This window comes from Brevundimonas lenta (assembly GCF_014196335.1).
In the GTDB taxonomy this organism is placed as follows: Bacteria; Pseudomonadota; Alphaproteobacteria; order Caulobacterales; family Caulobacteraceae; genus Brevundimonas; species Brevundimonas lenta.
Genome location: NZ_JACIDM010000002.1, coordinates 611,974 through 666,087, shown reverse-complemented (window position 1 = coordinate 666,087; position 54,114 = coordinate 611,974). Strand labels below are relative to the sequence as shown.

The 54,114-nt window shown below is 68.7% G+C and carries 58 protein-coding genes and 1 tRNA gene (1 of these 59 only partly in view); 29 read left to right on the top strand and 30 right to left on the bottom strand.

What is annotated here, in order from left to right:
- Positions 1-196, top strand: partial view of a P-loop NTPase family protein gene (locus tag GGR12_RS10845; RefSeq protein WP_183204415.1) — the final stretch only. 506 nt of this gene lie to the left of the window's left edge; 196 of the gene's 702 nt are visible here — the last part of the coding sequence; its start codon lies off the left edge, out of view; it ends in the stop codon at positions 194-196.
- On the opposite strand, the gene GGR12_RS10840 is transcribed toward GGR12_RS10845, so the two are convergent.
- From GGR12_RS10840 to GGR12_RS10825, 4 genes are read right to left on the bottom strand one after another with little or no spacing between them, the layout of a single operon-like run.
- Positions 157-1,176 (bottom strand): glycosyltransferase family 2 protein, encoded by a 1,020-nt coding sequence (locus GGR12_RS10840; protein ID WP_183204414.1) that lies wholly within the window; start codon positions 1,174-1,176, stop codon positions 157-159. The genes GGR12_RS10845 and GGR12_RS10840 overlap by 40 nt on opposite strands.
- A complete protein-coding gene (locus GGR12_RS10835; protein WP_183204413.1) occupies positions 1,176-2,114 on the bottom strand; it encodes a glycosyltransferase family 2 protein in 939 nt (312 codons plus the stop codon). Before GGR12_RS10835 ends, GGR12_RS10840 begins: the two co-directional genes overlap by 1 nt.
- Positions 2,111-3,559, bottom strand: a complete 1,449-nt coding sequence (locus tag GGR12_RS10830) for a lipopolysaccharide biosynthesis protein (RefSeq protein WP_183204412.1) — start codon at positions 3,557-3,559, stop codon at positions 2,111-2,113. Before GGR12_RS10830 ends, GGR12_RS10835 begins: the two co-directional genes overlap by 4 nt.
- Positions 3,560-3,572: 13 nt before the next feature.
- Positions 3,573-5,135 (bottom strand): exopolysaccharide biosynthesis polyprenyl glycosylphosphotransferase, encoded by a 1,563-nt coding sequence (locus GGR12_RS10825; protein ID WP_183204411.1) that lies wholly within the window; start codon positions 5,133-5,135, stop codon positions 3,573-3,575.
- Between the two features lie 118 nt (positions 5,136-5,253).
- On the opposite strand from GGR12_RS10825, the gene GGR12_RS10820 reads away from it, so the two are divergent.
- Positions 5,254-5,345 (top strand) — tRNA-Ser (locus GGR12_RS10820).
- 41 nt (positions 5,346-5,386) lie between these two features.
- Here GGR12_RS10820 and GGR12_RS10815 read toward each other — a convergent pair.
- Positions 5,387-8,809, bottom strand: coding sequence for a calcium-binding protein (locus GGR12_RS10815; RefSeq protein ID WP_183204410.1), 3,423 nt, complete (start codon positions 8,807-8,809; stop codon positions 5,387-5,389).
- A gap of 156 nt (positions 8,810-8,965) precedes the next feature.
- On the opposite strand from GGR12_RS10815, the gene GGR12_RS10810 reads away from it, so the two are divergent.
- From GGR12_RS10810 to GGR12_RS10795, 4 genes are all read left to right on the top strand, one after another.
- Positions 8,966-9,514, top strand: coding sequence for a hypothetical protein (locus GGR12_RS10810; RefSeq protein WP_183204409.1), 549 nt, complete (start codon positions 8,966-8,968; stop codon positions 9,512-9,514).
- Positions 9,515-9,625: 111 nt separating this feature from the next.
- A complete protein-coding gene (locus GGR12_RS10805; protein WP_183204408.1) occupies positions 9,626-9,931 on the top strand; it encodes an SCP2 sterol-binding domain-containing protein in 306 nt (101 codons plus the stop codon).
- 76 nt (positions 9,932-10,007) lie between these two features.
- Positions 10,008-11,213: an acyl-CoA dehydrogenase family protein gene (locus GGR12_RS10800; RefSeq protein ID WP_183204407.1), complete on the top strand. Its 1,206-nt coding sequence runs from the start codon at positions 10,008-10,010 to the stop codon at positions 11,211-11,213.
- Between the two features lie 49 nt (positions 11,214-11,262).
- Positions 11,263-13,140: an ABCB family ABC transporter ATP-binding protein/permease gene (locus GGR12_RS10795; protein WP_183204406.1), complete on the top strand. Its 1,878-nt coding sequence runs from the start codon at positions 11,263-11,265 to the stop codon at positions 13,138-13,140.
- On the opposite strand, the gene GGR12_RS10790 is transcribed toward GGR12_RS10795, so the two are convergent.
- The 4 genes from GGR12_RS10790 to GGR12_RS10775 all read right to left on the bottom strand — a co-directional run bounded on the left by GGR12_RS10790 (position 13,128) and on the right by GGR12_RS10775 (position 16,192).
- Positions 13,128-13,601, bottom strand: a complete 474-nt coding sequence (locus tag GGR12_RS10790; RefSeq protein ID WP_183204405.1) for a chemotaxis protein CheE — start codon at positions 13,599-13,601, stop codon at positions 13,128-13,130. The genes GGR12_RS10795 and GGR12_RS10790 overlap by 13 nt on opposite strands.
- Entirely contained in the window at positions 13,598-14,110 is a 513-nt protein-coding gene (locus tag GGR12_RS10785; RefSeq protein WP_246328849.1) for a response regulator, read from the bottom strand. The genes GGR12_RS10790 and GGR12_RS10785 overlap by 4 nt, the downstream gene beginning before the upstream one ends.
- Before the next feature lie 146 nt (positions 14,111-14,256).
- Positions 14,257-15,207: an acetyl-CoA carboxylase carboxyltransferase subunit alpha gene (locus GGR12_RS10780; protein ID WP_183204404.1), complete on the bottom strand. Its 951-nt coding sequence runs from the start codon at positions 15,205-15,207 to the stop codon at positions 14,257-14,259.
- Between the two features lie 85 nt (positions 15,208-15,292).
- A complete protein-coding gene (locus GGR12_RS10775; RefSeq protein ID WP_183204403.1) occupies positions 15,293-16,192 on the bottom strand; it encodes a site-specific tyrosine recombinase XerD in 900 nt (299 codons plus the stop codon).
- 110 nt (positions 16,193-16,302) lie between these two features.
- Here GGR12_RS10775 and GGR12_RS10770 point away from each other — a divergent pair, with 110 nt between their 5' ends.
- Genes GGR12_RS10770 through GGR12_RS10760 form a run of 3 tightly spaced genes read left to right on the top strand, consistent with a single transcriptional unit; the run spans position 16,303 to position 18,553 of the window.
- Entirely contained in the window at positions 16,303-16,860 is a 558-nt protein-coding gene (locus tag GGR12_RS10770; RefSeq protein ID WP_183204402.1) for a shikimate kinase, read from the top strand.
- Positions 16,857-17,963: a 3-dehydroquinate synthase gene (gene aroB, locus GGR12_RS10765; RefSeq protein WP_183204401.1), complete on the top strand. Its 1,107-nt coding sequence runs from the start codon at positions 16,857-16,859 to the stop codon at positions 17,961-17,963. Before GGR12_RS10770 ends, aroB begins: the two co-directional genes overlap by 4 nt.
- On the top strand, positions 17,963-18,553 hold the full coding sequence (locus GGR12_RS10760) for a GNAT family N-acetyltransferase (RefSeq protein ID WP_343053214.1): 591 nt from the start codon (positions 17,963-17,965) through the stop codon (positions 18,551-18,553). Before aroB ends, GGR12_RS10760 begins: the two co-directional genes overlap by 1 nt.
- Positions 18,554-18,556: 3 nt before the next feature.
- On the opposite strand, the gene GGR12_RS10755 is transcribed toward GGR12_RS10760, so the two are convergent.
- The 3 genes from GGR12_RS10755 to tadA all read right to left on the bottom strand — a co-directional run bounded on the left by GGR12_RS10755 (position 18,557) and on the right by tadA (position 21,190).
- The gene (locus GGR12_RS10755) at positions 18,557-20,110 is read right to left on the bottom strand and encodes a calcium-binding protein (protein ID WP_183204400.1); all 1,554 of its coding nucleotides are present in this window, start codon (positions 20,108-20,110) and stop codon (positions 18,557-18,559) included.
- A gap of 159 nt (positions 20,111-20,269) precedes the next feature.
- Positions 20,270-20,674, bottom strand: coding sequence for an MliC family protein (locus tag GGR12_RS10750; RefSeq protein WP_183204399.1), 405 nt, complete (start codon positions 20,672-20,674; stop codon positions 20,270-20,272).
- Between the two features lie 30 nt (positions 20,675-20,704).
- Positions 20,705-21,190, bottom strand: coding sequence for a tRNA adenosine(34) deaminase TadA (gene tadA, locus GGR12_RS10745; protein WP_246328848.1), 486 nt, complete (start codon positions 21,188-21,190; stop codon positions 20,705-20,707).
- Between tadA and GGR12_RS10740 the strand changes: the two genes are divergently transcribed.
- From GGR12_RS10740 to rsmD, 3 genes are read left to right on the top strand one after another with little or no spacing between them, the layout of a single operon-like run.
- Complete coding sequence (locus GGR12_RS10740; protein WP_183204397.1) at positions 21,179-22,735, top strand: pseudouridine synthase; 1,557 nt, start codon at positions 21,179-21,181, stop codon at positions 22,733-22,735. The genes tadA and GGR12_RS10740 overlap by 12 nt on opposite strands.
- A 20-nt stretch (positions 22,736-22,755) precedes the next feature.
- Complete coding sequence (locus tag GGR12_RS10735) at positions 22,756-23,175, top strand: GFA family protein (protein ID WP_246328847.1); 420 nt, start codon at positions 22,756-22,758, stop codon at positions 23,173-23,175.
- A 3-nt stretch (positions 23,176-23,178) separates the two neighbouring features.
- Positions 23,179-23,754, top strand: coding sequence for a 16S rRNA (guanine(966)-N(2))-methyltransferase RsmD (gene rsmD, locus GGR12_RS10730; protein ID WP_183204396.1), 576 nt, complete (start codon positions 23,179-23,181; stop codon positions 23,752-23,754).
- On the opposite strand, the gene GGR12_RS10725 is transcribed toward rsmD, so the two are convergent.
- Positions 23,737-24,012, bottom strand: a complete 276-nt coding sequence (locus tag GGR12_RS10725; RefSeq protein ID WP_183204395.1) for a YjhX family toxin — start codon at positions 24,010-24,012, stop codon at positions 23,737-23,739. The genes rsmD and GGR12_RS10725 overlap by 18 nt on opposite strands.
- 186 nt (positions 24,013-24,198) lie before the next feature.
- Between GGR12_RS10725 and GGR12_RS10720 the strand changes: the two genes are divergently transcribed.
- Positions 24,199-25,224 (top strand): Kelch repeat-containing protein, encoded by a 1,026-nt coding sequence (locus GGR12_RS10720; protein ID WP_183204394.1) that lies wholly within the window; start codon positions 24,199-24,201, stop codon positions 25,222-25,224.
- A 2-nt stretch (positions 25,225-25,226) separates the two neighbouring features.
- Here the strand turns inward: GGR12_RS10720 and GGR12_RS10715 are convergent, their stop codons facing one another.
- Both GGR12_RS10715 and GGR12_RS10710 read right to left on the bottom strand, forming a co-directional pair.
- Positions 25,227-25,790 carry a hypothetical protein gene (locus tag GGR12_RS10715; RefSeq protein WP_183204393.1) on the bottom strand — a complete coding sequence of 188 codons (564 nt, stop codon included), beginning with the start codon at positions 25,788-25,790 and terminating at the stop codon, positions 25,227-25,229.
- Entirely contained in the window at positions 25,787-26,290 is a 504-nt protein-coding gene (locus GGR12_RS10710; RefSeq protein WP_221212315.1) for an RNA polymerase sigma factor, read from the bottom strand. The genes GGR12_RS10715 and GGR12_RS10710 overlap by 4 nt, the downstream gene beginning before the upstream one ends.
- Before the next feature lie 111 nt (positions 26,291-26,401).
- On the opposite strand from GGR12_RS10710, the gene GGR12_RS10705 reads away from it, so the two are divergent.
- Positions 26,402-26,695, top strand: coding sequence for a hypothetical protein (locus tag GGR12_RS10705; RefSeq protein ID WP_183204392.1), 294 nt, complete (start codon positions 26,402-26,404; stop codon positions 26,693-26,695).
- On the opposite strand, the gene GGR12_RS10700 is transcribed toward GGR12_RS10705, so the two are convergent.
- From GGR12_RS10700 to GGR12_RS10680, 5 genes are all read right to left on the bottom strand, one after another.
- Positions 26,679-27,143 (bottom strand): low molecular weight protein-tyrosine-phosphatase, encoded by a 465-nt coding sequence (locus GGR12_RS10700; RefSeq protein WP_183204391.1) that lies wholly within the window; start codon positions 27,141-27,143, stop codon positions 26,679-26,681. The genes GGR12_RS10705 and GGR12_RS10700 overlap by 17 nt on opposite strands.
- A gap of 32 nt (positions 27,144-27,175) precedes the next feature.
- Positions 27,176-27,736, bottom strand: coding sequence for a GNAT family N-acetyltransferase (locus GGR12_RS10695; RefSeq protein WP_221212314.1), 561 nt, complete (start codon positions 27,734-27,736; stop codon positions 27,176-27,178).
- A gap of 98 nt (positions 27,737-27,834) precedes the next feature.
- Positions 27,835-29,694: a DNA mismatch repair endonuclease MutL gene (gene mutL / locus GGR12_RS10690; protein WP_183204390.1), complete on the bottom strand. Its 1,860-nt coding sequence runs from the start codon at positions 29,692-29,694 to the stop codon at positions 27,835-27,837.
- A 44-nt stretch (positions 29,695-29,738) separates the two neighbouring features.
- On the bottom strand, positions 29,739-29,990 hold the full coding sequence (locus GGR12_RS10685; RefSeq protein ID WP_183204389.1) for a DUF2164 domain-containing protein: 252 nt from the start codon (positions 29,988-29,990) through the stop codon (positions 29,739-29,741).
- On the bottom strand, positions 29,987-31,870 hold the full coding sequence (locus tag GGR12_RS10680; RefSeq protein WP_183204388.1) for an ABC-F family ATP-binding cassette domain-containing protein: 1,884 nt from the start codon (positions 31,868-31,870) through the stop codon (positions 29,987-29,989). Before GGR12_RS10680 ends, GGR12_RS10685 begins: the two co-directional genes overlap by 4 nt.
- Positions 31,871-32,013: 143 nt before the next feature.
- Here GGR12_RS10680 and ndk point away from each other — a divergent pair, with 143 nt between their 5' ends.
- Complete coding sequence (gene ndk, locus GGR12_RS10675) at positions 32,014-32,433, top strand: nucleoside-diphosphate kinase (RefSeq protein WP_183204387.1); 420 nt, start codon at positions 32,014-32,016, stop codon at positions 32,431-32,433.
- 60 nt (positions 32,434-32,493) lie between these two features.
- On the opposite strand, the gene GGR12_RS10670 is transcribed toward ndk, so the two are convergent.
- From GGR12_RS10670 to purM, 5 genes are all read right to left on the bottom strand, one after another.
- Positions 32,494-33,444 (bottom strand): DUF1254 domain-containing protein, encoded by a 951-nt coding sequence (locus GGR12_RS10670; RefSeq protein ID WP_183204386.1) that lies wholly within the window; start codon positions 33,442-33,444, stop codon positions 32,494-32,496.
- 17 nt (positions 33,445-33,461) lie between these two features.
- A complete protein-coding gene (locus tag GGR12_RS10665) occupies positions 33,462-34,868 on the bottom strand; it encodes a DUF1254 domain-containing protein (protein ID WP_183204385.1) in 1,407 nt (468 codons plus the stop codon).
- Positions 34,869-35,002: 134 nt separating this feature from the next.
- Positions 35,003-37,066, bottom strand: coding sequence for a M13 family metallopeptidase (locus GGR12_RS10660; protein ID WP_183204384.1), 2,064 nt, complete (start codon positions 37,064-37,066; stop codon positions 35,003-35,005).
- A gap of 83 nt (positions 37,067-37,149) precedes the next feature.
- The gene (gene purN, locus GGR12_RS10655) at positions 37,150-37,746 is read right to left on the bottom strand and encodes a phosphoribosylglycinamide formyltransferase (RefSeq protein ID WP_183204383.1); all 597 of its coding nucleotides are present in this window, start codon (positions 37,744-37,746) and stop codon (positions 37,150-37,152) included.
- Positions 37,747-37,754: 8 nt separating this feature from the next.
- On the bottom strand, positions 37,755-38,792 hold the full coding sequence (gene purM, locus GGR12_RS10650; RefSeq protein ID WP_183204382.1) for a phosphoribosylformylglycinamidine cyclo-ligase: 1,038 nt from the start codon (positions 38,790-38,792) through the stop codon (positions 37,755-37,757).
- Between the two features lie 80 nt (positions 38,793-38,872).
- On the opposite strand from purM, the gene rnd reads away from it, so the two are divergent.
- Entirely contained in the window at positions 38,873-40,021 is a 1,149-nt protein-coding gene (gene rnd, locus GGR12_RS10645) for a ribonuclease D (RefSeq protein WP_183204381.1), read from the top strand.
- 34 nt (positions 40,022-40,055) lie between these two features.
- Here the strand turns inward: rnd and GGR12_RS10640 are convergent, their stop codons facing one another.
- Positions 40,056-40,520 carry a peptidylprolyl isomerase gene (locus GGR12_RS10640; protein WP_183204380.1) on the bottom strand — a complete coding sequence of 155 codons (465 nt, stop codon included), beginning with the start codon at positions 40,518-40,520 and terminating at the stop codon, positions 40,056-40,058.
- A 67-nt stretch (positions 40,521-40,587) separates the two neighbouring features.
- Here GGR12_RS10640 and GGR12_RS10635 point away from each other — a divergent pair, with 67 nt between their 5' ends.
- Entirely contained in the window at positions 40,588-41,298 is a 711-nt protein-coding gene (locus GGR12_RS10635) for an RlmE family RNA methyltransferase (RefSeq protein WP_183204379.1), read from the top strand.
- 48 nt (positions 41,299-41,346) lie between these two features.
- Here the strand turns inward: GGR12_RS10635 and GGR12_RS10630 are convergent, their stop codons facing one another.
- Positions 41,347-41,598 carry a DUF6289 family protein gene (locus GGR12_RS10630; RefSeq protein WP_183204378.1) on the bottom strand — a complete coding sequence of 84 codons (252 nt, stop codon included), beginning with the start codon at positions 41,596-41,598 and terminating at the stop codon, positions 41,347-41,349.
- Positions 41,599-41,698: 100 nt separating this feature from the next.
- Positions 41,699-42,259 carry a DUF2061 domain-containing protein gene (locus GGR12_RS10625; protein ID WP_183204377.1) on the bottom strand — a complete coding sequence of 187 codons (561 nt, stop codon included), beginning with the start codon at positions 42,257-42,259 and terminating at the stop codon, positions 41,699-41,701.
- A 132-nt stretch (positions 42,260-42,391) separates the two neighbouring features.
- On the opposite strand from GGR12_RS10625, the gene guaB reads away from it, so the two are divergent.
- The 6 genes from guaB (at position 42,392) to GGR12_RS10595 (ending at position 49,501) form a co-directional block, all read left to right on the top strand.
- Positions 42,392-43,852, top strand: a complete 1,461-nt coding sequence (guaB, locus tag GGR12_RS10620; RefSeq protein WP_183204376.1) for an IMP dehydrogenase — start codon at positions 42,392-42,394, stop codon at positions 43,850-43,852.
- A 19-nt stretch (positions 43,853-43,871) separates the two neighbouring features.
- Positions 43,872-44,270, top strand: a complete 399-nt coding sequence (locus tag GGR12_RS10615) for an MAPEG family protein (RefSeq protein ID WP_246328846.1) — start codon at positions 43,872-43,874, stop codon at positions 44,268-44,270.
- A gap of 9 nt (positions 44,271-44,279) precedes the next feature.
- Positions 44,280-45,692, top strand: coding sequence for an RsmB/NOP family class I SAM-dependent RNA methyltransferase (locus GGR12_RS10610; protein WP_183204375.1), 1,413 nt, complete (start codon positions 44,280-44,282; stop codon positions 45,690-45,692).
- Positions 45,689-46,402, top strand: a complete 714-nt coding sequence (locus GGR12_RS10605; RefSeq protein ID WP_343053213.1) for a 5'-methylthioadenosine/S-adenosylhomocysteine nucleosidase — start codon at positions 45,689-45,691, stop codon at positions 46,400-46,402. The genes GGR12_RS10610 and GGR12_RS10605 overlap by 4 nt, the downstream gene beginning before the upstream one ends.
- The gene (gene guaA, locus GGR12_RS10600) at positions 46,399-47,958 is read left to right on the top strand and encodes a glutamine-hydrolyzing GMP synthase (protein ID WP_183204374.1); all 1,560 of its coding nucleotides are present in this window, start codon (positions 46,399-46,401) and stop codon (positions 47,956-47,958) included. The genes GGR12_RS10605 and guaA overlap by 4 nt, the downstream gene beginning before the upstream one ends.
- A gap of 289 nt (positions 47,959-48,247) precedes the next feature.
- On the top strand, positions 48,248-49,501 hold the full coding sequence (locus tag GGR12_RS10595) for a tyrosine-type recombinase/integrase (protein ID WP_183204373.1): 1,254 nt from the start codon (positions 48,248-48,250) through the stop codon (positions 49,499-49,501).
- Here GGR12_RS10595 and GGR12_RS10590 read toward each other — a convergent pair.
- The gene (locus tag GGR12_RS10590; RefSeq protein ID WP_183204372.1) at positions 49,458-49,748 is read right to left on the bottom strand and encodes a helix-turn-helix transcriptional regulator; all 291 of its coding nucleotides are present in this window, start codon (positions 49,746-49,748) and stop codon (positions 49,458-49,460) included. The genes GGR12_RS10595 and GGR12_RS10590 overlap by 44 nt on opposite strands.
- A 137-nt stretch (positions 49,749-49,885) precedes the next feature.
- On the opposite strand from GGR12_RS10590, the gene GGR12_RS10585 reads away from it, so the two are divergent.
- Genes GGR12_RS10585 through arsH form a run of 5 tightly spaced genes read left to right on the top strand, consistent with a single transcriptional unit; the run spans position 49,886 to position 52,904 of the window.
- The gene (locus tag GGR12_RS10585) at positions 49,886-50,221 is read left to right on the top strand and encodes an ArsR/SmtB family transcription factor (RefSeq protein WP_183204371.1); all 336 of its coding nucleotides are present in this window, start codon (positions 49,886-49,888) and stop codon (positions 50,219-50,221) included.
- Between the two features lie 7 nt (positions 50,222-50,228).
- The gene (gene arsC / locus GGR12_RS10580; RefSeq protein WP_183204370.1) at positions 50,229-50,654 is read left to right on the top strand and encodes an arsenate reductase (glutaredoxin); all 426 of its coding nucleotides are present in this window, start codon (positions 50,229-50,231) and stop codon (positions 50,652-50,654) included.
- Positions 50,651-51,736, top strand: a complete 1,086-nt coding sequence (arsB, locus tag GGR12_RS10575) for an ACR3 family arsenite efflux transporter (RefSeq protein ID WP_183204369.1) — start codon at positions 50,651-50,653, stop codon at positions 51,734-51,736. Before arsC ends, arsB begins: the two co-directional genes overlap by 4 nt.
- Positions 51,736-52,152, top strand: a complete 417-nt coding sequence (locus tag GGR12_RS10570; protein ID WP_183204368.1) for a GNAT family N-acetyltransferase — start codon at positions 51,736-51,738, stop codon at positions 52,150-52,152. The genes arsB and GGR12_RS10570 overlap by 1 nt, the downstream gene beginning before the upstream one ends.
- On the top strand, positions 52,152-52,904 hold the full coding sequence (arsH, locus tag GGR12_RS10565) for an arsenical resistance protein ArsH (RefSeq protein ID WP_183204367.1): 753 nt from the start codon (positions 52,152-52,154) through the stop codon (positions 52,902-52,904). The genes GGR12_RS10570 and arsH overlap by 1 nt, the downstream gene beginning before the upstream one ends.
- On the opposite strand, the gene GGR12_RS10560 is transcribed toward arsH, so the two are convergent.
- A complete protein-coding gene (locus GGR12_RS10560; RefSeq protein WP_183204366.1) occupies positions 52,898-53,371 on the bottom strand; it encodes a MerR family transcriptional regulator in 474 nt (157 codons plus the stop codon). The two genes, arsH and GGR12_RS10560, sit on opposite strands and share 7 nt — an antisense overlap.
- Before the next feature lie 74 nt (positions 53,372-53,445).
- Between GGR12_RS10560 and GGR12_RS10555 the strand changes: the two genes are divergently transcribed.
- Entirely contained in the window at positions 53,446-54,090 is a 645-nt protein-coding gene (locus GGR12_RS10555) for a cation efflux transmembrane domain-containing protein (RefSeq protein ID WP_183204365.1), read from the top strand.
- Positions 54,091-54,114: the final 24 nt, after the last annotated feature.

Sequence of the window (54,114 nt, the reverse complement as noted above, 5' to 3'; positions counted from 1 at the left end):
CCGCAGCGACACAGCCATCACCTTGGCCCCCTTCGTCGACGCGACAGTCCTGGTGGTTGCGGCCGAAAGCACCGCGGCGGGCGAGCCGATGATTCTGCGCGATGAAATCGAGGCTGTCGGCGGACGCATCGCCGGCGTTGTGGTCAATCGCTCGACCTACAACCCGCCGGCCTTCCTGAAGCGCCTGACGGGCTGACCCGCCGACCGGGTGCGGGCCGGCTTTTCGACGGGGCTTGCCGCCACCGTCCGATCCAGCCGGGCAAGCTCACGGGCGCCATAGAAATGCGGCTCGAAGCCCTTCATCCAGAACAGCTTGCCGATGCCCCGCGCGGTGCGGTCATAGAAGTCGGCGCGCTTCGGGCTGCCGATCAGCGTCAGGCCCGCCGCCGCCGTCCCGTACACCACGGTCTGGGCGCCGCCGATGAACATCCAGCGCACGACGGCCGGCCAGTCCTGCGCCGTCGCCGCCGTCTGGCTCGGTCCCTGGCCATAGGCGAAAGCCCGCGCCAGGGCGTATTCCAGCGTCGCCCGGTGCGCCGGAGCGAACTCCTCGACGCGGGCGTCCGCCGCCCAGCCGAACCGTCCGCCGCGCGCCTTCAGCGCCGCGAACAGGGCGTCGTCCTCGCCGCCCGCATGATCCGCCGCCGTATTGAACGGCTCGCAGCCGCGCAGCGCATTGGCCCGCACCATCAGCGAGTTGCCGCATCCGTACGAGTGGTCGATCAGCCGCGTCGTGTCCGGTCCTTCGCGACCGAAGAATTTCTCCAGCCACGGCTTCAGCCACGGCTTCGCGTCCGGCGCCCGGCCGGTGATCGGCCCGAACACCACGTCCGCGCCGGTCGTCTCCTGCGCCTTTAGCAGGGCGGCCAGCCATCCGGGGCTCGCGGCCTCATCATCGTCCAGAAAGGCGATCAGCGGCGCGGCGGTGGCTCTCAGGCCCTCGTTCCGCGCGGTGGCCACGCCCGGCTGCGGCGCATGGCGATACACGAGGCCCCAGGGCGAGTAGGGACGCAGCGCCTCGACCGTCGCGGCCGCCGACCCGGTCGGATCGTTGTCGACCACCACCACCTCGTTCAGGCGATCCGCCACGCCGGTCTGTTTGAACAGCGAGCGCAAGGCCCGCTCAAGGCTTTCGGGCCGCCTCAGGGTCGGAATGATGACCGCGACGTCGCCCATCAGACGGCCTCGGCGTACAGCGCCGCGCGATACAGGCGCAGCGAGAAGGCCCGCGCCGCCACCGGCAGCCAGTTGATCGACGCCGCCTTGCGCATCGCCGCGCGCAGGCGGGGCAGGGCGGGCAGCCGCTTCAGCAGCTTCGCCGCCTTGTAGCTCGGATAGGCCGCGACGATCTGCGGGTGCCGGTCCGCCATGCGCGCGAAATTCGGCGCCGACTGTTCATACTTGCCGGCCAGGGCCTCGACCGTGTCCAGGCCCATATGCGTCGCCGCATTGTCCAGGTGCACGACGCGGAACCGGCGCGACACGCGCATGGCCCACTCGACGTCCTCCCAGCCCCAGCCGGTGAAGCCGCTGTCGAAGGCCTCGGCCTCGAACACGTCGCGCCGGACCAGCAGGTTGGAGGTGTAGACGTATTTCTCGGGCTGCTTCGCCCGCTCGGTGTAGGGCACGCACTCCGACTTGGCCGCCATGGCCCGGTGCACGTGGAATTTCGCATCGTTCGGCGCCTGCAGCAGCGAGAAGCCGCCGAACGCCACTGCCGGATCCTCGCGCGACACCAGGTCGGCCCAGTCGCGCAGGAAGCGCCGGTGATCCGGCCGCATGTCGCTGTCGAGGAACAGCAGGCTGCCGCCGCGCGCCGCCGAAGCCAGCCGGTTGCGGCCCACGGCACGGCCTTCGTTGGCCGACAGGCTGATCAGCCGGACGGGCAGGGCCATGCCCTTCACCAGCGTCTTCAGGCGGGCGGTCAGGTCGGCGTCCTTGGTGCCGTCATCCAGCACCACGATCTCGACCCCGCCCTTCACCGAGGCGGCTTCTTCGTCCAGCAGGCCCAGCAGTTCGGTCGGATCGTCGCGCAGAAAGGGGATCAGCACCGACACCGCTGGCGTCGCCGCCTTCCAGGCCGCGTTGTCCGTGATCTTCGCCGGTCCGCTCATGCCTCCGCCTTTCGCGTCCGCATCCGGTTCAGAAGTCTCAGCGCCACGTCGCGCACTCCCGCTGCATTCAGCAACAGGGCTACAACGGCATACACCACCACACCCGTCGCTGCATCCAGCATCAGCTCCGCGAAGCCGCCGATCGGGGGCAGGGCGGACACGGCCAGCGCCATCACCGCCGTCGCCCCTGCGCAGCGGATCAGGCTGTCCCACGGCACCGGCAGCGCCATCACCCGACGCCCCATCGCCGCCGTCGTCAGCAGCCCGAGGCCGAAGCTCGCCGCCGTCGCCCAGGCCGCCCCCATCACGCCGAAGCGCGGGATCAGCAGCAGGTTCAGGATCACATTCGCCACCGCCGGCACGGCCATCGCCGCCAGCAGATGTTTCGTCTTGCGGCCGAGCGTGAACGCCTGGCCGAAATAGTAGGCCGTCAGGCCGTACAGCAGCGCCGACAGGGCGATCCACGGCGTGATCGCCGCTGCCGCGCCGCGCAGGTCCTCGCCGATCAACACCTCGGCCAGCGGTGTCGCCACCAGGGCCACCCCCGCCGCCGCCGGCAGGCCGATCAGCAGGAAGGTCGACAACTGCTCCCGCGCCGCGATCTTCAGCCGGTCCGTCCCGCCGCGCTCCAGCGCCATCACCAGCGCCGGCTGCCCCGCCGACCCCAGCCACAGGAACAGCACGTCCAGCGTCCGGTTCGCGATCGAATAGCCTGCGTGATAGGCGCCCACCGCCGCCTCATCCACGAAGGCCGCCAGCAGGAACCGGTCCGTCGAGGCCAGCACGACGGTCAGCGCCAGCGACGCCGCGATCGGATAGCCATAGACCGCATAGGTCCGCACCCGCTCGCGCTCGAAGGTTCCGCCCCGCGCTTCCTTCAACTCTCCCGGCAGCACGAAGGGCAGGGCGGCCAGCGGCGCCAGCCCCAGCCCCAGCAACGGCGCCGCGCCGCCTGCGCCCGCCAGCGCGAAGCCCACGCCGATCGCCAGCCCGCCGATCGCCACCGCCATATCCAGCCCGGCCGCCTTGCCGACCTCGCCCGCCGCCCGATACCGTTCCTGGCCCAGCTTCAGCAGGCACCGCGCCGGCGCCCCCGCGAGACCCGCTGCCAGCGCCACCTTGAACAGCGCATCCGCCGGCCACAGCCACACCGCCAGGCCGGCTGCGATCACGAACAGGCCGCTCAGCCCGAACGCCGCCCGGTACAGGCTCGCGAAATGCCCCTGCAGCCCCGCGCCGCTCTCCGCCGCCCAGAACCGCGCCATCGCGGCCTCCAGCCAGCTGAACACCGCCACATGCGCCAGCGTCATCACCGAGAACGCCAGCGCATACCGCCCGAAGTCTTCGGGGCTCAGCAGCCGCGTAAACAGCACGATGGTCAGGAACCCGACCACCCCCTGGACGATATTGGCCGGCAGGTAGCCCCAGACCCCCCTCCAGAACATCAGCGACTCCGTCTCAACGGATCGCCGTCCGGTCGCCGAGCAGCACGGGAATGGTGATCGCCATAATCCACAGATCCATCCACAGGCTCTGGCGCTCGACATAGTCGATATCCAGCTGCACCCGGCGGCGCACGTCCTGGGCCGTATGCAGCGGCCCGCGCGAGCCGTTCACGGCCGCCCAGCCGGTCATGCCCGGCTTGATCCGGTGCCGGTGCGCATACTCCGCCACCAGCCGCGCCGACTCCACATGTCCGGTCTTCATGCCGATCGCGTGCGGCCGGGGTCCCACCAGCGACATCTCGCCCGCCAGCACATTGAGAAGCTGAGGCAATTCGTCGAGGCTGGTCTTGCGGATGAACTTCCCGACCCTGGTCACCCGGTCGTCGTCATGCGTCACCTGACGGCTCGCCGTCGCGTCGGCCGTCTCCTGCCGCATCGAACGGAATTTCCAGACGACGATCTCTTCCTGATTGAAGCCGTGCCGGCGCTGCCGGAACATCACGGGCCCCGGGCTGTCCATCCGGATCGCCAGCGCGATCAGCGCCATCACCGGCGCCAGCAGCACCAGGGCGATCAGGCCGATGACAAGGTCCTGAATTCGCTTGTTGAACGCCCGCCGGTCCTCATCCACCGGCCCCTGCACGTCGGCCAGCGGCGCCGCCGCCAGCCGGTCCAGCGCCGACGCCGTCTCGGCCGCGCCATTGGGTTCGACCAGCAGGGTCACCTCATTGGGCAGGGCTCCCAGCCGCGCCGTCAGCTCGCGCACTCGCGCCTCGGCCTTCGGATCGATGGCCAGCACCACCCGGTCCACATAGGGCGTCATCTTGTGCGTCAGCAGGTCGCCGGAGGCGCCCAGCACCGGCACGCCCTCTATGGCCTGCGGCGAACGCGCCATCCGGTCGTCGAAGATGCCCAGAACGTTCAGGTCGCGCCGCTTCAACGCCTCCCGGATCAGCGCCTCCGCCCGCCGGGTGGCCCCGACCAGCACGATGTTCGGCGTCAGCGCGCCCGAGGCCCGCCAGCGCCCGACGATGTCGCTCCAGCCCATATGCAGGGCGTTGAGACTGACCAGGGTCAGCGCCGCCCACACTAGATAGGCCGACCATTGCGCCTCGCCCCCGCGCAGCAACCCGCCGGTCGCCATGGCGGCCACGGCCCCAACGCCGACGATCGCGGCGACCGAGGCCAGATGCAGTGAGGTCTTCTGACCGCGCGCGAATCGATACCGGCCCAGCGACCGCATCAGCGCCAGCACCGTCAGCGCCCCGACGCCGAACGGCGCCGCCTGCGACAGCTCCGCATGCACCAACGGCCCGGGGGAGGCGGCCCAGGCGCACAGCAGGGCGATCGCGCCCACCGCCAGCACGTCGAAGGCCCGGAAATAATGCGCCGCCAGCCGCGAAGCGTGCCGCTGCCGCGCGTTCAGCCAGACGTCCGGCCGGAACGGCCCACGCCGTGCGGCCCCCTTCGCCTTGTCGTTCACGGCCGCGGCCGCCCAGGCGCGCAGCCCGGACGCGTCCGCCCCCGCCGGAGGCAGGGCGTCGTCGTGCGAAAGTCGTGTCGCGGCGTCGGTCATACGGCTCTGACGAGAGTTCGCGCGCATCTATGCACAGCCGGCTGACCGTCCCGTTAACGCTCGTCGTCGCCTGACCCGTTGCACAGCGCCGCCGGCTCCGCTAAGCACGCCGCCTGCCGGAGACGTGGCCGAGTGGCTGAAGGCAACGGTTTGCTAAATCGTCGTACCCTGTAAGGGGTACCGAGGGTTCGAATCCCTCCGTCTCCGCCAGAACTTCCCGGGTCGCGCCGCCGCCCCGGGAGCGTGCCGCCTCAGAAGCCGTCGCCGAAACCGCCCAGGGCCTGGGTGGCGCCGCCGGTCAGGAAGCGCAGCATTTCGATGCTTTCGACATAGGCCGAGCCGTCACGTCCCAGGACGTTGTCCGTGATGCGCCAGCCGTCCTCCTCCCGCGTGATGACGTAGTCCTGGGCCGAGCCCCGCAGCTGCAACTCGTCATTGCCGCCGCCGCCCAGGATCGTGTCATTGCCGCCGCCGCCCCGGAAGATGTCGTCCTTGTCCCCGCCGGTGATGTGGTTGTCGAGCACATTGCCGAAGCACTGGAACTTGGTCGTGCCGGTGAAGATGACGTTCTCGACGTTGTCGCGGATGACGTATTTGGCGATGCGGGCCTCGACTGTGTCGATGCCTTCCCCGGCCAGTTCGACGACGGTGTCGACGGATTCGAGGATGTAATAGTCGTCGCCGCGTCCGCCCTGCAGCTGATTGTCGCCGCCGGCGGCGCCGCCCCAGAGGATGTCGTTTCCGTCCATCCCCAGCAGGATGTCCTTGCCGATTCCGCCCTTGAGCACATTCGCCCCGGCGTCTCCGATCAGGATGTCGTTGTAGTTCGAGCCGGTCAGATGCTCGGCCTGGGTATAGGTGTCGACCGAACCGTCGCCGTCGTCGGTGGCATGCTGGCGATCCACCCGCGCGAAGACCGCGCCGCCGGCGAGCGTGTAATCGATCGTGTCGGACCCGCCGCCGCCGTTCAGCAGATCGGCGCCGCCCCTGCCGCGCAGGATGTCGTCGCCGGCGCCGCCGTTGATCGTGTTGGCGTCGTTGTTTCCGGTGCCCATGAAGTCGCCGACGCCGACGTAGGTGAGGATCTCCACGTTGCCGGCCAGCACGTAGACGCCGATGTACGCCTGCACCGTGTCGGTGCCCTCGCCGACAAGCTCGATGACGGAGTCGGCCGCCTCGATGACGTACAGATCGTCGCCCAGGCCGCCCTGCAGCGTGTTGAGCGCGCCGGCCCCCCCGTAGAGAGCGTCGTTGCCGGCGAAGCCGATCAGATTGTCGGCTCCGCCTCCGCCGCGAAGGCTGTTGGAGCCGGCGTCCCCGGTGATGAAGTCGCTGAAATCCGAGCCGAGGATGTTTTCGATGCCGATCAGGGTGTCCACCGAGCCTTCGCCGTCGTTTCGGGTCGTTCCGAGATGCAGACGCACGTCGACTCCGCGGATGGCGAAAGCGTAGCTGGCGGTGTCGATGCCCGCTCCGCCGACGAGAGTGTCGGAGCCGCCACGGCCGGCCAGAAGATCGTCGCCGCCGCCCGCGTTGATCACATTGGCCGCCGCGTTGCCCAGGATGCTGTCGGCAAAGGCCGTGCCGACCACGTTCTCGATGCCGACCAGGGTGTCGTGACCGCCGTGGCCGTTCGTCGCCACCCCGGCCCCCAGATCGACGAACACGGCGGTCGGATCCGCGGCGTAGTAGGCGCTGTCCAGCCCGTCTCCGCCGTCGAGGTGGTTGTGGCCGGATCCGCCGATCAGGACATCCGCGCCGCCGAGGCCGGACAGGTGATCATCGCCGCCCTCGCCATTCAGTAGGTCGGCGAGACCGCCGCCGGTCACAGTGTTGGCCAGGCTGTTGCCGATGCCGGAGAAGGCCTGGCTCCCGGTATAGGTCAGGATTTCGATTTCGGTGGGCAGGACGAAGCTGACCGATGCGGTCCGTACCTCATCCATGCCGTCGCCGGCCGCTTCGACGACGCTGATCGTGCGGTCGTCGACGAAATAGACATCGTTGCCCGAGCCGCCCTGCAGGGTGCCGACCCCGCCGCGACTGTCCAGGACGTCGTCGCCTTCCTCGCCCAGCATGATGTTCAGACCGGCGCCGCCGACCAGGAGGTCCCGACCCGCGCCGCCCACAAGGGTGTCGTCCCCGGACTTGCCCAGCAACTCATCGTCGCCGCCCATGCCGCGCAGGGTGTCGGATCCGAAGCTCCCCTCGATGCGGTTGTCGGCGGCGTTGCCTGTTCCGGCGAAGTTCGCGCGGCCAAGGTAGATCAGGTTCTCGATGTGGCCGGTGAGGGTATGCAGGGTGACGAAGCTCAGGACGGTGTCCACGCCCTCGCCGGCTTCCTCCCCGACGTAGTCTTCGAGGTCCCGAACCAGGTAGGTGTCGTCGCCGGCGCCGCCGTAGAGAAGGTCCGCTCCACCGCCGCCGTCCAGGGTGTTGTTTCCGGCGTTGCCGATGATGGTGTTGTTCAGGCGGTTGCCAAAGCCGGACAGGTTGTCGGCGCCGGTAAGACGCAGAATTTCGACGTTCTCGGGCAGGGTGAGGCTGATGGAGGCGAGGATGGTGTCGACCCCCTGACTGGCCGCGCGCGGTCCGAGAGGCGTCACTCCGGTCGGCAGAGCCGTGTCTCGCAGGGATACGGCGTAGTGGGTCTCGTGACGGCTCGCGCCGGCGGGGTACGTGCCGGCGAGGCCGCCCTCCAGCCAGTTGACGTAGATCTTCGAGTAGTCGACCGACGTGTCGTAGAGCCACATTCCCCACGGTTCGGCCTGCGACCAGTCGCCGTTCGCGTCGGGCCCGCCCGTGGGCAGGCTCATACGAAGCAGGAAGTTGTGCGCATCGCCCCAGGCCGTTGCGAACGTCGGCCGACCCGGCTCGAGGTATGAGGTCCCGTCGTACAGAATCCGGTGCGCCGGCCCGTCGCCGACCTGCATCCAGTCGATGCCGCCTTGTCCCGCTCCCTGGACTGGCATCATGGCGCTGTAGGCGCGCGAGAGCTCAAACCCTTCGTGGAAGTCATGAGCATGGCGAATGGACATGCCGGACTGGTTGAAGACGTGCTGAAGCAGCACGGATCCCGCCTCGGTGACTCCGTCTTCGGGCAGCATGATCCGCAGGTCCTGAAGCACGGACAGGGCGCTTCCGTTGACCGGCCTGCCGATCGGAAGTGCCGAGAAGTCGATGCCGTCCAGCGTAAGGCCCAGAGCCTTGAGTTGCTGGAATCCGTGGCCTCCGCCGTACCATTCGAAATCGGTAGGCGAACCGTCGGTGTTCGGACGACCGAGCTGGAAAGCGTACTCCCAGACCGAATCCCCGTCCGCCATCACCGTGACCGGAATTTCGCCGGCCGTGTCCGCGACTCGCAGACCGCTGATGCCGAGCACGCCGGCCGAAACATCTGCCAGGCGGAACTCCGCGAACACGCCGTCCGGCGCCCCCTCGATCTGGATGCGCACCCAGTATTCACCGGGCCCCGTGCGCACGAGCGTGATCGGCTCGGCGGCGGTGGTTCCCCACCATGCGCGCGCGGCTGCTCCTTCCGGGTCGGCGTCTTCAATGACGATGTCGCCCGCGCTGTTGACGACATAGGTGTCGCTGCCGGTTCCGCCGATGAGAACATCGGGCCCCGACGTTCCTTCGATGAAGTCGTGACCGTCCGTGCCGTGAATGACCGACATGCGTGCCCCCCGCCCCTATATTTACGCGAGTATTAACTCACCCTCGGCGGGAATGAAATCGACGTTATCTGATCACTGACAAAGTCTACGCGTCCCGGTCCGAACCAAATCAGCTCTCGCGCCTTCCCTTGTCCTGGTATCCGTGGAGTACCCGGGTTGGCGCATATTCGATCAGGCGAGGCGTACGGCGCCGTTCCCCGTCGCACGCGAGTCGTGGCGGTGGCGGCCGCGGGTGTTGTGGCCTGCGCCGGCCTCGCAACGGCTGCCCTGCTGCGGGCGCCCTTGCCTCAGCCCGGGCGGATCAGCTCCGACGACGCGGTCAGGGTCGAGGTCGTGGCGCCGGTCGAGCCGGTCGTCCAACCCGGAGCCCGCATGGAGGTCGGCGAACTGGTCGATGCCTACGAGCATGTTCCGATCCCGGCGCGGGATCCCGACATGGACGTGTACGATGCGACCTACCAGACCGCCTGGATCGAACCTCCGCCCCGGAACGAGCCGCGTGTGCGATGGACGCAGGAGGCGGCTAACGTGCGGCCCCCGGACGTCGCTCCGGTTGTCGCCCATACAAGCCGTTTCGGCTTCGATGCGCCGACTCCCGACTACGCGGCCGAGCGGCGGGCGCGGCAGGAAAGACTGGACCGCCTTCAACAGGCCGCGCCAGGCGCGATCGGTCCCGAGGCTGATCCGGAAACGACCTTCTACTGACCACACGCGCCGGGCGCGACAGATCGCGCCGGATAACTTGACCTCGCGTGATCTTGGCAGGGTCGTCCGGGCGGTCTAGGTCGGAGCCTCAACCGTTACCGGAGAACTCTCATGGCCGATCTGGCATCTGTCACCGAACACATCCGCGGCGCCGTGGGCGAGAACTCCGGTCTGGGCAAGACCGTGAAGATCGACCTGGGCGACACCGGCAAGATCTTCATCGACGGCGCCTCGGTTCCGAACTCGGTGAGCAACGACGACAAGCCGGCCGACGCCACCGTCTCGATCTCGTGGGACGACTTCATCGCCCTGTCGGAAGGCAAGCTGGATCCGATGATGGCCTTCATGCAGGGCAAGCTGAAGATCGCCGGCGACATGATGATCGCCCAGAAGCTGGCCCCGCTGCTGAAGCGCTGAGACGCTGACGGCGACCAGATGATTTCACGGCGCGGCTCCGAAAGGGGCCGCGCCGTTTTCGTATCGGAGAACGACCATGGACTTCCGCCCCAGCGACAGGGCCCTGCACTGGCAGGAGCGCGTCCGCCGCTTCATGGACGAGAAGGTGCTGCCGCGCTCGGCCGAGTACTGGGCCCAGGTCCGCGAGGATCATACGCGCCAGCCGCCGGTCATGGAGGAGATGAAGGCCCAGGCGCGCGAGGCGGGTCTGTGGAACATGTTCCTACCGGGCGAGCACGGCGCCGGCCTGACCAATCTGGAATACGCCCCGCTGGCTGAGATCATGGGCCGCCACCTGTGGTCGGCCGAGGTGTTCAACTGCAACGCCCCGGACACCGGCAATATGGAAGTGCTCCATATGTACGGGAACGCCGAACAGCAGGCGCGTTGGCTCAAGCCGCTGATGGCCGGCGAGATCCGTTCGGCCTTCCTGATGACCGAGCCGGAAGTAGCCTCGTCCGACGCCACCAACATCCAGACCCGCATTGACCGCGACGGCGACCACTACGTCATCAACGGCCGCAAATGGTGGTCGACCAACATGGGCCACCCGAACGTCGCCATCAGCATCGTCATGGGCAAGACCGACCCGGACGCCGCCACCCACGCCCAGCAGTCGCAGATCCTGGTGCCCGTCGACACGCCCGGTTTCCGCGTCGAGCGCATGCTGACCGTGTTCGGCTATGACGAACGCCCCATCGGCCACGCCGAGGTGGTGCTGGAGAACGTCCGCGTTCCGGTCGAGAACCTGATCGCCGGCGAGGGCCGGGGCTTCGAGATCGCCCAGGGCCGCCTCGGGCCGGGCCGCATCCACCACTGCATGCGCGTCATCGGCGCCGCCGAGCGGGCGCTGGAGCTGATGGTCCAGCGGCTGCTGTCGCGCACCGCCTTCCGCAAGACCCTGGCCGAGCACTCGGTCTGGGAGCAGCGCATCGGCGAGGCCCGGACCGAGATCGAGATGTGCCGCCTGCTGGTGCTGAAGGCCGCGTGGATGATGGACAACGGCGGGGCCAAGAACGCCCGCTCCGAGATCGCCCAGATCAAGGTCGCCGCGCCGCGCATGGCCCTGAAGATCATCGACGACGCCATCCAGGCGCACGGCGGGGCGGGGGTGTCCTCCGACACGCCGCTGGCCGAGATGTACGCCATGGTCCGAACCCTACGCATCGCCGACGGCCCCGACGAGGTCCACAACCGGGCCATCGCGCGGCTGGAATATGCGAAGCACGGCGGTCGCGGCTGAACGAAGCCTTTGATCCCCGGGGCATGGGGTCCATATCCCGGGGATGAGTATGCGAGGCGAACGATCCGGACGGCGGCGTGATCCGGTGGCGAAGGCGGCCCAGGCCGGCGCCCCCAATCCCGACGGGCCGCCGACCTGGCGCGCCCTGGCCGATCTGGCGCAGCTGGTCCGGCGGTCGAACGCGCCCCAGCTTCATCTGCGCCTGATCGCCGCGATCCTGATGACCCTCGCAGGCAAGGCGTTGGGCGTCCTGGCGCCGCTGGTGCTCGGAGCCGCCGTGAACCACCTGGCGGCGGGGCAGGGGGCGGGCGTCGCCTTCGGCCTCGGCTTCGCGGCCTTTGCGGTGGGCTGGGCCTTCGTCCGCCTGCTGTCGGCGGTCGCGCCCAACGTCTCCGACGTGATCTTCGCGCCCGTCCGCTCCGCCGCGCAACGCACCGCCGCGGCCGAGACCTTCGCCCATGCGCTCAGCCTGTCGCTGGATTTCCACCAGACCAAGCGCTCGGGCTCCCTGTCGCGGACGATGGATCGCGGCTCGCGGGCGGTCGACTTCCTGTTGCGCATTCTGGCGTTCAACCTCGTCCCGACCGGCGTCGAACTGGTGCTGGCCGCCGGGGTGCTGGCGGGCCGCTACGACTGGCGTTTCGGCGTGCTGGCGGTGGTGGTGGTGGCGATCTACGCCGTCTCGACCTTCGCCCTGTCCAACTGGCGCATCGAGCACCGGCGCGAAATGAATGCGGCCGACAGCGAGGCCGCCGGCGTCTCCGTCGACGCCCTGCTGAACTACGAGACGGTGAAGTCCTTCGGCGCCGAGGCGCGCGCCGCCCGCAGCTACGATGAGGCGCTGGGCGACTACACGCGAGCCGCGCTGAAAGCGAACAGCTCGCTGGCGCTTCTGAACATCGTCCAGGCGGTGATCATGAACATCGGCCTGGGCGTCATGGCGGTCATGGCCGGCTTCGAGGCCGCCGCCGGCCGCATGGGCCCCGGCGATGTGACGGCCGCCGTGCTGATCATGATCTCGCTGTATGCGCCGCTGAACATCCTCGGCTTCGCCTACCGCGAAATCCGCCAGTCCTTCATCGACATGGAGGAGATGCTGAAGGTCACCCGTCAGACGCCGCAGGTGGCGGATGCGCCCGACGCCATTCCGCTGCCGCAGCCTGCGGACGCCCGGGGCGCCGCCCTGGCCTTCGAAAGCGTCGGCTTCCGGCACGACGCGCGGGCCAATGGCCTCGAGGACGTCAGCTTCCTCGCCGCTCCCGGCACCACGACCGCCCTGGTCGGCCCGTCGGGCTCCGGCAAGTCCACGATCGTCAAACTGGCCCTGCGCCTGCTCGATCCGCAGGAAGGCCGCGTGTTGATCGACGGCGTCGACGTCCGGCAGGTGACCCAGGAATCGCTGCGGGCGGCCGTCGCGCTGGTCCCGCAGGACGTGGCCCTGTTCAACGACAGCCTGCGGGCCAACATCGGTTTCGCCCGGCCCGACGCCGACGATGTCGCGATCTGGGCGGCGGCCGAGGCGGCGGAGCTGGCCGACTTCATCCGCGACCTGCCGCAGGGCATGGAGACCGTCGTCGGCGAGCGCGGCCTGAAGCTTTCCGGCGGCGAGCGTCAGCGCGTCGGCATCGCCCGCGCCCTGCTGGCGGATCCCTGCATCCTGATCCTCGATGAGGCCACAAGCGCCCTGGACAGCCGCACCGAGGCGGCGATCCAGAAGACCCTGCGCAAGGCGCGCACCGGCCGCACCACCCTGGTTGTCGCCCACCGCCTGTCGACCATCGCCGACGCCGAACAGATCCTGGTCCTCAAGGCCGGGCGCATCCTCGAACGCGGCGCGCACCATGAACTGGTCGCGCGGCAGGGCGGGGAATATGCGGCGCTGTGGCGCAAGCAGACGCGCGGCGCGCGGACGACTCAGCCGGTCTGAGCCAGCTTCCGGTCGACCATTTCGCCCAGGCTGGCGCGAACCTTGGCCCGGGCGTCCGTCTGTTCCGCCGGCAAGGACAGCAGCAGCTGCAGCGACTGGGCGTAAACGGGCAGGACGCGCCAGTCGAACGGCTTGTCGGCCGAGGTTGCGTCGATCAGTTCACACAGGCCCAGGGCGGCCAGGCGGATGTCTTCCAGCCCGAACGGCCCCACGGCGTCGATGACGCGCGACGCGGCGTGGTAGGCGGTGGTCAGGGCGGCGTCGCCGTCTTCGGGCGTCGCGGGCGGCTGGATGGCGCCGAGTTCTGCGACGGCCTTCGCCACCTCTTCCAGGCTACGCGGCTGCAGCGCCTCGAGATTCGATTTGGCCTGCGCCAACGCTGTGCCGATGCTCACGCCGCCCGGCGTGTCGATAAGCTTGGCCAGTCGGGACGCCCGTCGGGCGTGGGTGATAACCGTCATTCACCGGATTCCGCGGCGGCCGCGGCCTTCTCAGCTTCGAACTGAGCTTTGCGTAGCACGTCTGCGCGGCGTTCTTCACCAGGCGGATTTCCCCGGCGGAATCGACGATCGGGACCGAAGTAATCGCCGACTTCGAGGAAGGGACGCGTATCGCGGGACACCCAGACGATTCGCTCCAGCAGACTGGCGGCGCTGAACGGTTTGGTGATGACGAAATTCGCGCCGCAGTCGCGCGCCTCGGCCACGCGGGACCGACGCATGTGCGTCGCGGTCATGATCACCGGGGCGAAGGCGTTGGGGTCGAGGCCGGACCGACGCAGCCAGCGCACCAGCTGATAGCCGTCCATCTCCGGCATCTCGGTGTCGACCACCAGCAGGTCGATGCTCTGTTCCTTGAGGATATCGATCGCCTCGGCCGCGCTGTGGCAGGCGTAGCGGGTCTTGATGCCGAAGCCGAGCAGGGCGCTGGCGGTGATGTCGAGACCGAAGGGAGAGTCGTCGACCACCATGGTCACGGCGCCCGTCAGATTGATCACCGCGCTTTCACGCAGCGACTCCATTCCCGGTGTCATCCCGGCACCCTGAAGGTGAACATTGAAATGTGATCCCGCATAACGGGATAGTCTCAACTCATGGTGAGCGGGAGGTTAACGGCTCAGCTCAAACGGCCGATCGCGTAGAACCTGCGGGCCCGATCCTTGCGCAGTTCGTCCGGCGACAGGCCCGACAGAGCCTTGAGCTCTTCCTCGATCACGTCGCCGACGCCCTTGATGGCCGCTTCCCGGTCCGCGTGCGCCCCGCCCAGCGGTTCGCCGATGATTCGGTCGACGATCTTCAGGTCGACCAGGTCGGGCGCGGTGATCTTCATGGCCATGGCGGCGTCGCGGGCGCGGCTGCCGTCGCGCCACAGGATGCCCGCGGCGCCTTCCGGCGAGATGACCGAATAGATCGAGTGCTCGAGCATCAGCACGCGGCTGGCCGCGGCGATGGCGATGGCCCCGCCCGATCCGCCTTCGCCCGTGATGGTGGCGATCGAGGGCACGCCCAGGGTCAGGCCGCGCTCGGTCGAGCGGGCGATGGCTTCCGCCTGGCCGCGCTCCTCGGCGCCGAGCCCCGGATAGGCGCCGGCCGTGTCGACGAAGGTCAGCACCGGCAGGCCGTACTGCTCGGCCATGTCCATCAGGCGCACCGCCTTGCGGTAGCCCTCGGGCCGGGCCATGCCGAAATTGTGCGTCAGGCGGGTCTGGGTGTCATGACCCTTCTCGTGGCCCATGACCACGACAGCCTGACCGCGGAAGCGGGCCAGACCGCCCAGAATCGCCTGGTCGTCGCCGAACTGCCGGTCGCCCTTCAGCTCGACGAAGTCGGTCAGCAGGCTCTCGACGTAGTCGACGAAGTGCGGGCGCTGCGGATGGCGCGCCACCTGCGTCTTCATCCACGGGTCCAGGCTGCTGTAGGTCTTCCTGCGCAGCTGCTCGGCCTTCTTGCGAAGGCCTTCGATCTCGGAGTCGAACGAGCCCGCGGTGGATGCGAGCAGCGACAGCTCCTCGATCTTCGCCTCCAGGTCGGCGATCGGCTTTTCGAACTCGAGGTAATGGGTGGCCATCAAGGCGTCCGGAACAGGCGCGCCGTGTGGCGCTTCGGAAGGCGGCGGAACCTAGTCAGGTCAACGCCGCGGGGCAAGCGGCGGTTCAGTCATCCCTCGCCAGCGGGTGTTTGGAGCGCACCATCTGGGCCAGACGGTCCGTGGCGACATGGGTGTAGATCTGGGTCGTGGCGATGTCGGCATGGCCAAGCAGGGTCTGGACGACCCGCAGATCGGCCCCGCCTTCCAGCAAATGGGTCGCGAAGGCGTGGCGCAGCACGTGCGGACTGACCCGGGATGGGTCGATGCCGGCATCGATCGCCGCCTGGTCCAGCAGTTGCGCGAAACGACGCGGCGTCAGGTGGCTCTTGCCGACGGGGGAGGGGAACAGCCACGGGCTGTCGGGCGTCTCGGGCTTGCGGCCCGCATCCCGCGTCGTCAGCCAGGCTTTGACAGCCGTACGTGCCGACAGGTTCAACGGCGCCAGCCGTTCCTTCCCGCCCTTGCCCCGCACGATCAGCCAGGCCGGATCGCGGCGCACCGCCTCCACCTTCAGCGCCAGCAGTTCCGACACGCGCAGTCCGGACGCGTAGGCCAGCTCGACCAGCGCCACCAGCCGCACGCCTGCCGCCCCATCGCGCATTGCAGAGGCGGTCAGCAGGCGTTCGACCTCGTCCCGGCTCAGGGTGTTGGGCAGGGGGCGGCCCTGTTTCGGGGCGTCCAGCCGGCGGGACGGATCGTCCGTGCGCCAGCCCTCGCCGAGCGCGAAACGGTAGAACTGCCGCACCGCTGCCCGACGTCGCGACTGGGTCGCCGGCGACAGGCCGCGCGCGCCCAGCCCGGCGTACCAGGCTTCGACCCCGGCCTCGTCCGCCGTCATCAGCCCGCCGGGAACGCCGCCTTCGGCGTCCGCCAGGTCCCGTCCGTAGGCGGACAGGGTGTGGGGCGAGGCGTCGCGTTCGACCGCCATCATCTCCAGAAAGGCCTCGATCTGTGGACTGCTCATCGCTGCGCCCGCTTTTCGCCCGCGCGGCTTGGTGTAGAGGGTTGTTGGACCATGTCGCGCCCGCCGTTCCCGCCAACCCTGTTCCGTCGCACGCCCGCCCGAGGCCGGCGATGAGCGATGTCGAACCGATTCCCGTCCATCGCCGCACCATAGCCCTCGTCGGTCTGATGGGCGTGGGGAAATCGACGGTCGGCCGGCGGCTGGCCAGGCGGCTGAACCTTCCGTTCGCTGACGGGGACATCGAGATCGAGGAGGCCGCCGCCATGACGGTCTCCGACATCTTCGCCGAACTGGGCGAGTCGGAGTTCCGTGCGGGTGAGGCCCGCGTCATGCGCCGCTTGCTGGAGGGGCCCCGCCTGATCCTCGCAACGGGCGGCGGCGCAATGCTCAATGCCGAGACGCGCGGTCTGTTGAAGGCGCGTGCGGTCACTGTCTGGATGCGCGCCGATCTGGAAACGGTAGCCCAGCGCGTGCAACGCCGCGATACCCGGCCCCTGCTGCGCGGGCGCGATCCGCTGGAAGCCCTGACGGCCCTGGCCGAGGCCCGCTACCCGATCTACAGCGAGGCCGACGTGATGGTCGACGTGGCGGGCGGGGCGCATGCCCAGGCGGTCGACGCCATCGTGGCTGCGCTTGAGGCGCACGGCGCGCTAAGGAAGCGCGCATGACCACGACCATCCCCGTTTCCGGCGGCGCCTTCCGCCCCTACGACGTCGTCGTCGGGCGCGGACTGCTGTCCGAACTCGGCGCCCGCATCGCGCCCCTGGCGAAGGGGCGAACCGCCGTCGTCACCGATGAGACCGTGGCCGCCATCCATGGCCCGGCCGTGCTGGCCTCGCTGGCCGCCGCCGGCATCAAGGCCCGGCTGCTGACCGTGCCGCCGGGTGAGGGCTCCAAATCCTTCGCCGAGCTGGAGCGGGTGCTGGATCGCCTGCTGGCCTTCGAGCTGGACCGCAGCGATGTCGTGGTGGCGCTGGGCGGAGGCGTCGTCGGCGACCTCGCCGGGCTGGCGGCCGCCCTCTACATGCGCGGCATCGACTTCGTTCAGGTCCCCACGACCCTGCTGGCCCAGGTCGACTCCTCGGTCGGCGGCAAGACCGCGATCGACACGCCGCGCGGCAAGAACCTTGTCGGCGCCTTCCATCAGCCGCGCCTCGTGCTGGCCGACATCGACGTGCTCGGCACCCTGCCGGAACGGCAGCTGAAGTCCGGCTGGGCCGAGGTCCTGAAGCACGGCCTGATCTGCGACGCCGCCTTCCTCGACTGGCTGGCGGGCGAGGGAGCCTCCGGCGCGAAGGGCGACCCGGCGGCGCTGGAGCGCGCCGTCGTGCGCTCGGTCGAGATCAAGAGCGCCATCGTCGGCGAGGACGAGAAGGAGGCGGGCCGCCGCGCCCTGCTGAACCTCGGCCACACCTTCGGTCACGCCATCGAGGCCGAACTCGACTTCGACGAGACGAAGCTGACCCACGGCGAGGGCGTCGCCCTCGGCTGCGCCCTGGCCTTCCGCTTCTCCGCCGCGACCGGCCTCTGCCCGCCTGACGCCGCGGCCCGGGTTGAGGCGGTGATCGCGGCTGCGGGCCTGCCGGTCCGGCTCGACCAGGTCGGAACCTTCTCCGCCGACCGCCTGGTGAAACGCATGGCCGGCGACAAGAAGGCCGAGGGCGGGCGTCTGACCCTGATCCTCGCTCGCGACTTGGGCGACGCCTTCACCGCCCGCGACGTCGACCGCGCCGCCGTGCGGGACTTCCTCAAGTCGGAAGGCGCGGCCTGATGCGGATGGAGCTGCAGGCTATCCCGCTCGAGGACCGCTTCGTTCGGCTGGAGCCTCTGTCAGAGGCGCTACGGTCCGAAATGCAGGCCGCGCTCGATTGCGACCAGCCGGCGTGGGACATCATGGTCGCCGCCGCCTACGGCCCGTACTTCGACGGCTGGTGGGCGTCTGCGATGTCCGCGATGGAGCAGGGGACCCGCATCCCGTGGGCTGTGCGTCGCAAGTCCGACAACGCCCTCGTCGGCACGACCAGCCTGTACGAGATCAAGCCCGACTATCGCCGCTGCGAGATCGGTTCGACCTTCTACCGGCCCGAGGCGAGGGGAGGGCCGGTCAATCCGGCCTGCAAGCGCCTGCTGCTCGGTCACGCCTTCGACGCCGGCGCGGTGCGGATCGAGATCATCACCGACGCGACCAATCCCGGCAGCCAGGCCGCCATCCGCAAGCTGGGCGCGCGTGATGAAGGCGTCCTGCTCAAGCACAAGATCACCTTCACCGGCCGTATCCGCGACACCGCCCAGTTCGCCATCCTCGATGACGACTGGCCCGAGGTCCGGGCGCGCCTGGACGCCCGGCTGGCGGCGTTCTGACGCCTATTCGAAGATGAAGTCGTCGGCGGTGATCTCCACCGGCCCGTCGAATTTGTTGATGAAGATCGTTCCGTTGGCGGAGGTGATCGTGGTCAGGAACTCCTCGTTGACGATGACGAGGTCCGCGAAGGTCAGGCCGCTGCCGCGCAGGTCGAACAGGTCCGAGCCGTCCTCGAACTGATAGACGTTGTCCGTGCCCCACGGCCCGGCGCCGTAGACGAACAGATCCGGATCGCCGTCCAGCGAGAAGTCCTCGTTGTATCCGCCGTTCAACTGATCATCGCCCGCGCCGCTGACCAGCACGTCCGCCCCGTCGCCGCCGCTCAGGGTCGTGGATGTGGCTCCGGCGTTGAGGGTGTCGTTTCCGTTCCCGCCCTGCAGGTCGCTGAAGAAGCCGACGTCGCTTCCGAACAGGGTGTCATCGCCTTCGCCGCCGTCGGCCACGCCCCCGCCGTCGCTACTCGCCAGCGTCAGGGTGTCGTCTCCGCCGTCACCGAACAGGAAGTCGAAGCCGCCCGGCCCCCCGTCGATGACGTCATTGCCTTCGCCGCCGTGAAGCTCGTCGTCGCCGCCGAGGCCGTTGATCGTGTCGTCGCCACCGGCCCCGAAGATCCGATCGGCGTCCTCCGTCCCTTCCAGCTCGTCATCGCCGCCCGTGCCGACGATGACGAAGTCGGTGCGGGTGAAGTCGTCCTGGGTGAAGTTCTGCGTGCCCAGGAACTCGACTGTGAAGTCGGAATCGTCGAGGCGTCCGTTATCGTTCTCGTCGGCGATCAGCCAGGTTCTGCCCTGGCGCTGGGTGTAGAAAATCTGGGTCACGCCGTCGCCGGCGCCCGGCAGCAGGGAGCCCTCACGGACCCGGACGTTGATCTTGCCGCCCCATGCGACCGTCTCGAAATTCAGGCTGAGCAGATCGCCGCCCGCGACGCCCGCGCCCTGGAAGTCCAGCACGATGTCAGTGACCGCCAGGGTCGAGCTGGGTGCGAAATCGCCCAGGAAGAAGCCGAAGGTGTCGGCGCCCGCGCCGCCGAGGCTGATGTCGACGCCCTCATAGCCGGTCAGGTCATCGTCGCCGACGCCGCCATACATCAGGTCATCGCCGGCGCCGCCCTGCAGATCGTCGTCGCCCTCGTCGCCCCACAGGATGTCGTTGCCGTCCCCGGCCACGATGTCGTCGCCTCCGGCGCCGCCGAACAGGACGTCGTTGCCGTCGTCGCCGTCGACGTTGTCATTGCCGTCGCCGCCGAGGACGATGTCGTTGCCATCGCCGCCGGAGACATTGTCATTCCCGGCGTCTCCCGAGACCCAGTCATTGCCTTCCTCGCCCGCGAGGAAGTCGCCGTCGTCGCCGCCCCACAGGACGTCATTGCCGATGCCGCCGTCGACCCGGTCGCGTCCGGCGCCGCCGCGAAGGTCGTCATTGCCTGCGCCGCCTTCGACGACGTCATTGCCGCCGCCGCCGTCCAGACGGTCGTTGCCCCCGTTGCCCCTTATCGTGTCCGCGTCGGCTCCGCCGACATACGTGTCTCTCCCCGAACCGCCTTCAAAAACAGCCATTTGCCTGCTCCCACAGTGCGCGTTTCGCGTTGGGGACGGCCTTCAGATCGGCCAGGCCGTCCGGATCGGAGGGCAGGTGGCTCCCTATCCGAACGGACGTCAATTTCAGGAAACGGGCTAGCCAGGCCGGGCTACGGCGAACGAAATGTGTCGTTCGTGCTAGTCGACGGCGCGGCAGTCCGTCGGCGGGCGGCCATCTGCGGTCCAGGTCGCCATGACGCCCTTGCCGCGCAGCTCGTAACCGGAGGCGCGATACCAGATTCCGTCGGCGCCGTGTTCCTGGAACAGATCCACGGCCTCGCCGCTGGAATTGCGAACGGTCGCCATCTGGCGCGGGTTGTCGAAATCGACCGACAGGCGCTCGCTGTTGTTGCAGAGGTAGACGGTCCGGATCACCCGGTTCATCGCCCGATCCTGAAGTTCGGCCCCGGTGCGGCGTCGGGCCGTCTGTGCCTCCTGGGCCCGCTCGCGCACGGAATCGCCGTCGGTCGGGGCGTCAGCGGGCTTGGGGCCGCAGGCTCCCAGCGCGACCACGAGCAGGACGGAGGCGGTCGTCAGTCTCATACGCGCAAGCCTTGCAGTTACATCGACTGCTCAACGCGCCGTCTGGGCCGCCGTTCCTTTGCGCCGCGCGCGGAAAAAAGCCCGCAGCAGATCACCGCCTTCGCCAGCCAGAATCCCGCCCTCGACCTTCGGCCGCCAGTGGCAGGTCGGCTGTTCGAAAAAGCGCGGGCCGTGGATCACCGCGCCGCCCTTGGCGTCGTCGGCCCCCCAGACGACCCGGCCGATCCGCGCATGGCTGATCGCCCCGGCGCACATGGCGCACGGCTCCAGCGTCACATAGAGCGTCAGGCCGGTCAGCCGGTAGTTTCCGAGTTTTTCCGCGGCCGCGCGCATGGCCACGATCTCGGCGTGGGCGGTCGGATCGTGGGCGCCGATCGGGCCGTTCATGCCCTCTGAGATCACGTTTCCGGTCGATTCATCGACGATCACGCAGCCGACGGGAGTCTCTCCCGCGTCCGCCGCCGCTTGCGCCAGGGCCAAGGCCATGTGCATGAACCGCTCATCATGGTCAGCCATCCCCGAGACAACGACAAGAAGCCGCGCCCGCGTCAAGACGACAGCCGCGACGGCCCCCGCAAACCCTACGTCAAGCGCGTCGAAGGCGCCGATGACCGTGGCCCGCCCAAGGGCGGCAAATCCTTCGGCAAGCCGGGCGGCAAGCCTTTCGCCAAAGACGGCAAGCCTTCTTCCAGGGATGCGAAGCCCGGCGCCAAGGCCGACGAGGGCCCCAAGCGCAGCGAACGCATCGCCAAAGCCATGGCCCGCGCCGGCATCGCCTCGCGCCGCGAGGTCGAGCGCCTGATCGGCCTCGGCAAGGTCGCGGTGAACGGCAAGATCCTCGACACGCCCGCGACCCTGGTCACGCGCGACGACGTCATCACCGTTGACGGCAAGCCGATCGGTTCGGCCCAGGCGACGCGCGTGTGGCGCTATCACAAGCCCGCCGGCCTGGTGACCTCGCACGGCGACCCCGGCGGTCGCCCGACCGTCTTCGACGCCCTGCCCAGCAGCCTGCCGCGCGTCATCTCCGTCGGCCGCCTCGACCTCAACACCGAGGGCCTGCTGATCCTCACCAACGACGGCGAGCTCAGCCGTGCGCTGGAGCTGCCCTCGACCGAACTGGTCCGTCAGTACCGCGCCCGCGCCCGCGGCCGGGTCAGCCAGCTGCAGCTGGATTCGCTGAAGGACGGCGTCACCGTCGACGGCGTCCGCTACGGCCCGATCGAGGCGACCCTCGACAAGGCCAAGGAGAAGAGCGACTCGGAAGGCCGCGGTCCGGCCAACCTCTGGATCAGCGTCTCGATCACCGAGGGCAAGAACCGCGAAGTCCGCAAGGTGCTGGAGCATCTGGGTCTGACCGTGAACCGCCTGATCCGTCTCGCCTACGGCCCGTTCCAGCTCGGCACCCTGCCGGTGGGCTCGGTCGAGGAAGTCGGCCCGCGCGTGATCCGCGAAATGCTGGCGCAGCATATCCGCCCCGAGAACCTGCCGACCGGCAACACGGTCCAGACGCCGGCGCCGATCCCCGGCCGCCGCACCTCGGCCCCCATCGTCAAGGGCGCGTCCGGCTCGGCCATGTCCGATCCCTCGCGCAAGCCCAGCCGGACCCGCGCCGCCGAAGCCGCCGCATCCGAGGGCGGCGACACCGGTCGTCGTGCCCCGAAGGGCGAAGGCTGGGCGAAGGCCAAGCCGAAGTTCGAGCACTCGAAGACCTTCAAGCCCCGCGAGCGGACCGCCCCGCGTCCGGCCGACGGCGAGCGCTCCGACCGCGACGAGCGTCCGAAACGCGCCTTCACGCCGCGCGCCGACCAGTTCATCGACAAGCCGCGCGGCGCCGGCGGCCCCCGCAAGCCGGGCGCCAAACCAGCCTTCGGCTCAAGGCCGGCGGCTGAGGGAGATCGTCCGAGTCGGCCGTTCAAGCCGCGTGACGGTCAGGCCCCGCGGGGCGACGCGCCCTTCAAGCGCGGTGGCGGAACCCGCAGCAACCCGCCGGGCGGCGCTCGCCCTGGCGGTTCGCGTCCCGGCGGCGGGGGCAAGGGCGGCCCGCGCGGGCCGCGCTGACACCCGGAGGCTGAACGATCATGTCTGACGCCCGTCTGTCCGGGCGCTGCCTGTGCGGCGCTGTGACCTTCACGGCCGTGCCCGAACACGGCATGCACGCCTGTCACTGCGAGAGCTGCCGGCGCTGGTCGGGCGGCGTCTATCTGAGCGTCGACTGCGGCGACAGCCTTGAGGTCGCCGATCCGGCGGCCGTGGGAACCTACGACTCGTCGGAGTGGGCGGATCGCCAGTTCTGCCGCACCTGCGGCTCGACCCTGTTCTGGAGGCTAAAGGCCGGCGGGATCACCGCCGTGTCGGTGCAGGCGTTCGACGATCCCGGCGCCTTCGCCTTCAAGGACGAGATATTCATCGACTCCAAGCCCGCCAACTACGCCTTCGCCGGCGACCGTCCGCGCCTGACCGGCGAAGAGGTCATGGCGCAGTTTTCCGACGAGACCTGAGCAATGCGCATCGTCGCCGGCAGCCTGAAGGGCCGCGCCATCGTCACGCCTGACGGCCAGAACACCCGTCCGACCTCCGACCGCGCGCGGCAGGCCATCTTCAACATCCTTGAGCATGCCGACTGGGCGCAGCCGCTGAACGGCGCCCGGATCATCGACCTGTACGCCGGCTCCGGCGCCTTGGGTTATGAAGCCATCAGCCGGGGCGCGGCCTTCGCCCTGTTCGTCGAGATCGACGACGAGGCCCGCGGCGCCATCCGCGAGAACGGCGACGCCTGGGGCCTGATGGGCCGCACGCGCGTGCACCGGCGCAGCGCCACCGACCTGGGCGTCCGCCCTGGATCGGCCGGCGAGGCCTTTGACATCGCCTTCCTCGATCCGCCCTACCGCAAGGGCCTCGGCGAACAGACCCTGGCGCGTCTGCTGGAAGGAAACTGGCTGAAGCCCGGCGCCACCGTCGTCTTCGAGCGCGGCTCGGACGAGCCCGAGATCGACACGCCCGGCTACGAACGGCTGGACGCGCGCGACTACGGCGCCGCGCGCGTCCTCTTCCTTCGGGCTCTACCAGCGCCGGGCTGACACCCGGTTGTCCAGCTGGCTGCGCATGCGCGCCAGGCCGTCGCGGTTGACCCGGTAGGGTCCGCCGCAGTGCGAGGCGATCAGCCCCTTGGTTTTCAGCTTCTTCCACACCGACAGATTGCAGTCGGTCAGCAGGAAGCCGTCACGGGTGAAGCAGTCGGCACGCAGGATGCGGCCGTCGGTATCGCGTTCCAGCACGATGCCGCCGCCCTGCGCGAGGGCGTGCAACGTGCGTTGCTCCGCACGGGAGATGTTCATTTCAGAATGGTCCGGAAAGGCGTGAAGGCTCACGCCGGCGCACTCACGCCGGCGGGTGGTTCAGAGGCTCTTCACAGCGGTGACTGCGAGGCCTCAGGCCTTTCGCGCAATCTCGGACATAGGCTTCCCGACAGGGTTGGACGCGGCCGTATAGCGCATTCCGCCTCTGTGGGGCTAGGCTGGGGCATGTATCCGATCGATCGACGCGTGTTTCTCGCCGCCGCCGGAGCCTCGGCCGCGGTCCCGTTCGCCGCCTGTGCGCAGGAGCCGGCCCCCGCCTGGAGCGCCCGGGAGTCGATGCCCTGGCCGGTGCAGGAGATCTACGCCACGGTCTCCAAGGGCCGCATCGTCATCGCCGGCGGCCTGGTCGGTCGCCCGGACGGGCTGCACATCGAGGATCGCACCGCCTTCTATTCACCCGCCGCCGATCAGTGGGACCTCGGACCGTCCCTGCCGGAGCCGCGGCACCATCCGATGCTGATCGCCAACGGCGATGGCCGGGTCTACGCCCTCGGCGGCTACGGCCGCACCGACGCCGGCGACTGGACCTCCATGACCGACGTCTGGACCCTCGGGACCAATGGCTGGGAGGAAGCGCCCTCCCTGCCGGGGCCGCAGAGCGAGGCGGTCGGCGTCGCCTTCGAAGGCGCGCTGCATCTGATCACCGGGCGGGCGCCCCGCGGCTCCGCTAACGGCGAGTGGTCCGACCAGCGCGACATCGCCACCCACCGCGTCTTCCTCGGCGGCAGTTGGGAGACCGCGCGTCCCAATCCCATGGCTCGTAACAGCGCCGCCGGAGCGGTGCTGAACGGCGTCATCTGGGTGGCGGGCGGCCGCACCGTCGAGGGCAGCGGGACCGGTCGGCTGGATCGCTACGATCCCAAGCGCGACCGCTGGGACACCCTGGCGCCCATTCCGCGCTCGAGAGCGTCCGACAATCAGGTCGGCGGCGGCCTCGCTATGGCGGCGGTCGGCGACCGGCTGGTGGCCTTCGGCGGCGAATGGTTCGCCGGGCGCGGCGACGGCGGCGTGTTCCGCGAGACCTGGATCTACGACCCGGCCGCCGACGCGTGGTCGGCCGGCCCCGCCATGCTGACGCCGCGCCACGGTCTCGCCGCGGCGGCCATCGGCGACACCGTCTATGCGGTCGCCGGTGGAGCGGTCGCGTCCGGCGGCGAGGCGACCGGCATCGTCGAGGCGCTGACCCTCTGAGGTCAGGCCGGCGGATCCAGCTCCGCCAGCGCCGCCTCATGGTCGGCGATCCGCCGTCGGCAGCGCCAGGTGTGGCGTTCGTACAGGATCGAGCAGGCTGTCAGGAACATGCCCGCGGGCACATACAGCCAGGCCTTGCCGGCGATGCCCTCATCCACCGCGACCACCACCACGAACAGCAGGGCGGCCACCGTGGTCGCCTGACCGGCTCTCGCCCAACGCAGGCCAGAGCGAGCCTGGCCGATCGCGGTGCGCAGGGCCGCCGCCGGCGTATCCGCCTCGCCGGGCTCGGCGCCCCGCCGCGCCCACAGGGTCACGGCCAGGGCGAAGACGGCGAAGACGAAGGCCGCCGCGCCCAGCAACGGCTCGTCGTGCCGGAAGGCGATCCAGCCGCCGGCGACGCCTGCCAGCACGGCCCCCCAGGCTTCGAGCTGGAAATTCACCCGCGCCAGCCACGCGCGGCGACGGATGCCCCGCACCAGTTCAGCGGTCGGTTCGACGCCCCCGTTCGGGGTGGTCCAGACCTCGGCGAGGTCGCTCCAGTCGTCGGGCCGTTCGTGCGTCATCGCGGGGCCTCCGGGTTCATCAGGGCGCGCAGTTCGGCGCGGGCGCGGGTCAGGCGGATCGAAACGGCGTTGGCGTTCAGGCCCAGCATCTGGCCGATCTCGGCCGGGCTGAACCCCTCCAGGGTCAGGCTGGCGGGCTGGCGCAGCGACAGCGGCAGGCTGCGCACGGCCGACGCCAGCCGTTCCCGCAGATCGTCCGCCTCCACCCGGTCCAGCGGCGACGGGTCGGAGGAGGGCAGGGCCTCGTCCAGCGGGCTGCGGCGCGGTGCGGCGGCCTCGCGCGAGACATGGGTCACCGCCCGATTGTGGGCCACGCGGGCGAGGAAGGCGCGGATCGGCGCCTCGCCCCGGAAGGACGGCAGGGCGCGCCAGACGGCCAGCAGGATGTCCTGTTCCAGCTCGCGCCGGCGTTCGCGGTCGGCTTCGTAGCTGCCGGCGATGCGGCGCAGCATCGCGCCGTGCTCGCCGACCAGCGCCTCAAATCCCGCGTCCCTGCCCAAACCGCCCGGTCTCACCACCTTCGACGCTCCGCTGCGTCGGCAGGATGAAAGACTCGCCGATCGGCCGGGACTTTCACCTCAGGAGCATGATTTTCACAGGAGCCTCCCCCCATGTCCGCCGACCCGATCCCCGAAACCCCGGCAGCCCAACCCGCGGGCGCCGTGAAGCGCAGCCGTAAATTCCTCTGGACCCTGGCCGGGCTGGTCGCGGTCGTCGCCGTCTGTGGCTGGATCTCGCTGGGCGTCGGCCTGTACCTCGACGTCGATCGCGGCACGCGCCTGATCCTCGCGATCGTGGCCGCTGTCTCGACCGAGCTGCTGTTCTGGATCAGCGCCGCCGCCCTGGGCGTCTCGGTGTTCGAGGCCCGCAAGCGCATCTGGCGCAAGATCACCGGTCGCGGCTGAGACGGGCGAGCAGTCCCTGGGCCGCGGCCGTCACCTCGGTCCAGGTGACCTCGAATCCCGCATCGTCGCCGAACCACGGATCGGCGACGGCCTGGCCCTCGCGGCCCTCCACATAGTCCAGCAGCAGGCTCAGCCCGGCGGTCGCATCCGCCGGGCGCAGCTTCTTCAGATTGGCCAGGTTCTCGTGATCCAGGGCCACGATGTGGGTGAAGCGCCGGAAGTCCGCCGGCCGCACCTGCCGCGCCCGCAGCCGCGAGATATCCACGCCATGTCCAAGCGCCACGGCCTGCGCCCGCCGATCCGGCGGCTCGCCCGCGTGCCAATTGCCGGTGCCGGCGGAGTCGATCTCGACATCCATCCGCCGCCGTTCGGCCTCGGCCCGCAGCGCCCCCTCGGCCAGCGGCGAGCGACAGATGTTGCCGAGGCAGACGAAGAGGATGGAGGGCATGGACCGTATTCTTGACCAGTCCGTCCTCAAGCTCAACGCGGCGGCCGCAGCATCGGGACGAGCGTCGGCGAGGAACCGACCTGGATCTCGCCCATCACTTCGAAGCCGTGGCGACGGTAGAAAGGGATGTTTCGCGGGTTCGAGGATTCCAGATAGGCCGGCGCGTGGTCGCGATCACATTGTTCAAGCGCGTAGGCCATCAACGCGTCTCCGAGGCCTTTGCCCTGGTGCGCTGGATCCGTGCCGATCAGAGGCAGGTACCAATGAGGTGCAGTCGGGTGGAAGGCAGCCATCTGCTCGAAAACGGCGTCGGTTTCGGGCCGGCGGGCCCTGGCGACCGTGGATTCGATCACCGCGCCGAGACCTTCCTCGTCGGATTGCACCCCGGGGGGCAGCCACAACGCCGTCGCGCCGTAGTCATCCGTGCAATAGGCGGTTCCGCTTTCGAACGCCTTGCTGCCGAACGCCCGAACCATCCGGGGCATGGCCTCCAGGTATCGGCGGGCGTTGGGCCAGGTCCACCGCGCCATCGGGTCTGCCGCAAACGCCAGGACGACGGTTTGAGCCGCGGCGTCTTCATCGGCCGAGGTCATGACTCTTACATGCGGCGATCCCATGCTGTTGTCTTCCTTGGCGTCCACCCGCTACGTAAGCCATGGCACCGGTCCGGGTTGCGAGGTGGCCCGATTGCTCACCGCCGTCCGAACAGCTTCTCCAGGTCCCCCAGCTTGAGCTCCACATACGTCGGACGCCCGTGGTTGCACTGGCCGCTATGCGGCGTGGCCTCCATCTGGCGGAGCAGGGCGTTCATCTCGGGGGCGGACAGCACCCGGCCGGCGCGGACCGAGCCGTGGCAGGCCATGGTGCCGCAGACCTCGCCCAGACGCTCCGAAAGGGCCAGCGCGGCGCCGTGCTCGGCCAGGTCGTCGGCGATGTCGCGGATCAGGCCCTGGACGTCGGTGTCGCCGAGCAGGGCCGGGGTCTCGCGCACCAGCACGGCGCCGGCGCCGAACGGCTCTACGATCAGGCCCAGCTGCGCCAGCTCGTCGGCGCGGGCCGAGACGCGTTCCGCCTCGGCCGGGTCCAGCTCGACCACTTCGGGCGTGAGCAGGGCCTGACGCGTCACCGAGCCGGCGGCCATCTGGGTCTTCATCCGCTCGTAGACGAGGCGCTCGTGGGCGGCATGCTGGTCGACCACGATCAGGCCGTCGCGGGTCTGGGAGACGATGTAGGTGCCGTGCAGCTGCGCCCGCGCCGCGCCGAGCGGATAGTCCAGCGGATCAATGACCTGGCCGTGGCTCTGAACCGGCTGGGCGAACTCTTCCGGACGGTCCAGCGTCTCGATCCGGGCCGAGCGTTCGTTGAGACCGGGCAGCACCTGGGCGGTGGCCGTGGCCGGGGCGGCCCAGCCCTGCCAGCCGCTCCAGCCCTGGGCCGAGGGCGAGGACGGGCTGTAGCCCGCGCCCGCCGCCACGCCCGAATGCGGGCGGAACCCGGACAGGGCGTCCGCCGCCACGGTCGTCGAGGCGCGGTGCCCCGCCGCCGCCAGCGCGTGGCGCAGGGCCCCGACAATCAGACCCCGGACCAGCGCCGGATCGCGGAACCGCACCTCGGCCTTGGCCGGATGGACGTTCACGTCGACGTAGAGCGGGTCGATGTCGAGGAACAGCACCGCCGCGGGGTGGCGGTCGCGCGCCAGGAAGTCGGCGTACGCCCCGCGCAGCGCGCCCTGCAGCAGGCGATCCTTCACCGGCCGCCCGTTGACGAACAGGTACTGGTGGGCGGCGTTGCCGCGCGAATAGGTGGGCAGGCCCGCATAGCCCGACAGACGCACCCCGTCGCGCTCCTGGTCGATCAGCAGGGCGTTGGCCTCGAAATCTCGGCCCAGTAGGGCCGCCAGCCGCTTCAGCCGCCCGACGTCGCCGGGATGTTCGGCGGGCAGGCGCAGGGTGGTCTTGCCGTCCAGATCCAGGGTGAAGGCCACCGCCTCGTGCGCCATAGCCTGGCGTTTGATCTCTTCCGAGATGGCCATGGCTTCCGACCGCTCGGACTTCATGAATTTCAGGCGGGCGGGGGTGGCGTAGAACAGGTCGCGCACCTCGACCCGGGCGCCATGCGGGCCGGGGAAGCCGGCGGGCGAGACCGGGCGCTGATCGCCGCCCTCGACGGTGATGGCGTGCGCGTCGCCGCCTTCCTTCGGGCGGCTGGTGATGGTCAGGCGCGCGACCGAGCCGATGGAGGGCAGGGCCTCGCCGCGGAAGCCCAGGGTGTGGATGCGCAACAGGTCGACGTCGCCCGCGTCGTCCGGCTCCAGCTTGGAGGTCGCGTGGCGCTCGATCGCCAGGGCCAGCTGGTCGGCCGCCATGCCGTGCCCGTCGTCGGCGATCAGGATGCGGGTCAGCCCGCCGCCGTCGGCCTGCACCTCGACGCGCGTCGCGCCCGCGTCGAGCGCGTTCTCGACCAGCTCCTTGATGGCGCTGGACGGGCGTTCGACCACCTCGCCGGCGGCGATGCGATTGACGGTTTCGGGCGGGAGGCGGCGGATTGGCATGGATTCGCAAGTATGCCGGTTTCGCCGGAAGGGAAGAAGGCCGCTCAGTTCGGGTCGGCCCGCTCCAGCCCCGCAATCGCCTCGGCGATGTCCTCGGCCTTCTTCGCCACCACGGCCTGGGCGTCGTAGAGGCCCCGATTGTAGAAGAACGGCCCGATCTCCCGACCCAGGAAGTCGATCAGCATTTCGGCCGGCAGGTCGCGCAGCTCGACGTCCAGCTCGTCGCGGAAATAGGTCCGCAGCTTCGCCGTGATCGCCGCGATCTCCTCCCGGCTGAAAGCGATCGCCTTCGTCATGCCACCTCGGCGAGGGCTTCTTCGGCTTCCACCCAGGCGGCCTCGGCGGCGTCCAGATCGGCCTGGGCTTTCGCGCGGGCGCGGGTCAGACCCTCCAGCTTCTTCGGATCGCTGACCGCGGCGTTGGCCAGATCGTCGTCCAGGCGGGCGAGCTCGGCGGTCAGCTGGGTCATCCGCTCCTCGGCCTTCTTCACCGCATGTCGCAGGGTCGAGGGCGAGGGCCCGCCCTTCTTCTGCTGCGGTTTGGCGGCCGGGGCCGGGGCGGCTTCCTCAACCAGCTCCTGCTTCACCTGCGACGGCTTCATCCCGACCTGCTTCGCGCGGTCGAGGACGAATTTGGCGTAGTCGTCCATGTCGCCCTCGAACGGCTTCACCGTGCCGTCGGCGGCCAGCCACAGGCGATCGGCCACCAGTTCCATGAGCGAGCGGTCGTGGGTGATCAGGATGACCGCGCCGGTGTACTCGTTCAGCGCATCCAGCAGGGCGCGGCGGCTGTCGATGTCCAGGTGGTTGGTCGGTTCGTCGAGGATCAGGATATGCGGCGAGTCCATCGCCACCAGGTTCAGCAGCAGACGGGCGCGCTCGCCGCCCGACAGGCTGGCGACCGTGGTCTCCTGCTTCTGGAACGGCAGACCGAACCGCGCCAGCTTCGAGCGTCGGCTGGATTCCGAGGACTCGGGCATGGCGCGGCGGATGATCTCCAGCGGCGTGTCGGTCGGGTCCATCGCCTCGATCTGGTGCTGGTGGAACCAGCCCACGCGCATCTTGCCGTCGCGGTGGAACTCGCCGGTCTCGACCGTCAGGGCCTTGGCGATCAGCTTGGCGAAGGTCGACTTGCCCGCGCCGTTGACGCCCAGCAGGCCGATGCGGTCGTCCAGGTCCATGCGCAGGTTGAGGTTCTTCAGGATCGGCTTGCCCGGCTCGTAGCCGACATTGGCCCGCTCCAGGCGGATGAGCGGCGGGGGCAGGGGACGTTCCGGCGACGGCAGGACGAAGGGCGCGACGCGCTCCTCCGGCGGCAGCTCGATCCGCTCCATCTTCTCCAGCTTCTTGACCCGCGACTGGGCCTGGGTGGCCTTGGACGCCTTGGCCTTGAAGCGGTCGATGAACTTCTGCAGGTGCGCCCGCTCGACTTCCTGCTTGGCCTGGGTCGCGCTCATCAGGCGCAGCTTTTCAGCCCGGGTCTTCTCGAAGGTGTCGTAGTTGCCCGAGTAGAGGTCCAGCTTGCGGTTCGAGAGGTGCAGGATGTGGGTGCAGACTTCGTTCAGCATCTCGCGGTCGTGCGAAATGATCAGCGCCGTCGCCGGATATTTCTTCAGGCGCGCCTCAAGCCACAGGGCGCCTTCCAGATCGAGGTAGTTGGTCGGTTCGTCGAGCAGCAGCATGTCCGGCTCGGCGAACAGGGCCGCCGCCAGGGCCACGCGCATCCGCCAGCCGCCCGAGAAATGCGACATCGGCCGCTGGATGTCTTCCTGGCTGAAGCCGAGGCCGACGAGGATTTCCGAGGCGCGCGCCGGGGCGGCGTCGGCGTCGATCTCGATCAGCCGGCCCCAGATCTCGCCCATCTCCTCCGGCTCGGCCGTCTCCAGCCGGGTCAGCAGGTCGTGGCGCTCGGCGTCGGCCTCGAGGATGGTCTCCAGCACGCTGACGGGCGTGGCCGGGTGTTCCTGATCCACCGAGCCGATGCGCGCGGTCTTCGGCAGACTGACCTCGTCGCCGCCGGCGACCAGCTCGCCAAGGATCACCTTGAACAGGGTCGACTTGCCGATGCCGTTGCGGCCCACCAGGCCGACCTTGGCGCCGGGCGGCAGGCTGACGGAGGCGTCGTCCAGAAACGAACGGCCCCAGGCGTTGAGGGTCAGGCGATTGATCTGCAGCATCGGTCGGTCAGATTCTTATGCGGCTTCGGTCTGCAACGCCGTTCGGCGGGCGATCGAGGCAAAATTGTGAGGCGGTTGGAAAGCGGGGAGGGCGCCGCTATAAGCCCGCGACCCTCAATCTCCCAAACAAGAAGTCACTTCCCATGACCGAACGCACCTTCTCGATCATCAAGCCCGACGCCACGCGCCGCAACCTGACCGGCGCGATCAACGCCGTGATCGAAGGCGCCGGCCTGCGCATCGTCGGCCAACGCCGCGTCAAGCTGTCGACCGAGCAAGCCCAGAAATTCTACGCCGTTCACGCCGAGCGCCCGTTCTACGGCGAGCTGGTCGGCCAGATGACCGCCGAGCCGGTTGTCGTCCAGGTCCTGGAAGGCCCGAACGCCGTCGCCGCCTACCGTGAAGTCATGGGCGCCACCAACCCGGAACAGGCCGCCGAAGGCACCATCCGCAAGCAGTTCGCCCTGTCGATCGGTGAAAACTCGGTCCACGGCTCGGACTCGCTCGAGAACGCCGCCATCGAAATCGAGCAGTTCTTCTCGGACGACCAGATCGTCGGCTAAGGCCCACGACTGCTGAACATCGGAACGGCCGGATCTTCGCGGGTCCGGCCGTTTTGCTGTCTAGACCTCGGTCGCTTCCGGGAATGTCCAGGAGCCGTCGAGAACCTCTGGGCGTGGCCGGTACAGCCGGACCATATAGTTCCAGCCCGGCGTGATCGGCAGCAGGTTGGGCGCGTCGCCCGCGCCGCCGAACTGAATGGTCACAGCGCCGTCCGGGTCGGTCTTCGCCGTGATGCTGTTCAGGGTATAGGCGTTGCGGTCATTGGCCTCGTAGTAGCCTTCGGCGTTGTAAACGCTGACCGACCAGAAGCCGTCGACCGGCACGTCCTTGACCCTCAGGCGGTAGACCGCTTTCCCGTCGTTCTTCGGCGGCGTGACGTTGAGATAGAGCGCCTCCGTCTCCGGATTCCCGCCCCAGGCCATGGCCGAGCCTATCAGCCGCAGGACCGGATCGACCTGGTCCTTACGGCCGAACATCCCCTTGGTGTCGGGGAGGGTGGTTCCCAGCTCGACGAGCGCCTTGCGCACCTTGTCCTGGCTGTCCTTGTCCCACGACGAGGGTTCGAAAGCGCCCGGCGCGGCCTGCTCGCTGGCGAGGGAGTCCTGCACCGCGTGCACGGCGGCCAGGTCGGCCGGGTCGTCGGGATTCACCAGGGTGCGGATGCCGGCCATGATGTACCGGGTGCCGACGCTCGCGCGGTCGAAGGTGTAGCGGCCGGCGCGGTAGGCGACCTGGACCGTGTACTGGTCCTCGTCGAACACCTGCAGCGACATGAACCGCTTGCCGGCGTCCGGCAGGATCACCGTCACCGGCCCGGCGTCGAGGTCGAATACGGCCGACGAGTAGAGGGTGTCGCGGTTGGCCCTCACCACGGACTGATGGTCGATCGGCATCGGCTCGCGGAAGTGGTGGAACTTGCCGAAGCCGCCTTCGCGGACGGCGTTGCCGAAGTAGAGGTCGGTCTCCGCGCGGGCGAAATTGTCGGGTGTGACCGGGACAGGCGCGTTCATGTCATCTCTCCTTTGGATCAGGTCCGTTCAACCGGCGGCGGCGTCCATGAGCCGTCGAGAACGGCCGCCTTCGGCCAGTAGCTGCGGACGTAGAGGGTGAAATCGGCGTCCTTCGGCGCGGGCAGCCAATTGCTGCGCTTGTCGTCGGACGGCGGATCGGCCTGGACGTAGATCGTCAGCGAGCCGTCGGAAGCGACGATGAGGTCCTTGTTCTTGGTGCCGAGCGAATACCGCTTCAGGTCGTTGGGCGCGAAGAAGTGGTGCTCGTTGTAGAGGGTCAGCGACCAGAAGCCGTTGACCGGCGGCGTCTCGTCCTTCGCGAAGGTCACCGTGTAGCGCTTGGCGCCGTTGAGCCGGTCGCCCGAGACGTCGAGGTCCTGGTAGAAATACTTCGTCTCGTTGGGCGCATTGACCAGGATATTGGAGCGGGCGGCGGCTGTGCGGGTGAAATAGTCGGTGCCGAACGCCGCCTCGTTCGAGATGGTGCTCCAGTTGTGCGGCAGCTGTTGGCCGTAGTTGCGGAACTGCAGCAGCGGCAGGATGACCGTCTCCTCCACCGCCGTCGCGGCCTCGACCGCCGCCTTCTTCAGCGTGGGGTCCGCCTTGATGGCCGCGATCAGGCCGCGCAACAGGGCGTAGCGAGCCTCCTCGCCGGGCAGGGGCGGGGCGTCGTCCAGGATCGACGGCAGCAGGTCGAAGAAGGTCTCGGGGAACACGAACCGCTTTTCGCTCGCGCCGCCTTCCTCGCCGGGAACGGTTTTGATGCCCTTCCAGTCCCGGGTCTTCATCGTCCCGTCGAACTGGTTGAGGGGATAGACCATCACCTGGTTGAGCAGCGGCTGGATCGCCGCCCGGTCCTCCGCGGTGTCATCCTGGAAGATGCGCGGCGCCGCGAAACCGGTATTGGTCGGCGAGCGAAAGACGTCGGTGATGCCCTTGGGGATCTCGCCGGCCCAGTCGGGACCGACCACGAGGTAGAAGCCCGGCGTCGTCCCGTACATCTTTCCCAGTTGCACGAAGCCGTCGGTGCGGAGGTCGACCATCTGGTAGACCCAGAAGCGGTCGCCGAAGTCCGGCACCTGGACCACCGCAGGCGTCAGGTCGAGCGCAAGGCTTCCGGCGCCGTAGACCACGTCCTGGTTCGGGCAGCAGACCAGCCGCTGGTCCGGGGTGACATAGTCGGTCAGCATGCTGACCTGGTTCAGAGGCGCCGCCGGCGCCGGTCCGGCCAGCATCGGTTCCGGGACGTCCTGGAAGTTGAGCCGCCGGGTGTAGATGTTGGTCAGCGGCCAGCCCCAGAAATAGGCCTCGCCGGCGATCAGGCGGACCCAGGCGTCGGTGACCTTGACCTTGGTGTCCGGTCCAGCGGGCAGGGCACGGGTCCAGCCCGGCGACAGGGTGGCGGCGATCGATGAAGTGGTCACGGGAAGCCTCCGGAGGTTTCAGCGGAAGCTAAGAACCCGCGGGCAGAGGTCGATCCGGTCGAACCCTGGCCCTGAATGCAGAACGGCCCCGGCGATCGCTCGCCGGGGCCGTGTCCGTTTCGGAGAGGAGGTCCTTACCAGATGCGGGCGCGCGCTTCCGGAGCCAGGTACTGCTCATCGCCCGGCTTCACGCCGAACGCCTCGTACCAGGCGTCGATGTTGCGAACCGGCACGGCGGCCCGGTACTGGGCCGGGGCGTGCGGATCGACGGTCACCTGCTGGCGCAGGGCCTCGTCGCGGATGTTCTCGCGCCAGACCTGGGCCCAGCCGAGGAAGACCCGCTGGTCGCCGGTCAGGCCGTTGATCACCGGGGCCGGCTGGCCGTTCAGCGACATGTGGTAGGCGTCCAGCGCCATCAGCAGACCGCCCAGGTCGGCGATGTTCTCGCCCATGGTCAGGTCGCCGTTGACGTTCGAGCCTTCCAGCGGGGCCAGGGCCGAATACTGGGCGCCCAGAACGGCCGCGCGCTGCTCGAACTTGGCGCCGTCCTCGGCCGTCCACCAGTCGCGCAGCACGCCGTCGCCGTCGACCTTGCGGCCCTGGTCGTCGAAGCCGTGCGTGATCTCGTGGCCGATGACCGCGCCGATGCCGCCGTAGTTCACCGCCGGGTCGGCGTTCGGATCGAAGAACGGCGGCTGCAGGATGGCGGCCGGGAAGACGATCTCGTTGCGCGGGGGGTTGTAGTAGGCGTTCACCGTCTGCGGGGTCATGCCCCACTCCAGCGGATCGACCGGACGCTTCAGCTTGCCGAGATTCCAGGCCCAGTCGAAGGCGTTCGAGCGCTCGACGTTGCCGTACAGATCGCCCGGGATCAGCTGCAGGCCGTCATAGCTGCGCCACTGGTCCGGGTAGCCGATCTTCACGCCGAAACGGCTCATCTTGTAGAGGGCCTGCTCGCGCGTCTCCTCGCTCATCCAGTCGAGGTGCTTCAGGCGCTCGGTCATGGCGGCGCGCAGGTTGGCGACCAGGGCCTCCATCTGGGCCTTGGACTCGGCCGGGAAGTGACGGGCCACATATTCCTTGCCCAGCGCCTCGCCGAGCGAGCCGTTGACCAGCGACACGCCGCGCTTCCAGCGCGGGCGGTTCTCCGGTTGGCCGCTCAGGGCCTTGCCGTAGAAGTCGAAGCGGGCGTCAACGAAGGGCTGCGACAGATAGGGCGAGGCCTGGTCGATGACGTGGAAGGCCTGCCATGACTGCAGGGTGGCGATCGGCGTCTCGGCGAAGACGCGGGCCATGCCCGGATAGGCGCTGTCCTGCGACTGCACGATGCGCGGCGCGTCCTGGATGCCGGCGCCGGTCGCCCAGGCGTTCCAGTCGAAGCCCGGCGCGTTACGGGCCAGGTCGGCGAGGGTGGTCGGGGCGTAGCTCTTCTCGATGTCGCGGCTCTGGACCTGGGTCCAGTGCTGCTCGGCGATGCGGGTCTCGAAGGCCATGATGTCGGCCGCCGCCTGCTCGGGGTTCGGCCAGCCGGCCAGCTCCAGCGCCTTCGTCATATAGGCGAGGTAGGCGGCGCGCTGCGGGGCGAAGTTTTCCTCGAGGTAGTAGTCGCGGTCCGGCAGGCCGATGCCGCCTTGCACGATGTAGGCGCTGTGCTCGTCCGGGTCCTTCAGATCCTCGGCGACATAGATGCCGAACAGGCTGGAGCCGAAGCCGCCCTGGGTGCGGCCCATCAGGGCGGCGATCTCTTCGCGGGTGTCGGCGGCGCGCACCTCGGCCAGGTCGGCCTGCAGCGGGCTGGCGCCCAGCTGGTTGACCGTCGCCTCGTCCATGAAGCTGGAATAGAAGGCGCCGATACGGGCGGCCTCGGCGCTGGACGTCGGATTGGCGGCGCTTTCCTCGATCAGGGCTTTCAGGTTCTCCTGCGAGTTGTCGTACAGCATGTCGAACGCGCCGTAGGACGTCTTGTCGCCCGGGATCGGCGTGTTGTGCAGGTAGGTGCCGCTGGCGTAGCGGTTGAAGTCGTCACCGGCGGAGATGGACGTATCCATGCCGCCGACGTCGAAGCCGAACTGGCCGATGGCGGGGTTGGTCGCGGCCGGGATCTCGACGATCGGGGGCGCCGACTGGGCGGCCGCGGCGGTCGCGGCGAGGGTGAGAACGGCGCCGGCGGCGCAGGCCATGAGGCGGATTTTGAGCATGAAAGCCCCCAGTGGAATTGCTGGCGGCAACCTGACTCAAGCCCGGCGCGCTGTCGCCGGAAAAGGCCTTTGATTACGAACTTCTAATGCAAGCCGCGACAGAAGGCGGCCAGCGCCCGCGGATACAGCCGATGCTCGGCCGTCAGCACCCGCTGGGCGAGGGTTTCCGGCGTGTCGAACGGCAGCACCGGCACCGCTTCCTGGTCCAGAACCGGGCCTTCGTCGACGCCTTCGTCGACCAGATGCACCGTGCAGCCGGCCTCCTCATCCCCCGCCGCCAGCGCACGGGCGTGGGTGTCCAGGCCGGGATATTTCGGCAGCAGGCTGGGGTGGATGTTCAGCATCAGCCCGTTCCAGCGCCCGACCAGCCAGGGCGTCAGCAGGCGCATATAGCCGGCCAGGGCCACCACCTCGACGCCATGATCCATCAGCACCGCGTCGATCGCCCGCTCATGCGCCTCGCGATCCTTGCCGAACAGGCGATGGTCGACGGCCATGACCGGCACGTCCAGGGCCGCCGCGACGGTCAGGCCGCTGGCGTCCGGCTTGTTCGAGATCACCACGGCGACCTCGAACGGGGCGTCGGCCGCGCGCGAGGCCTCGATCAGCGCGGCCATGTTCGACCCGGCGCCGGAAATCAGGATCGCCGTGCGGACGCGGCGACGGGCGGTGTCGGTCATGGCGCCGCTCAGGCGGCTTCCAGCTGGCCGCACACGAAGGCGACCTCGCCGGCGTTCAGCAGGGCGGCGAGCACGGGCTCGGCGTTCTCCGGCGCGACGACCAGGATGAAGCCCACGCCGCAGTTGAAGGTGCGGCGCAGCTCGTGATCCGAGATGCCGCCGACTTCGCCCATCCACTGGAACACCTGCGGCATCGGCCACGCATCCCAGTCGAACGAGGCCTTCAGGCCCTCGGCGATGCAGCGCGGCGGATTCTCGATCAGGCCGCCGCCGGTGATGTGGGCCGCGCCCTTGACCAGGCCCGCCTTCATCAGCGGCAGCACCGGCTTCACATAGATGCGGGTCGGCTCCATCAGCGCCTGGGCCAGGGTGCGGTCCTTGGCGAAGGGCGCGTCGGCGTCCCAGCCCAGGCCGGACTTCTCGACCACCTTGCGGATCAGCGAATAGCCGTTCGAGTGCGGGCCCGACGAGGCCAGGCCGATGATGACGTCGCCGGCCTGCTGGCGATCCAGGTAGGGCAGGGCGTGGCCGCGCTCGACCGCGCCCAGCGAGAAGCCGGCCAGGTCGTAGTCCCCGCCGGCGTACATGCCCGGCATTTCGGCTGTCTCGCCGCCCACCAGCGCACAGCCGGCCTGACGGCAGCCCTCGGCGATCCCGGCGACGACGCGCTTGGCGGCGTCGATCTCCAGCTTGCCGGTGGCGTAGTAGTCGAGGAACAGCAGCGGCTCGGCGCCCTGGGCCAGCAGATCGTTGACGCACATGGCGACCAGGTCGACGCCGACGCCGTCATGACGGCCGGTCTCGATGGCGATCTTCAGCTTGGTGCCGACGCCGTCCGTCGTGGCGACGATCAGCGGGTCTTCGAATCCGGCCGCCTTCAGGTCGAACAGGGCGCCGAATCCGCCCAGCGACGCCTCCGCGCCGGGGCGGCGGGTCGACTTCGCCAGCGGCTTGATCGCGTCCACCAGCATCTCGCCGGCGTCGATATCCACGCCCGCGTCGGCATAGGTAAGGCCGTTACGAAGGCTGTCGGGGGTGTCGCTCATCGGTCACGGGCCTGAATCAGAGGGCGGAATTGTGTCGCGGCTCTTGCCACAACGGGCGCGCGCGGGGCTATAGCATCCGAATGACGCCGATCACCACCACCGACGCTCTGCGCGACTTCTGTGCACGCCTCGCCACAGCTCCCTTCATCACCGTCGATACGGAATTCATGCGGGAGACGACGTACTGGCCCAAGCTGTGCCTGATCCAGGCCGCTTCGCCGACGGACGCCGCCATCATTGATCCGCTGGCGGAGGGCCTCGATCTGGAGCCCTTCCTCGAGCTCCTGCGCGACGAATCGATTCTCAAGGTCTTCCACGCCGCCCGCCAGGACGTGGAAATTTTTGTGAAGCTGGGCGCGATGCCCAAGCCGATGTTCGACACCCAGGTCGCCGCCATGGCCGCCGGCTTCGGCGATCAGGTCTCGTACGAGGCCCTGGTCCGCCAGATGCTGCGCCAGGAAGTCGACAAGGGCAGCCGCTTCACCGACTGGGCCCGCCGGCCGCTGTCCGAGGCGCAGCTGGTCTATGCGCTCGGCGACGTGACCCATCTCGCGGCCCTGTTCCCCAAGCTGCGCGATCGTCTGAAGAAGGACGGCCGCATCGACTGGGTCACCGCCGAGATGGAGGATCTGACCGATCCGGCGCTGTACGACACCGATCCGGAAAAGGCGTGGAAGCGTCTGAAGCCCAAGAAGTACGCCGCCAAATATCTCGCCGCCTTCGTCGCGACCGCCGTCTGGCGCGAGCGCGCGGCCCAGGAGCGCGACCAGCCGCGCGGCCGCATCCTCAAGGATGAGGCGATCGACGAGATCGCCGCCCAGGGTCCGACCGACCCGGACGCCTTCAACCGCCTGCGCTCCGTGCCCAAGGGCTTCGGCGCCTCGCGCCTCGGTCTGGAGCTGACCGCCGAGCTGAAGCGCGTGCTGGCCGATCCGGAGGCGCATGCGCCCAAGCTGGAGCGTCCGTCGCACAACCAGCCTGCGCCGCCCTCGGTCGTCGAACTGCTGAAGGTCCTGCTCAAGGCCAAGAGCGACAACGCCGGCGTGGCCACCAAGCTGATCGCCAACGTCGCCGACCTGGAGAAGATCGCGCTCGACGACAACGCCGACGTCGAGGCTCTGCACGGCTGGCGCCGCCAGCTGTTCGGCGACGACGCCCTGAAGCTCAAGCGCGGCGAAATCGCCCTGGTCCTCAACGGACCGCGGGTCGAGGTCGTCGAGATCGAATAGAAAAAGGGCCGCTCCATCGAGCGGCCCTTTCCTTTTAGGCCACCGTGGCCTTGACGATCTTGCCCGGCTTGCGGGGCGGTTCGCCCTTCGGCAGGGCGTCGACGTTGTCCATGCCTTCGATCACTTCGCCCCAGACCGTATACTGGCGGTCGAGGAAGGTCGCGTCGTCCAGGCAGATGAAGAACTGGCTGTTGGCGCTGTTCGGATCGCTGGTGCGGGCCATCGAGCACACGCCGCGCACGTGCGGCTCTGCCGAGAACTCGGCCTTCAGGTCCGGCTTCTTCGAGCCCGAGGTGCCGGTGCCGGTCGGATCGCCGCCCTGGGCCATGAAGCCCGGGATCACGCGGTGGAAGACCACGTCGTCGTAGAAGCCTTCCTTGGCCAGCTCGGTGATGCGGGCCACGTGGCCCGGCGCCAGGTCGGGGCGCAGCTTGATGACCACGTCGCGCTGTTCGCCGTCGCCGGTGTCCAGCGAGAAGGTCAGGGTTTCATCGGTCATCGGTACGCTCCTTGTGAATTGTCGCGGGTCCATAGCCCGCAAAGCCGGTCGCGGCTATGTGGGATGCATGAGCGAAGACGAAAAGCCCGTCGAACGCCGCCGCATGGTCAAACCGCCCACGGGCGGAACGGCTGCAGGCCGCGGCATGGGCACCAAGATGAAGACGGCGGACACCAAGTCGATGTCCAGCCAGCAGTGGATCAAACGCCAGCTGTCCGACAAATGGTCCGAGCGCGCGCGGGCCGAAGGCTGGCGCAGCCGCGCCGCCTTCAAACTGCTGGAGATCGACGACCGCTTTCGCCTGATCAAACGGGGCAGCCGGGTCATCGACCTGGGCGCGGCCCCCGGCGGCTGGGTCCAGGTGGCGCTGGAACGCGGTGCGACCTCGGTCGTGGGCGTCGACCTGCTGATGATCGAGCCGATTCCCGGCGCCACCCTGATTCAGGCCGACTTCACCCATCCGGGCGTCGATCAACAGATGATCGACCTGCTGGGCGGCCCGCCGGACCTGGTCCTGTCGGACATGGCCCACAACACCGTCGGCCACCGCCAGACCGACCATCTGAAGATCATCGCCCTGATCGAGATCGCGGCGGACTTCGCCATCCGCACCCTGAAACCGGGCGGCAATTTCGTCTCCAAGAACTTCCAGGGCGGCGACGCCGGCGGCGTGCTGGCCCGCCTGCGCGCGGAGTTCGAGACGGTGAAATACGTCAAGCCGGCCTCAAGCCGGAAGGACAGCGCCGAGGTCTTCCTGGTCGCGCTGAACAAGCGTTGAAGCCTTGCGGGGAGGGCAATTCCCTCCCCGCGGCCAGACCTACCGGCGTCAGGCGCAGGATTCGTAGTAGTACAGCACGTACTCCGTCCGCTCGCCCCAGCCCCACTGGTTGGCGCCGCAGGTGATGCCGCTGCCGCCGACCGTGACGTTGTAGGTGGCGTCCGAGAAGTATTCCCGTTCGATCGAGAACGCAGGCGCGGCGAGAGCTGCGCCGAAGCCGACGCCGGTCGTGGTGGCCAGCGCAAGGACGGCGATCTGGGCGGTACGCACCACCGTGGATTTGAGGGTCTTCACGTTCATTGCATGGACTCCCTGTGCCCGGAAGCGGGCCTCGCCACCGTAGTGGTCAAGGTTGTCGGACTGCAATCTCAAAGAGTATTATTGCAACCCGACGTGATCGTCAGGCCTGCGCCAGGTCCGCCGCGCGCTTCGCCTTCTTCGCCTCGATCCGCGTCCAGATGCGGTCGTGGATCGTGAAGAACACCGTCTGCACCAGCGGCTCGGTGATGCCGATGGCCAGCGCCACCCGGATGTTCTGGGTCAGCGCATAGGCCACCGTCACCGCCACGGTGAAATGCATCAGGCCGTAGGTGACGGTCTTCAGCGCGATCTGCTTGAACGAGCGGGGCAGGGCATGGCTGTGCCCGTGGTGGCCGTGACCGTGGCCGTGGGCCCGGGTCTGCTCCTCGGGGGTCATGACCTCCAGGCGCGCGGTGAAGGCCTCGGCCGCCTCCTCTACGTTCGACAGCATCCGCCGCCGTTCGACGCGGTGCCAGACGCGGTCGTGAATCGAATAGGCGATGGTCTGGAAGAAGGGCTCGACCACGCCGACCGCCAGCGCCAGCCGCCAGTCGCGCGTGATGGCGAAGGCGACCAGGATGGCGACCACCAGGTGCATGACGCCATAGCTCGCGATCTTCAGGGCGAGGCGGCGGGCGGTGCTGATCAACAGTCGGACCATGAAGTCTTCAGATGTGGGGCCGGCGCCGCAACAGGCAAGGCAATTGTTCTTATCCTGTCGATAGGACGCAGGCGGCCCTTGCGGTTCCCGGCCTTCCACCGCTATACGCGGCCCGCAAAACGGAGACTCCTCATGGAGATACGCGAAGGGCTCACCTTCGACGATGTTTTGCTGGAACCCGGCCCGTCCGAGATCATGCCCGCTGAAGCGGATGTCTCGACGAAGCTCACCCGCGACATCAGGTTGAACATCCCTGTGACCTCGTCCGCCATGGACACGGTCACCGAAAGCCGGCTGGCCATCGCCATGGCCCAGGCCGGCGGTCTGGGTGTTCTTCACCGCAACCTCTCGGTCGAGGAACAGGCCGACCAGGTTCGCGAGGTCAAACGCTACGAAAGCGGCATGGTCATCAATCCGGTGACCATCAATCCCGAGACGACTCTCGGCGAGGTCCGCGCCATCGTGGCCCGCAAGAAGATCTCGGGCTTCCCGGTCGTCGATCCGAAGTCGGGCAAGCTGGTCGGCATCCTGACCAACCGCGACATGCGCTTCGACACCGATCCGAACCGCAAGGCCGCCGAGCTGATGACGACCGGCGAGCTGGTCACCGTCCGCGAAGGCGCCGGCCGCGAGGAGGCGCAGAACCTGCTGCGCACTCGCAAGATCGAACGCGTCATCGTCGTCGACGACTCCTATCGCGCGGTCGGCCTGATCACGATGAAGGACATCGAGAAGGCCCACGCCTTCCCGAACGCCGCCAAGGACGAGCAGGGCCGCCTGCTGGTCGGCGCCGCCTCCACCGTCGGCGACGCCGGCTTCGAGCGCTCGATGGCCCTGGCTGACGCCGGCGTCGACGTGGTCGTCATCGACACCGCCCATGGCCACTCGATCCAGGTCGCGCGCGCCGTCGAACGGGTGAAGCGGGAATCCAACCGCCTTCAGGTCATCGCCGGCAATGTCGCCACCTATGAAGCCGCACGCGCCCTGATCGACGCGGGCGCCGACGCCGTGAAGGTCGGCATCGGCCCGGGCTCGATCTGCACCACCCGCATCGTCGCGGGCGTGGGCGTGCCCCAGCTGACCGCCATCCTCGAAGCCGTCCGCGCCGGACGCGCCTCGGGCGTGCCGATCATCGCCGACGGCGGCATCAAGTATTCGGGCGACTTCGCCAAGGCCATCGCGGCTGGCGCCTCGGTCGCCATGATGGGCTCGATGTTCGCGGGCACCGACGAAAGCCCGGGCGAGGTCTTCCTGTACCAGGGCCGGTCCTACAAGTCGTACCGCGGCATGGGGTCGGTCGGGGCCATGGGCGCCGGCTCGGCCGACCGCTACTTCCAGAAGGAAGTCGAGGACACGCGCAAGCTGGTCCCCGAGGGCATCGAGGGCCAGACGCCGTACAAGGGGCCGATCGCCCCGGTGCTGCACCAGATGGTCGGCGGTCTTCGCGCGGCCATGGGCTATGTCGGCGCCGCCACCATCGCCGACTTCCAGGAACGCGCCCGCTTCGTGCGCATCACCGGAGCCGGTCTGCGGGAGAGCCACGTCCACGACGTGATGATCACGCGCGAGGCGCCGAACTACCGTCAGGGCTGAGAAGGGAGGGCCGGCAGGCATGGATATGACGCCTGAGTTCATCATGCTGGCCTTCACCCTGATCCTGGCGCTGGTCCAGATCGGGCTGGCGACCGTGGTCCGGACCTCGGAGCTCGGCGCCAAATGGAATGCGGGACCGCGCGACGCCGAGGTCCCGCCGCCCGGCAAGCTGGCCGGCCGCCTGATGCGCGCCCAGGCCAATCTGTTCGAGACCCTGCCGATCTTCGCCGCCGCCGTTATCATGGCGCATATCGCGGGTAAGGACGGTTTCCTGACCGCCCTCGGCGCTCATCTCTATTTCTTTGCGCGGGTCATTTACGTCCCGCTCTACGCCTTCGGCGTTCCATACATCCGCACCCTGGTCTGGCTCGTCGCCGCCGCCGGTCTGGTGATGGTCCTCGCCGCATTGTTTGTTTGAAAGCCTGAATTGACCCCAGCCGCCCGCCTCGCCGCCGCCGCCTCCGTTCTGGACAGCATCGCCCAGGGCCGCGCCCCGGCCGAAGTCGTGCTCAAGGCCTGGGGACAGACCAACCGCTACGCCGGGTCCAAGGACCGCCGCGCCGTCGCCGACCGCGTCTACCGCGTGCTTCGCGCCCGCGGCCGTCTGGTCTGGGCCATGGGCGGCCGCGAGGACGGCCGCGCCCTCGTCATCGGCTCGCTCAGCCTGATCGACGGCCTGTCGCTTGAAGAGATCGAGGCCCTGCACTCGGGCGACGGCTACGGCCCGCGTCCGCTGTCCAAGCAGGAACGCGCCCGCCTGACGGCCGGCGAAGGCGATCTGCCCGGCTGGGTGGCCGCCGGCCTGCCCGAGTTCGTGGTCGAGGACTTCAAGACCACCTTCGGCGACCGCTGGACCGAAGAGGCCCGCGAGCTGATGGCCCCGCGCGCGCCGATCGACCTGCGCGTCAACAGCGCCCGCGCCACCGTGGACGGCGTGAAGGGCGAGCTGACGGCCGCCGGCCTGACGCCCGAGCGGACGCCGTTCTCGACCTGGGGCCTGCGCCTCCCGTCCGAGCCGCCGCCCAACGTCCAGGCCCAGGACGCCTTCAAGGCGGGCCAGATCGAGATCCAGGACGAAGGCAGCCAGATCGTCACCTGGCTGGCCGGCGCCGGCATCCCGTTCACGCCTGACACCATCGTCGTCGACTATTGCGCCGGCGGCGGCGGCAAGACCCTCGCCCTGGCCGCCCAGGCCCTGCCGCAGGCCAAGCCCGGCGCGGTCGCGCCGAAGCCGGCCGGCTGGTCGCCCACCGGCGGCGAAGAAGGCGCCGGCGGCAAGCCGAAGGTCGAGCTCGCCGCGGGCATGAAGCTGATCGCCTGCGACGTGGTCCAGAAGCGCCTCGACAACATCCGCCCGCGCCTGCAGCGCGCCGGCGTCTCCGCCGATCTGCGCCTGCTGGGCCAGAACGGCGGCGGGGTCGAGGACGTCAACGGCAAGGCCGACCTGGTCTTCGTCGACGCCCCCTGCAGCGGCTCCGGCACCTGGCGCCGCCGTCCCGAGGACGCCTGGCGGCTGAAGACCGACGAGGTCGAGCGCCTCCATGCCCTGCAACTGCGCATCCTCGACCAGGCCGTCCACCTGGTGAAGCCGGGCGGTCGCCTGGTCTATGTCACCTGCTCGATGCTGACCGGCGAGAACGAAGCCACCGCCGACGCCTTCGAAGCCGCGCACCCCGGCTTCATCCCGGTCGCGATCTCCGACCTGCTCAGCACGCCGACCCTGACCGATGCCGCCCGCGCCAAGCTGGCGAACGCCGCCAGCGGCCACCGCCTGCGTCTCTCGCCCGCTTCCACCAACACCGACGGCTTCTTCGCCGCCGTCTACGAGAGGACGGCGTGAACGGGAGCTGGTCCCTCCAGACTTACGGCGATCTTTCCGTCCTCTGCGTGATGGCGGCGCCGGTCGAATACGGCCCGGCGCTTCGCGCGCGCATCCAGCCCCTGATCACCGGCGTCGGCCCTGTCGAGGCCGCCGTCGCCCTGGCGGCGACCCTGGCGCGCCTTGAGGCGTCCAGCCATCAACCGGACCTGATCGTCTCGCTCGGCTCCTGCGGCTCGCGCGATCTCGAACACGCGGCGGTCTATCAGGCCTCGTCGGTCAGCTACCGCGACATGGACGCCCGCGTCCTCGGTTTCGAGAAGGGCGTGACGCCGTTGCTCGACCTGCCGCCGGTCATGACCCTGCCGTGTCCGGTGCCCGGCCTGCCGACCGCCCGGCTGTCGACCGGGGCCAATGTCGTCTCCGGCGCCGCCTATGACGCCGTGGACGCCGACATGGTCGACATGGAGACCTTCGCCCTGCTGCGCGCGGCCCAGACCTTCGGCATCCCGCTGGTGGCCCTGCGCGGCGTCAGCGACGGCCGCTCCGAGCTGACGAAGCTCGAGGATTGGACCTCCACCCTGCATCACGTCGACTCCAATCTGGCTGACGCCCTCGATCGCCTCGCCGCCGTGCTGACGGCCGACGGCCTCGTCGCCCTTGATCCGGGCGTCCCGAACCTTCAAGACCCCGCCCATTCCACGCCGACCCCGAATCTGGAACGCCCATGACCACGCCCGTCCACCAGAAGGTCCTGATCGTCGACTTCGGCAGCCAGGTCACCCAGTTGATCGCCCGCCGCCTGCGTGAGGCGAACGTCTATTGCGAGATCCATCCCTACGCGAAGGCTGAAGCGGCGCTGGCGGCCATGAACCCGGCGGCGATCATCCTGTCCGGCGGACCGGAGAGCGTGCACGAGGAGGGCAGCCCTCGCGCCCCGCAGTCCGTCTTCGACGCCGGCGTGCCGGTCCTGGGCATCTGCTACGGCGAAATGACCATGTGCGAACAGCTCGGCGGCAAGGTCGAGGGCGGCCACACCCGCGAGTTCGGCCGCGCCGCGATCACGGTCGAAAAGGCCTCGCCCCTGCTGGCCGATCTGGCGCCCGTCGGTGAGGAAGAGACCGTCTGGATGAGCCACGGCGACAAGATCGTCGCCATCCCCGAAGGCTTCGATGTCGTCGCCTCCTCGGCCGGTTCGCCCTATGCCGTCATCGCCGACGAGACCCGTCGCTTCTACGGCGTCCAGTTCCACCCGGAGGTGATGCACACCCCGCGCGGCCACCAGATGCTCAAGAACTTCACCCACGGCATCGCCGGGCTGAAGGGCGACTGGACCATGGCTGCCTATCGCGACGAGAAGATCGCCCAGATCCGCGAACAGGTCGGTTCGGCCAAGGTCATCTGCGGCCTGTCGGGCGGCGTCGACAGCTCGGTCGCCGCGGTCCTGATCCACGAGGCCATCGGCGACCACCTGACCTGCGTCTTCGTCGACACCGGCCTGCTGCGCAAGGACGAGGCCAAACAGGTCACCACGCTCTTCCGCGAGCACTACAACATTCCCCTGATCCACGTTGATGCGTCGAAGGAATTCCTCGGCGAACTGGCCGGTCAGTCGGACCCCGAAACCAAGCGCAAGACCATCGGCCGCGTCTTCATCGAGATTTTCGATCGCGAGGCCTCGAAGATCGAGGGCGCCGAATTCCTCGCCCAGGGCACCCTCTATCCCGACGTGATCGAGAGCGTGTCGTCGTCCAGCGGCAAGGCCCACGTCATCAAGAGCCACCACAACGTCGGCGGCCTGCCGGACTATATGAAGCTGAAGCTGGTCGAGCCGCTTCGCGAGCTGTTCAAGGACGAGGTCCGCGCCCTCGGCCGCGAGCTCGGCCTGACCGACGCCTTCGTCGGCCGCCACCCGTTCCCCGGACCGGGCCTGGCCATCCGCATCCCCGGCGAGATCACGCCCGAGGCCGTCGCCACCCTGCAGGACGCCGACGCCATCTATCTGGACGAGATCCGCAAGGCCGGCCTCTACGACGATATCTGGCAGGCCTTCGCCGTCCTGCTGCCGGTCAAGACCGTCGGCGTCATGGGCGACGCCCGCACCTATGAGAAGGTGCTGGCCCTGCGCGCCGTCAGCTCGACCGACGGCATGACCGCCGACTTCTTCCAGTTCCCGTGGGATGTGCTGGGCAAGACCGCGACCCGGATCATCAACGAGGTCCGCGGCGTCAACCGGGTCGTCTACGACGTGACGTCGAAGCCGCCCGGAACGATCGAGTGGGAATGATTCAGAGCCTTCTGAATCTTTTCAGAGCGCTTCCGAAAGTCGCGCTAAAACACTGACTTATAAGAAAAATGATTTCGCAGCCTCTCGGTATCATTCGAGGGGCTGCTTTCGTCTGCGTCGGTCGCTCTGACGGTCCCGCCGCCATTGCCCGCCGGGACTCCGCTCCATACCGTCAGAGGGCCGAGAGCGTCCTGACGGTCTTTTTTCGAGCCAAGCTACGGATTTGGCGAAGGAAAATGATCCCGAAAGACCTCGAAAGCGCCTGACGGTCTTTTGGAGTCAAAACGGCATGCTTACCGACGCCGCATTGCGAAATATTCGCCCAAAATCAAAATCTTACAAAATGACCGACAGGGACGGTCTGTACCTGCTGATTTCGCCCAAGGGCGGCATCGCCTTCAAGTACGACTACCGCTTCAACGGGCGGCGGGAATCCGTCACCCTGGGCACCTATGGTCCGGCGGGCCTGTCGCTCGCCAAGGCCCGCGAGAAGGTCATCGACGCCAAGCGAATGATCGCCGAAGGCGTCTCGCCCGCGCTGGAGAAGCAGCGGGCCAAACGGCGCCTGCAGCAGGCGCGGAGCTTCGAGCATGTGGCCCAGCGGTGGATAGACCATGCGCCCATGGCGGACAGCACCCGCAACATGCGTCGGTCCATCTTCAACCGGGAAATCCTGCCTCAATGGCGCAACCGGTTGCTGAACGAGATCACGCCCAACGACCTTCGCGCCCACTGCAAGACCATCGTCGAGCGGGGCGCGCCGGCGACGGCCGTCCACGTCCGCGACATCGTCAAACAGATCTACGCCTACGCCATCCTGCACGGCGAGAAGATCGACAATCCGGCCGACGGGGTCGGGCCGGCCTCCATCGCCACCTTCCGGCCGCGCGACCGGTCGCTGTCGCCGACGGAGATCCGGATCGCGCTGAATCTGCTGGGGGAGGTGGCGACCCTGCCGACGATCCGCCTCGGCCTGAAGTTTATCCTGCTGAGCATGGTCCGGAAGAGCGAGCTCCAGGACGGGGTCTGGGACGAGGTCGATTTCGCCAACGCCGTCTGGTCGATCCCGAAGGAGCGGATGAAGCGGTCGCGGCCGCACAACGTCTACCTCTCGACCCAGATGCTCGACATCCTGATCGCGTTGAAGACCTGCGCCGGCAACTCCCGCTACATCCTGCCGTCTCGCTACGACGCCGATGCGCCGATGTCGCGGGCCACCTTCAACCGGGTGACTTCGGCGATCGCCGAGCGCGCGGGGGAGCGGGACCTGCCGCTGGAGCCTTTCACGGTTCACGACCTGCGGCGGACGGCCTCGACGCTGCTGCACGAGATGGGTTTCAACTCGGACTGGATCGAGAAATGCCTCGCCCACGAGGAGCGGTCGTCGCGCGGGGTCTACAACAAGGCCGAGTTCGAGGCCCAGCGTCGGCATATGGCCCAGGAGTGGTCGAACGCCGTGGACGCCTGGGAGGCGGGGCGGGCGTTCACGCCCGTGCTCGTCATCCCGGAAACGGCCGGTCCTCGTTTCGATCCGCGGCTCTGACCGGTCGGGTGACCCGCTTGCGGACGTCGGGCGGCGGAGCCCGGCGGATCGGCTTGGCCCGGCGAAGCGCCAGCCAGGCCTCGACCTCGGCGAGGTCCCAGACGACGCAGCGCGGCGTCAGCAGGAACCGCCTGGGGAACTGGCCGCGCTGCTCCATCTCCCAGATGGTGCTGTCGGCCAGCGGCACCATCTGACGGAGCTGCGGCTTCTTGATAGTGCGCCTCAGCGGCGGGTCGGCCTGGGCCATCGAGTATCTCCACGTTGCTGTGGGGAATCGAACTCGAAAGACTGCGGAAGGCCTAGCCGCAACCTCTCCACCGTAGGCTTACGGCGCACACGGGCGAGGGGGCTTGAACATTTCCATAGTTCGACTAATTCGGAACTATGGAAACCGAAGCTTCGATTCTCGCTCTCGCCGCCCTGGCGCAATCGACGCGGCTGGAGGCGTTTCGCCTTCTCGTGCGTCACGAACCCGACGGCCTGCCAGCCGGTGACATCTCAAACCACTTGGCGATTCCGGCCAACACCCTGTCGTCCCATCTCGGCGTCCTGACCCGGGCGGGACTGATCAAGTCGGAGCGCCGCAGCCGGTCGATCATCTACCGGGCTGACCTGGACCGGCTTCGCGACCTGGTCCTCTTCCTGCTCAAGGACTGCTGCGGGGGCAGGGCGGACCTGTGCGAACCCCTGCTGGCCGAACTCGCGCCCTGTTGCCCCTGAGGATCCTGTGGACATCGTCATCTATCACAACCCCGCCTGCGGGACGTCGCGCAACGCGCTCGAGCTGATCCGCCACGTCGGCATCGAGCCGCATGTCGTCGAGTATCTGAAGACACCGCCGTCGCGGACCATGGTCGCCTGGCTGACCGAACGGGCGGGCAAGCCGTTGCGCGATCTGTTGCGCGAGAAGGGCACGCCCTTCGCCGAACTGGGCCTCGGGGACCCGGGCCTGACGGACGATCAGTTGCTCGATGCGATCGAGGCTCATCCGATCCTGCTCAATCGCCCGATCGTCGTCAGTCCTCTCGGTGTCGGCCTGTGCCGACCGTCCGAGGCCGTTCTGGACCTCTTGCCCGCCGATGATCTCAAACCCTTCACCAAGGAGGACGGCGAGGTCGTCATCGACGCCGCCGGCCAGCGGGTGAAGCGATGATCGACACCCCGATGGCGGACGCGTCGCCGCGTCGCCTGTCCTTCCTCGACCGCTGGCTGACGCTGTGGATCTTCGTGGCCATGAGTCTCGGCGTGGCTCTGGGGACGCTGGCGCCGGGCCTGCCGACCTGGGTCGACAGCCTTTCGATCGGCACGACCAACATCCCGATCGCCATCGGTCTGATCCTGATGATGTACCCCCCGCTGGCCAAGGTCCGGTACGAAGAGCTGCCGCGCGTCTTCGCCGACAAGCGGGTCCTGGCCTTGTCCCTGTTCCAGAACTGGGTGCTGGGCCCGGTGCTGATGTTCGCCTTGGCGGTCATCTTCCTGCGCGATCAGCCGGAATACATGACCGGCGTCATCCTGATCGGCCTGGCGCGCTGCATCGCCATGGTGCTGGTCTGGAACCAACTGGCGAGGGGCGACAACCAGTATGTCGCCGGTCTCGTCGCCTTCAACTCGATTTTCCAGATCCTGTTCTTCAGCCTCTACGCCTGGATATTCCTCTCCGTCCTGCCGCCCCTGTTCGGCCTGCAGGGCAGCGTGGTGGACGTCAGCGTCTGGACCATCGCCAGCGCGGTGCTCGTCTACCTCGGTCTGCCCTTCCTGGCCGGCTTCCTGACCCGTCGCAGCCTGATCGCCCGCCGCGGCGCCGATTGGTACGAACAGCGTTTCCTGCCGCGCATCGGACCGATCACCCTGATCGCCCTGCTGTTCACCATCGTGGTCATGTTCAGCCTCAAGGGCGGGGAGGTGGTGGCCCTGCCGCTGGACGCCCTGCGCATCGCCATCCCGCTGACGATCTATTTCCTCGTCATGTTCGTGGTCAGCTTCCTCATGGGCAAGCTGATCGAGGCCGACTATCCGCGCACCACCGCCCTGGCCTTCACAGCGGCCTCGAACAATTTCGAGCTGGCCATAGCGGTGGCGATCGCGGCCTTCGGGCTGACCTCGCCCGTCGCCTTCGCGGCCGTCATCGGCCCCTTGGTCGAGGTGCCGGTGCTGATCCTGCTGGTGTCAGTCGCGCTGTGGATGGGCCGACGCTGGTTCCCCGACACGGCCCCGCCGGCGGACGCCGTCTGATGGTCGTCCTGCATCTCGTGGACGCGCATGACGCCGGCCTGATCGCGTCTCTGAGGGGCGCGGGTCTGCCGGACCCCGGCGACGGTCGCTACTTCACCGCCCACGAACACGGCGGCCTCGCCGGGTACGTCGGCCTGGAGGGGGAGGGCCGGGATTTGCTGCTGCGTTCCCTGGTCGTGCTCGCCGACCTGAAGGCCCAAGGGCTCGGGAGCCGCATCCTGACCGCCGCCGAGGCCGTGGCGAGGGATCTGGGCGGAGAACGGCTTCACCTGCTCACCACGACGGCCGAGCCCTTCTTCGCCCGGCGTGGCTTCGTCGCCGCCGATCGGGCGTCCGCGCCCGTCGCGATCCGGCGAACCCGCGAGTTCGCGGACGTCTGCCCGGCGTCGGCCGCCTATCTGACCAAGGACCTGTGATGACCTTCGCCCGCCTGCGCTCGCTGCCGGACTCGGATCATCTGCCGGCTCTGGACGCGTCCTATCTGTCCGCCGATCCCGGCCGCGGCCTGGGTCCGCACGATCATGCGCCCCGAATTCTGCTCCTTTACGGGTCGCTGCGCGAGCGGTCCTATTCGCGCCTCTGTGTCGAGGAGGCGGCCCGACTGTTGCAGCGGATGGGATGCGAGACGCGCATTTTCGATCCCTCGGACCTGCCGTTGCCCGGCTCCCCGGGCGATGACGACCACCCGGCGGTGCGCGAGCTGCGAGAGCACGCCCTGTGGTCGGAAGGCATGGTCTGGTGCAGTCCGGAACGGCACGGCCAGGTGTCCGGCGTGATGAAGCTGCAGATCGATCACCTGCCGCTGAGCCTGGGTAGTCTGCGTCCGACCCAAGGCCGCACCCTCGCCGTCATGCAGGTCTCGGGCGGGTCCCAGAGCTTCAACGCCGTCAACACCCTGCGCCTGCTCGGACGCTGGATGCGGATGGTCACCATCCCAAACCAGTCGAGCGTGGCCAAGGCTTTCCAGGAGTTCGACGACGCCGGCCGGATGAAGCCCTCGGCCTACTATGAGCGCATCGTCGACGTGATGGAGGAACTGGTGCGCTTCACCGTCCTGGTCCGGCCCCACGCGGTCCAACTCGTGGACCGCTACTCCGAACGCAAGGCGGCGGGACTCCCGCTCGATGCCGCGACGGACCTGGCGGCCATCGCCATCGCCGCTCAGTGAGACGCCGGATCGGCCATAGAGCCGATCCGATGGTCGCTCGCCGCGCACAGATCATGACCATGCAGGACTTCGATCACCTTGCAGGCCGAAACCCGGCCGCCGGCGCATTCGGCCGACATCCGAGACAGTTCGGTCCGCAGCGCCTGAAGTTGGGCGATCTTCTCGGTGACCTCGGACAAATGACGCTCGGCGATGGCGTTGGCCTCGCCGCAGGGCCGGTCTGGGTGGTCCGAGAGATCCAGCAGGGAGCGGATGGCGTCGAGGTCGAAGCCCAGCTGGCGCGCATGCCGGATGAAGGACAGCCGGCGCACGGCCGCGTCGTCATAGAGGCGACGATCGCTTGCCGTCCGGGGCGGGGGCGCCAGAAGGCCGATCTGTTCGTAAAACCTGATGGTCGGGACCTTGACCCCGGTGGCCGCGGCCAGTTTGCCGATAGAACGGAGAGGCGAGGGGACGGAAGCGGCCATAGGGCGAGAATAAGCGCTTGATCCTCTAGCCGCTAGAGCATGCATAGGTCGTCTGACACCGCGCTGGAGCTCCGATGACCGCCCCCCTGATCCAGGACAGACCTGCCGCGAGCTGCTGCGGCGCCACCGTCAAGTTCGACGGCGCCTCGCCGGCCTATCGCCGCATCCTTCTGGCCGTGATCGCCATCAACGCCGTCGCCTTCGTAGCGGTGGCCGGCGGCGCCCTCGCGCAAGGGTCTGCGTCTCTCGGCGCCAACGCCCTGGACTTCCTCGCCGACAGCGCGACCTACGCCATCAGCCTGTGGGCGATCGGCAAGTCGGTCCGGGTGCGCTCGGGCGCGGCCCTGCTCAAGGGCGCGAGTTTGGGGCTCCTCGCCGTCGTCATACTGAGCTTCGCCATCTGGCGGGCCGTGTCTGGACAGCCGCCCGAGGGGACAGTCATCACCGGCCTGGGCCTGTTCGGCTTCCTTGCCAATGCCGTCGCCGCGCTCCTGCTGGTGCGTCACCGCGATGGCGACGCCAATGTCCGCTCCGTCTGGCTTTGCACGCGCAATGACCTGATCGAAAGCCTGGTGGTCGCGGCGGCCGGCGGCCTCGTCTGGCTCACCGCCTCTCGTTGGCCCGACCTGATCGCGGGCGCCGTCCTGGCCCTGATCTTCCTGCAATCGGCCTGGTCGATCATTCGTCAGTCGCGGCAGGAACTGCGGGACGCTTCATGAACCGCGTCGGCGAAGTCGGGACCA

Coding starts and splice junctions, on each gene's coding strand:
- arsB (WP_183204369.1), top strand. CDS start 50,651: ATGATCGACACCCCGATGGCGGACGCGTCGCCGCGTCGCCTGTCCTTC.
- arsH (WP_183204367.1), top strand. CDS start 52,152: ATGACCTTCGCCCGCCTGCGCTCGCTGCCGGACTCGGATCATCTGCCG.
- GGR12_RS10775 (WP_183204403.1), bottom strand. CDS start 16,192: ATGAGCAGTCCACAGATCGAGGCCTTTCTGGAGATGATGGCGGTCGAA.
- GGR12_RS10670 (WP_183204386.1), bottom strand. CDS start 33,444: ATGAACGCGCCTGTCCCGGTCACACCCGACAATTTCGCCCGCGCGGAG.
- rnd (WP_183204381.1), top strand. CDS start 38,873: ATGACGCCGATCACCACCACCGACGCTCTGCGCGACTTCTGTGCACGC.
- GGR12_RS10595 (WP_183204373.1), top strand. CDS start 48,248: ATGCTTACCGACGCCGCATTGCGAAATATTCGCCCAAAATCAAAATCT.
- GGR12_RS10630 (WP_183204378.1), bottom strand. CDS start 41,598: ATGAACGTGAAGACCCTCAAATCCACGGTGGTGCGTACCGCCCAGATC.
- GGR12_RS10785 (WP_246328849.1), bottom strand. CDS start 14,110: ATGGTGGTCGACGACTCTCCCTTCGGTCTCGACATCACCGCCAGCGCC.
- purM (WP_183204382.1), bottom strand. CDS start 38,792: ATGAGCGACACCCCCGACAGCCTTCGTAACGGCCTTACCTATGCCGAC.
- tadA (WP_246328848.1), bottom strand. CDS start 21,190: ATGGCTGACCATGATGAGCGGTTCATGCACATGGCCTTGGCCCTGGCG.
- GGR12_RS10755 (WP_183204400.1), bottom strand. CDS start 20,110: ATGGCTGTTTTTGAAGGCGGTTCGGGGAGAGACACGTATGTCGGCGGA.
- GGR12_RS10815 (WP_183204410.1), bottom strand. CDS start 8,809: ATGTCGGTCATTCACGGCACGGACGGTCACGACTTCATCGAAGGAACG.
- GGR12_RS10585 (WP_183204371.1), top strand. CDS start 49,886: ATGGAAACCGAAGCTTCGATTCTCGCTCTCGCCGCCCTGGCGCAATCG.
- mutL (WP_183204390.1), bottom strand. CDS start 29,694: ATGCCAATCCGCCGCCTCCCGCCCGAAACCGTCAATCGCATCGCCGCC.
- GGR12_RS10750 (WP_183204399.1), bottom strand. CDS start 20,674: ATGAGACTGACGACCGCCTCCGTCCTGCTCGTGGTCGCGCTGGGAGCC.
- GGR12_RS10715 (WP_183204393.1), bottom strand. CDS start 25,790: ATGACGCACGAACGGCCCGACGACTGGAGCGACCTCGCCGAGGTCTGG.
- GGR12_RS10760 (WP_343053214.1), top strand. CDS start 17,963: ATGCGGATGGAGCTGCAGGCTATCCCGCTCGAGGACCGCTTCGTTCGG.
- rsmD (WP_183204396.1), top strand. CDS start 23,179: ATGCGCATCGTCGCCGGCAGCCTGAAGGGCCGCGCCATCGTCACGCCT.
- GGR12_RS10825 (WP_183204411.1), bottom strand. CDS start 5,135: ATGACCGACGCCGCGACACGACTTTCGCACGACGACGCCCTGCCTCCG.
- GGR12_RS10735 (WP_246328847.1), top strand. CDS start 22,756: ATGTCTGACGCCCGTCTGTCCGGGCGCTGCCTGTGCGGCGCTGTGACC.
- GGR12_RS10635 (WP_183204379.1), top strand. CDS start 40,588: ATGAGCGAAGACGAAAAGCCCGTCGAACGCCGCCGCATGGTCAAACCG.
- GGR12_RS10615 (WP_246328846.1), top strand. CDS start 43,872: ATGGATATGACGCCTGAGTTCATCATGCTGGCCTTCACCCTGATCCTG.
- GGR12_RS10835 (WP_183204413.1), bottom strand. CDS start 2,114: ATGAGCGGACCGGCGAAGATCACGGACAACGCGGCCTGGAAGGCGGCG.
- GGR12_RS10805 (WP_183204408.1), top strand. CDS start 9,626: ATGGCCGATCTGGCATCTGTCACCGAACACATCCGCGGCGCCGTGGGC.
- GGR12_RS10780 (WP_183204404.1), bottom strand. CDS start 15,207: ATGGCCACCCATTACCTCGAGTTCGAAAAGCCGATCGCCGACCTGGAG.
- GGR12_RS10660 (WP_183204384.1), bottom strand. CDS start 37,066: ATGCTCAAAATCCGCCTCATGGCCTGCGCCGCCGGCGCCGTTCTCACC.
- GGR12_RS10640 (WP_183204380.1), bottom strand. CDS start 40,520: ATGACCGATGAAACCCTGACCTTCTCGCTGGACACCGGCGACGGCGAA.
- guaB (WP_183204376.1), top strand. CDS start 42,392: ATGGAGATACGCGAAGGGCTCACCTTCGACGATGTTTTGCTGGAACCC.
- GGR12_RS10705 (WP_183204392.1), top strand. CDS start 26,402: ATGTCCGCCGACCCGATCCCCGAAACCCCGGCAGCCCAACCCGCGGGC.
- GGR12_RS10720 (WP_183204394.1), top strand. CDS start 24,199: ATGTATCCGATCGATCGACGCGTGTTTCTCGCCGCCGCCGGAGCCTCG.
- GGR12_RS10770 (WP_183204402.1), top strand. CDS start 16,303: ATGAGCGATGTCGAACCGATTCCCGTCCATCGCCGCACCATAGCCCTC.
- purN (WP_183204383.1), bottom strand. CDS start 37,746: ATGACCGACACCGCCCGTCGCCGCGTCCGCACGGCGATCCTGATTTCC.
- GGR12_RS10725 (WP_183204395.1), bottom strand. CDS start 24,012: ATGAACATCTCCCGTGCGGAGCAACGCACGTTGCACGCCCTCGCGCAG.
- GGR12_RS10695 (WP_221212314.1), bottom strand. CDS start 27,736: ATGACCTCGGCCGATGAAGACGCCGCGGCTCAAACCGTCGTCCTGGCG.
- GGR12_RS10685 (WP_183204389.1), bottom strand. CDS start 29,990: ATGACGAAGGCGATCGCTTTCAGCCGGGAGGAGATCGCGGCGATCACG.
- GGR12_RS10560 (WP_183204366.1), bottom strand. CDS start 53,371: ATGGCCGCTTCCGTCCCCTCGCCTCTCCGTTCTATCGGCAAACTGGCC.
- GGR12_RS10700 (WP_183204391.1), bottom strand. CDS start 27,143: ATGCCCTCCATCCTCTTCGTCTGCCTCGGCAACATCTGTCGCTCGCCG.
- aroB (WP_183204401.1), top strand. CDS start 16,857: ATGACCACGACCATCCCCGTTTCCGGCGGCGCCTTCCGCCCCTACGAC.
- GGR12_RS10800 (WP_183204407.1), top strand. CDS start 10,008: ATGGACTTCCGCCCCAGCGACAGGGCCCTGCACTGGCAGGAGCGCGTC.
- GGR12_RS10830 (WP_183204412.1), bottom strand. CDS start 3,559: ATGTTCTGGAGGGGGGTCTGGGGCTACCTGCCGGCCAATATCGTCCAG.
- GGR12_RS10570 (WP_183204368.1), top strand. CDS start 51,736: ATGGTCGTCCTGCATCTCGTGGACGCGCATGACGCCGGCCTGATCGCG.
- ndk (WP_183204387.1), top strand. CDS start 32,014: ATGACCGAACGCACCTTCTCGATCATCAAGCCCGACGCCACGCGCCGC.
- GGR12_RS10680 (WP_183204388.1), bottom strand. CDS start 31,870: ATGCTGCAGATCAATCGCCTGACCCTCAACGCCTGGGGCCGTTCGTTT.
- GGR12_RS10590 (WP_183204372.1), bottom strand. CDS start 49,748: ATGGCCCAGGCCGACCCGCCGCTGAGGCGCACTATCAAGAAGCCGCAG.
- guaA (WP_183204374.1), top strand. CDS start 46,399: ATGACCACGCCCGTCCACCAGAAGGTCCTGATCGTCGACTTCGGCAGC.
- GGR12_RS10555 (WP_183204365.1), top strand. CDS start 53,446: ATGACCGCCCCCCTGATCCAGGACAGACCTGCCGCGAGCTGCTGCGGC.
- GGR12_RS10740 (WP_183204397.1), top strand. CDS start 21,179: ATGGTCAGCCATCCCCGAGACAACGACAAGAAGCCGCGCCCGCGTCAA.
- GGR12_RS10625 (WP_183204377.1), bottom strand. CDS start 42,259: ATGGTCCGACTGTTGATCAGCACCGCCCGCCGCCTCGCCCTGAAGATC.
- GGR12_RS10840 (WP_183204414.1), bottom strand. CDS start 1,176: ATGGGCGACGTCGCGGTCATCATTCCGACCCTGAGGCGGCCCGAAAGC.
- GGR12_RS10795 (WP_183204406.1), top strand. CDS start 11,263: ATGCGAGGCGAACGATCCGGACGGCGGCGTGATCCGGTGGCGAAGGCG.
- GGR12_RS10790 (WP_183204405.1), bottom strand. CDS start 13,601: ATGACGGTTATCACCCACGCCCGACGGGCGTCCCGACTGGCCAAGCTT.